This is a genomic window from Sunxiuqinia elliptica, assembly GCF_900113005.1.
Classification (GTDB): domain Bacteria; phylum Bacteroidota; class Bacteroidia; order Bacteroidales; family Prolixibacteraceae; genus Sunxiuqinia; species Sunxiuqinia elliptica.
In genome coordinates, this window is the sequence record NZ_FONW01000002.1 from 346,029 (window position 1) to 403,699 (window position 57,671).

The following is a 57,671-nucleotide window of genomic DNA, read 5'->3' on the forward strand; positions in this document are numbered from 1 at the left end:
AAGTGGGAGCGCTTGCCGGTCTGTGTTTCCTGCTTTTGCTGTTTGGGGGCACTTGAACCAAATACCCGGATCAACAGATTGCCATGCTATTCCTGTAAAAGGGCGTTTTCATCCGGATTACTATAGCTTGCGGGATGCGGTTTTACTGGTTGATTCTAACAAAAAGCAAGTGTCCAGTTCGCAAGGGCATGAGTTGATGAATACCCACACGTTTAAGGATGCCCGCTTGGCACAGGTTAACAGTCACCTGTTCGAGTTACTTACGGTCATGGAAAAGGGGGAGCATGCTCGTTTTTTTGAGTTGTTGGAGAAGGAGGCACTTAGCCTTCATGCTTTGATGATGACTTCTGATCCGTCGTTTATTTTGCTTCATCCCAATAGTCTGAATATTATCCAAAGAATTCGGGATTTTAGGAAACAAAGCGGGCTTCATTTTGGTTTTACAATTGATGCAGGCCCCAATATTCATCTGATTTATTTTGAGAAGGATAAGGAGGTGATTCATCAGTTTGTTGAGCATGAGTTGTTGAGTTTTACCGAGCAAGGACAATGGTTGGATGATGGTATTGGTAATGGCCCAATTCAGTTGACGGATGAAGGAGTTTAATGCCAAATTATTGCTGTTTGGAGAATATGGATTGATGTATGGCGCAAAGGCACTGGCTATTCCATTCTCCCGTTTTAAGGGAAAGCTTGTTTTTAGCGAAAACTTAAGCGATCAAACTATTGGCGAAAGTCGGCTGGAACTTGAGCGGTTTGTCTCATTCTTTGAGCATGAGCGACTGAATGAGCAGATGAACTTTCCTTTGAACCTTAGCCAGATCAAAAAAGATATGGCTGCAGGATTGTTTCTAAAATCAGATATTCCATTGCAATATGGAGTGGGGAGTTCAGGAATGCTTTGTGCGGCGGTTTACCATCGCTATAGCGGCTATCAGGATAGTCTGGGAGCACAGCGAGCTAAGAAAAACCTGTTGGGCATTCTGAAGGAAGACTTTTCCGTGATGGAAGCCTACTTTCATGGGAAAAGCTCGGGCTTTGATCCCCTGGTTTCTTTTGTTAACCGTCCGGTACTACTTGCAGGAAAAGAGATTCATCTTCCGGCTCAGTCTCTAAAAACTCCAGGATTCAATGTTTTTTTAATCGATACAAAAATAAAGAGCTCAACTGCTCCATTGGTACGTTTGTTTATGCAGAAAATGGAGCAAGCTGATTTTTCAACTGCGTTTAAGTCCCGATTTTTACCCACCAATGACTTGGCTATTCAAGCGTTTTTAACAGGCGACAAGGATGAACTATTTCATCAGGTTCGAGCGCTTAGTTCCTTTCAATTGAATTACCTACAAGAGATGATTCCTGAAGCATTTCAAAAAGTGTGGCATCATTTACGTGACCAAGAAATTATTGTAAAACTTCTGGGCTCCGGAGGTGGTGGTTTTTTGCTCGCCTTTGTTCCTGAAGGAAGAATGATGCCGGCTGAATTAGAATGTATTCAAGTGTTTTAGTCAACTTGAGAAGCTACTTCTTATTTTTGAATGAATAGCTTAGGAATTGAATTGAGAAGTAAAAAAGCCTTAAGGTATCTTCACCTTAAGGCTTTAGCTTATGACTTATTGGTCGTGTTTTTCCTTCTTTGTTGTTGATTCGGATTTTTCGAATATTTCTTTTTCCGTCTCTTCTTTTTGTGCTGGTTCTTTTCAATAATTTCAGTGTTAACTGATCCAACACTCATTTCATTCTCCAACTTAACATCAGCGCTCAGGTACTCTTCCAGTAAAGGTCTTTTGCCTCGTTTATTGAGTTGAATGATCTTTTTGACGTCTTCCAAATCTAGCACCAATGGTTTGGTGCCATAGGCTTCTTCAAGGGTGTACCAAATCTTTTTATTCAGAATTTCTGTTTTAAAATGCTTGGCCAGTCCTTTTGATGTTTCCAGAGCAAGTAATTCGTTCGGGAAATCCTCCTGCGCTTCCAAGTAAGTGTCTAACTCATACATCAGACAGCATTTGAGCTTACCGCATTTTCCAGCCATCTTTTCAGCATTAGGTGATAAGCCTTGCTGAATGGCCGCTTCGGAAGTTACACTGTCAAAGTCTGTCCGCCATGAAGAGCAGCAAAGCTCACGGCCACATGAGCCAATACCTCCCACACGACCGGCTTCCTGACGAGCACCAATTTGCTTCATCTCAACCTTGATGTGGAATTCCCGAGCATAACGCCGGATCAGTTCACGAAAATCAACTCTTCCTTCAGCGATATAATAAAAAATGGCTTTGGCATTATCGCCTCGAAATTCGACGTCGCCAATTTTCATCTCCAGTCCCAGCTCATTGGCTAGCTGACGAGAACGTACCATAACTGGGTACTCGCGTTTGCGGGCAGCCTCGTATTTGTCTTTATCCGCGTTTGTTGCTTTTCGATACACTTTATTCCATTGGTAGCGCTCCGGCTTGCGTATTTTCCGAACAAACTGCTTTTCTGCTAATTTCCCCAGTAGAGAAACAGTCCCCACATCGTGTCCGGGGTTGGTAGCCACTACAATTAAGTCGCCGATTTTCAGCGGAAGTCCGTCTTCATTTTTGAAGAATTCTTTGCGGGTTCCTTTAAATCGAACTTCAACAATATTTGATAAGTGTGTTGTATCTGGTAAATCGTTTAACCAATCGTAGGTGCCTAACATGGTGGGGCGGTCACCATCTGTATTAAAACTACATCCACTACATCCCATAGGCATATCTATTTTATATCTAATTTCAGACAAAAATATCTAAAATTAACTGTAAATACTATTTTAATAGAGTCTAAATAAGGATTTTTATCCGTGATTTTGTAATTTGTATAGCAGCTACAGATTGTGAAATTAAACTGAAAATTATGGACTTATCTCATGTAATTGCCAACCTGAATTATTGGGCAATTCTGGTGGCGGCATTAAGCACATTTGTTGTTGGTAGTGTTTGGTATTCTCCTGTTTTGTTTGGGAAAAAGTGGATGGCTCTTAATGGTTTTACAGAAGAAAAGCTCAAGCAAGGGCTTCCAATGCCAGTGGTATTTGGAGGTTCGTTTATTGGTTCGTTGTTGGCTGCTTTTGTGTTAGCCATGTTTTTAGGTTCATCAGCAAGTTTAGAGTTGGGAATTTTCTCAGGCTTTATGATTGCTGTTTTTTGGATTAGTACTTCTCGTTTAAACCTGGTTTTGTTTGAGCAGGGAAAAGTAGGCTTATTTTTTATTCATGCTGGTTATGATGTCGTAACCTATGTAATTATGGGCGCGATCTTGGGGTTTTGGCATGGCTAATTTAAACTTTTGCAGAACAGGACTGGATTGATTCCAAAACTTTTGAAAAGATTTTAACTAATTAAGCAGGTTTAGACCTGCTTTTTTGTTTTTTTTGAGTAAAAAATAAAGAAACTTGAATTTTTTTTATTTTACCATATGCACAGGAGAATGATTAAAATTTAGGTGAGTTCCTGGATGTCTTCTCTCGATACTTATCGGGATTGAAAATTCAGAAATCAAGAATTATTAAACAGATGAAACAAATTTATAAAAGCTTATTCATTGCTGTCGGCTTGGTATTCTTACTTGTTCTTCCTTTTCAGGGAAAGGCTTTTCAGCTAAGTCAACAGGCTGAAGTTAGTGTGCTGACTTGTGGCCCCAGTAAGCAGTTACATGCACTTTACGGGCATACCGCCATTCGGGTAAATGATCCTCGGCGCATGTTTGATGTCGTGTTCAATTACGGGGTGTTTAGTTTTAATGCCCCCAACTTTGTTTACCGCTTTGCGAAAGGACAAACCGACTATATGCTTGCTCCTGAAAAGTATGAGGACTTTTTAATCAGTTACCAACGTGATGGGCGCAATATTTATGAACAGGTACTGAACTTAACGCAGCAAGAGAAGCAACAATTGGTTGACTTTTTAATTTGGAATGCTAAGCCGGAAAATCGGGAATACCGCTACAATTTCTTTATGGACAATTGTGCGACCCGTGTTCGCGATGTCGTGATGAAGCAGGTGGATGGCGATTTGATTTTTCCGGAAAATGAAGGATTGGAAATGACGTTTAGGGAGCATGTTGATGCTTATCAACGGGTTTTGCCGTGGATCAACTTTGGCATCAATCTGACCTTAGGGTGTCCATCAGACTTGAAAGCTTCAGTATATCACGAAATGTTTTTGCCCGATTTTTTGATGAAGCATTTTGCGCATACTCAAATTAAAAAAGGGACAACAAGCCGTCCGTTGGTAAAAGAAACACGAACCATTTTTGATGCTGGAAAAAAGGCTGGTTCAGGATTTGGCTTGCTTACGCCGGAGTGGGTATTGGGCTTGTTGTTGCTTTTGGTGATTGTAATGACCTACAAGCAGTATCGTGCGCAGCGGGCTTCTTATTGGATTGATTATAGTTTGCTGATTCTTACCGGGCTGATTGGTGTGGTGTTGGTTTGGTTTGTAACTTGCTCAGAGCACCCGGCCATGAAGGCGAATTTGAACTTATTGTGGGCTGTTCCTACCAATTTGATTTTTGCTTTTTTATGGATGGTCAAGGCCTGGCGCTCTGCGTTAACTAAATATTGGAAAGCTTTAGCAGTTTGGCTAATCCTGTTTTTAGTTGGTGGTTTCATCATTGAACAAGACTTCCATGTTGGTTTTTACCTGCTAACGTTGATGGTGTTGTGCCGGGCCTTGTTGCATGGTTTTCTGTTGAGAAGTGTAAAAGAACCAAAAGCATAACATGGCGACTGGTTTTGTGCTCTGGCTACCAGACAACTCACAATTGTTGAAAAAAATCTACGAACAATTGGTGTGAGTTTTTCCTTGTTGTAGGTGCTTCTTTTATCTTTGTTGGTCAATCAATTTTAAAACCTGAATCGATTTGGCAAAATCAAAAAAATATGTCGAAACACCTTTGATGAAGCAGTATTATGCGATCAAAGATCAGCATCCGGACGCTGTGCTGTTGTTTCGTGTCGGCGACTTTTACGAGACTTTTGGTGAAGATGCAATAAAAGCAGCTGAGATCCTGGGAATAACTTTGACCAAGCGGGCTAACGGAGCCGCAAGCTTTGTGGAGTTGGCCGGATTTCCGCATCATGCTTTAGATACTTATCTCCCCAAGCTGGTTCGGGCAGGGCAGCGTGTTGCTATTTGTGAGCAGCTGGAAGACCCGAAAATGACGAAGAAAATTGTGAAACGTGGGATTACCGAGCTGGTGACTCCTGGGGTTTCAATTAATGATAATATCCTTGAACACCGGGAAAATAACTTCCTGGCTTCGGTTCATTTTGACAAGAAAATGGCAGGAGTCGCTTTCCTGGACATCTCTACTGGTGAGTTTTTAACTGCCGAAGGAAGCTTTGAGTACATCGATAAGCTGCTGAACTCATTCAAACCAAAGGAGGTGTTGTTTCAGCGAGGGAAAGGCAATGACTTTATTGCTTTGTTTGGTGGTAAGTTTTACACCTACACCATGGAGGACTGGGTATATACCGAAGATGCTGCCGTGGATCGCTTGTTACGGCATTTCGAAACCAAGTCGTTGAAAGGATTTGGGGTTCAGGAATTAAAATATGGCGTGTTGGCCGCCGGGGCAATTTTACATTACCTCGACTTAACCCAACATCACCACATTCAGCATATTACTTCGCTTTCGCGAATTGAAGAAGATAAATATGTTTGGCTGGATCGTTTTACTATTCGCAACCTGGAGTTGTTCGGAGCAATAAATGAAGGAGCCAAAACGCTAAGCCAGGTGTTGGACAAAACAATTTCTCCGATGGGATCGCGCATGCTGAAACGATGGATTGCGCTTCCGCTGAAAGAAATTGCTGCGATTAATGATCGTTTGTCGGTTGTTGAATACTTCACGAAAAAGCAAACGGAGAAAGAGGAGCTGTCTGAACAGATTCGCCAGATTGGTGATCTGGAGCGGATTATTTCGAAAGTCGCAGTTGGACGCATTAACCCGCGGGAAGTGGTGCAGCTGAGACATGCGCTGCGTGCCATTGAACCAATCAAGAACTACACAACTGGTGTCGCTCAGGAGGTGATTAACCGGATGGGTGAGCAGCTTAATCCTTGTAATTCCATTCGCGAACGAATGGAACGGGAAATTACAAACGATCCTCCTGTGTTGATCAATCGTGGAAATGTTATTCAGCAAGGGGTTTCAGAAGAATTGGATGAGTTGCGCAAAATTGCTTATTCAGGGAAAGACTATCTGGCTCAAATGCAGGAGCGCGAATCTAAGCGGACGGGAATTCCGTCGCTGAAGATTGCTTTCAACAATGTATTTGGCTATTACATTGAAGTCCGAAATACGCATAAAGATAAAGTTCCCGAAGATTGGGTGCGGAAGCAGACTTTGGTCAGTGCTGAGCGATACATCACCGAGGAACTGAAAGAGTACGAAAGCAAGATCCTTGGAGCAGAAGAGAAAATTCTTGCTTTGGAAGCCCGACTGTTTAATGAGTTGGTGGTGGCTTTATCTGAATACATTCAGTCTATTCAGTTGAATGCGGTTGTTATTGCTCGTCTCGACTGCTTGTTGTCATTTGCGACTTCGGCATTGGAGTTTGGCTATAATAAGCCGGAGATCAATGCTTCAACAAAGATTGAGATCAAAGATGGAAGGCATCCGGTTATTGAGCAACAGTTACCTATTGGAGAAGAGTACATCAGCAATGATGTTCTTTTAAATCAGGATGATCAGCAAATTATCATTATCACTGGTCCAAATATGGCAGGTAAGTCGGCCTTACTCCGCCAAACTGCCTTGATTGTGTTGATGGCGCAAATGGGGTCGTTTGTTCCTGCAAGAAAAGCGGGCATCGGGTATGTTGACAAGATTTTTACACGCGTAGGCGCATCGGATAATATTTCGCTGGGTGAATCTACTTTCATGGTTGAAATGAATGAGGCTGCCAGTATCTTGAATAACCTGTCGGATCGTAGTTTGATCTTGTTGGATGAATTGGGTCGGGGAACTTCGACTTATGACGGCATCTCAATTGCGTGGTCGATTGTTGAATATATTCACGAACAGCCAAAAGCAAAGGCCAAAACACTATTTGCAACCCATTACCATGAACTGAATGAAATGGAAAAATCATTCGGAAGGGTGAAGAACTTTAACGTTACCGTGAAGGAGGTGGGCAATAAAGTAATTTTCCTTCGTAAGTTGGTACGTGGAGGAAGTAATCACAGCTTCGGTATTCATGTGGCAAAAATGGCTGGAATGCCACCTTCAGTAGTCAAGCGTGCCGATGAAATTCTGGCTCAGTTGGAAGAAGCCAACCGAAAAGATGGCTTGGCTAAGCCTTTGGATGGCATGGCTGAGCACCGCGAGGGATTTCAGATGAGTTTTTTTCAATTGGATGATCCCGTTTTAAAGCAGATCAGAGATGAGATTAAACATCTGGATATTGATAATCTAACTCCAATTGAAGCACTTAATAAGTTGAATGGAATTAAAAAACTTTCAGGATTGAAGTAGGCGACTCTGGTGGTGGTTTATTTTCTCTGATTTTTTAATTATTATTTTTGGAGAAAGAAAAATTAGCAATATATTTGCATCGCTGTTTTCGGGAGCTGAAAGCAGCACGTTCTTTAAAATAAAAGCGAGAATAGCTCAGTTGGTAGAGCACGACCTTGCCAAGGTCGGGGTCGCGGGTTCGAGTCCCGTTTCTCGCTCATCTTTTTTTAAGGATGCCCGGATGGTGGAATTGGTAGACACGTTGGACTTAAAATCCAATGACCATTCACGGTCGTGCGGGTTCAAGTCCCGCTCCGGGTACTTTTTAGTACCGACGCGAGAATAGCTCAGTTGGTAGAGCACGACCTTGCCAAGGTCGGGGTCGCGGGTTCGAGTCCCGTTTCTCGCTCACAAGTAAAGCACTTCATGATTTCATGAGGTGCTTTTTTTGTATATGGCCATTTGTCGATTTTTTATAACTTGATAGTCCATTGATGTTTATCTGATTTATGGACGTGGTTTATTACGTATATCTATTAGAAAGTCAAAAGACCGGGATTTGGTATGTTGGGTTATCTGCTAATCCAGAGGAGCGTTTGGTGCAGCATAATCGAGGGAAGTCAAAGTTTACCAAGGGGCATATCCCGTGGATCCTTTTATATAAAGAAGAGGTTGGTGATTTAAAGGAAGCAAGAAAGAGGGAAAAGTATTATAAGTCAGCTGCAGGTAAGCGGAAATTAAAAACATTGATGGGTAATTAAGAGCTGCAGTGTCCGGTTGCGGGTTCCCTGCCCGGATGTTCCGGTCAGACGGGGAGTCCCGTTTCTCGCTCACCAGTAAAAAGCACTTCATGATTTCATGGGGTGCTTTTTTCGTATCTGGCTTTTTGTCGATTTTTTATAACTTGATTGTTCATTGATACTTATCTGGTTTATGAACGTGGTTTATTACGTAGTAGTTTGCCTAGCATCTTATAAGATGCTGATTACGAGTGTTTTTGTATTTATCTTGTCATATGTCTTGCTAAATCACTTTAATTTAAGACATTACAAATGTCTGATAGTCTGAAAATCTAATGATTTGTTGAGAATAAAAGAAATAGCCTGAAAACGCTGTGTTCTCTGTGGTTAAAAAAAGAAACCAAAGAGTGTCACACAGAGAGAAAAGCACAGCATATCTCTAATATTTTGCCGTAACCGAAATGAAGTATACTTGGTTTGATTGTCTGTTGTCTGTTTTTGCCATCGGAAAATAGCGAGGATTGTTACCCGAATCTTAGCAAAGTTATCCCAATATTAAGCCATTAGGCTTCTTATTTAGAATCTGAACAAATACTTGAAAAAGGCCATGCAATTTTGATAAGTCATATCGTTCAGTATGAAAAAAACGTACATTTGCGACCTGCAAAAAAGAGAAGGACATGGCGTATATAAACAATGTGATGATCATTCGGCATGAATTGATAGTCAGGCTGGTGAAGTTGTTTAACGAAGGTGAACTAAGTTCCAAAATCAATGGCCTGCCGGTTGAGCTGTATCCTAAAAGCAGGAAGCCTCGTGGGCGTTGCTGTATCTATAAAGAACGGGCCATTACCCGTTATAAAATGCTCCCCTTGCTGGGCTTTGAAGTTCCGGAAGGAGACATCGATTTATACCCACTCCAAAATTATGCAGATAAGGCTTTACAACGGGAAGAACAAGCAGATCGGATTTTGACTGTTGTGGATGAAGCTTGCACGGGGTGTGTTCAGGCTAATTATGTCGTTACTAACCTGTGTCGTGGCTGTGTGGCTAGCCCTTGTGTTATGAACTGCCCTAAAAATGCAATTCGCTTTACGCCTACTGGTCAGACTGAAATTAAAGTAGAAGAGTGCGTTAATTGTGGCTTGTGTCAGAAAGCTTGTCCTTACCATGCTATTATTTACATTCCGATTCCCTGTGAAGAGGCTTGTCCGGTTGGAGCAATCAGCAAAAATGAAAAAGGAGTTGAGGAGATTGATGCCGATAAATGTATCTATTGTGGTAAATGCATTACGGCCTGCCCTTTTGGAGCCATTTTTGAGTTGTCGGCCATTATTGATGTGTTGAAAGTAATTGAGCAGAAGCAACAGGTGATTGCAATGGTTGCCCCGGCTATTTTGGCGCAGTATCAGGAGTCTCCCGGAAAAGTATTAGCGGCTATCAAAGCTGTCGGATTTAGTGATGTTGTTGAGGTGGCACGAGGAGCTGAAAAAACGGCAAGTCATGAAGCTGAAGAGCTGCGTGAAAAGCTGGAGCAAAATGTGTCTTTCATGACCACATCCTGTTGTCCTTCCTATGTTGAAGCTGTTCGGAAACATGCCCCCGGCTTGTTACCTCATGTGTCGCACACGCCTTCACCGATGGCCTACACCGCTGAAGAGTTGCGTGAAAAACACCCCAATGCGAAACTGGTATTTATTGGACCTTGTGTTGCAAAGCGGAAAGAAGCCCGTGATTTAGGATCTGTTGATTATGTGTTGAGTTTTGAGGAACTGGATGCGTTGATGACAGGGATGGAAATTAAGCCAGAGAGCATGGAAGCACAGGCTTTGGAAAGCTATACGATGGAGTCGCGTGGATTCGCTCAAAGTGGAGGTGTTTTGAAGGCTGTATTGGCCGAGAAGAAAGTGGCGGATTTCTCCTATGAGCAGATTGATGGGATTGATAAGAAAGCAATCAAGCAGATAAAATTGCTGGAAAAAGGAAAAAATACGGCCCAGTTTTATGAAGTGATGGCTTGTGAGGGAGGCTGTATCAGTGGCCCCGGAGCGAATGTGAAATCAGCGAAAGCGAAGAAGAATTTTATTCTATCAATGAAGTCACTGTCTTAAGCTGGGTTTTGCAGTATTAAATTGATGGGAAAAGGAGATATAAAAGGGCAGCCTGTACTAGCAGGCTGTCCTTTCTATTTTTTGCGAATTAACATCAACCCATCCCGAAATGGGATGATTGTTTGACTGACCCGTGGATCGTCTTTTATTTTTTGGTTGAAAGCCAATATGCCTTTGGTTTGCTCATCTTTCTCATCCAATTTCTCAACCACTTTACCACTCCACAAAATGTTATCGGCAAGAATAATTCCTCCCGGACGAATTTGATCAACCACCAAATCGAAATAGGCAATATAGTCTCGTTTGTCACCATCTAAAAAGACCAGATCAAAAGGTCCTTGTAGTTGAGGAATGATGGTTTTAGCATCTCCTAAATGCTGGATGATTTTTTCGGACAAACCGGCTTTCTGAAAATATTTTTGCGCAATGCTTTCCAGCTCGTCATTTAGCTCAATGGTGTGCAACTGGCCATCATCAGCTAATCCTTTAGCCAAACAGATTGCCGAATACCCCGTGTAAGTTCCAACTTCAAGAATGCGTTGGGGCTGTAGCATCTGACTAAACGTGGTTAGAATAGTACCTTGAAGGTGACCTGAAAGCATTCTGGGGCGAAGAACATGAAGAAAAGTTTCACGCTCCAATTCTTGCAAAACAGGGTCTTGCTCATCGATGTGAGCTAATATGTATTTTTCCAGTTCAATGGCTGTGTCCATTATTCGTAGATTAAAGTACTTAAGCGACTCTCGTTGAAAATTTCGTTGGCGATCTCCTGCAGTTCTTTTCCGGTGATTGCCTCAATTTTTTGATAGATTTTGGGAAGGCTGTCCACCTTGTTGTAGAGCAAGAAACTTTTCCCAAGCGTAAGCATCAAGTCATCACGATTTTCACTCGATAAGGCAATTTGCCCGATAAGTTGTCGCTTGGCTTTACTGAGTTGCAAGGTTCCTAGCTCTTTATTTTTGAGCAAGCGGAATTCTTTGGTAATAAGCTTCAGCGCTCGTTCCAGGTTTTCATGCTCTGTTCCAAAATAAACATTGAATTGTCCCGTGTCAGAGTAGGAGGTGTAGTTTGATTCTACGTTGTAGGCCATGCCATGGCGTTCTCGCAATGCCAGGTTGAGTCGCGAATTCATGGATTGACCTCCAAGAATATTATTAAGCAAAACCATTCCCATTCGCTTTTTGTCTTTTGAGTTATAAGCGATGTTCCCGATCACGCAGTGGGTTTGGAAGGTGTCACGCTTGACACGCCTTATTCCCGGCGTATAATGGTCAAACAAGAGACGTTTGCGAGTTCTGAGATGAGCAGGAATATCTCCAAAGTACTTTTCTGCTAAGTTTAAGAACTTCTCGAACGAAATATTGCCAACTGAGCTCAATACCATTTGATCGGTGTGATAGTTGTTTTGCAAAAAACGGAAAATGTCTTCGCGAGTAAATGATTTTACAAGCTCCGGGGTTCCTAAAATATTTCGGGCGATCGGATGTCCATCAAACAACAACTCATCAAAGTCGTCAAATATTAACTCCGAAGGGCTGTCTTTATAAGAGTTTATCTCTTCCAGTACGACCTCTTTTTCTCGATCCAGCTCTCGGTCAGGAAAGGTACTATTGGTCAGAATGTCGCTAATCAGCTCCATGCTTCGGTCGTAATACTTGTTCAGGAAAGAAGCATAAACTGCTGTTTCTTCTTTCGAGGTATATGCATTAATCTCTCCGCCAACATCTTCGATGCGGCTGATGATGTGGTAGGCTTTTCGTTTTTTGGTTCCTTTAAAAATGACATGCTCTATAAAATGAGCGATGCCTTGCTCTTTGGGGAGCTCATCACGAGAACCTGTATTGACAATAATGCCAAAATGGGCCGCCGGAGATTCCACCTGTTGGTGAATAAGCCGGATGCCATTCTTCAAAATATGGGTATTTATTTTCACGCTAAACTAAATTGGAGTGCAAAAGTAGAAAACGTTCCCGGATTTTTCAATTGATAAATCCATGAAAAAGAAAAGGTTCTGAAAAAGGACTAAATTTTTTCTTATTGAAGGGCAAAAAAATGTTTTGTAGTTAAATATTTTGCCTTATATTTGCCAGCGCAAAACACAACGGTGCCATAGCTCAGTTGGTAGAGCAACGGACTGAAAATCCGTGTGTCCCTGGTTCGATTCCAGGTGGCACCACCGAAAAAGACACAAAAGCCCTGCAAATCTGATACTTGCAGGGCTTTGTTGTTTCCGAGGGGATAACCAAGGGGACACATTGAGATTGATTTTAATCAATCTTTTTCTTCATAATTGAACTCAACTTTGCTTTGAAGAATAATTTCTGATAATATGTCGGTTAACATTCCTTTCTCCAGAGCATTCGCGAATCTATTTTTTAGTTCTGGAATATTTATAATCTCCTCAATACAAGATATATATTTGTCTACTATGGTTCTTACAGGATATTGCGCTTCAGCATTTCGTTTAATTTTTTCTATTAGTATATCTGAATTGTCTTCTGACTTTACAACAAATGTTATTGGAAATTTTTCAAGTTTATCTATGTCTAAAAAATATTTTTTGACATCTGTTGTTTCCGTGACTTGATAAAATCGGCCCAGTGGTTTCATTACGAAGTCTATTCCTCCGTCATTAGCATTCGTCCTTCCTGTTTTGTACAGCTTCAAACTTTCTTCAACTAACTCTGTGGGGTCAAATCCAAAAAAGACTTTTTCGTCAGAGTAATTGTATTTCAAAATTGCAAAACTGACAATCTCAAAGATTCTCGCATCGACATTTGGCTCAAGTAAACCTAATACAAAATCAGACGATTGTTTGTCACTATCGTCTTCAATCTCTTTTAGCTTTTCGCATGTATTGATGAATTTGTCAAATGAATCTCTCTTGGCTTCAATGTATGCATCGATAATCTCAATTATAGATTTTGCGATATTGTATGCTTTTCCGTTGATTTTAATTTTAAGCAAATTTTCATTAAACCAGTATCTATTAGTAGTATCCCTGATTATGGGTATGTATTCACATGTGGGATAATACTTTCTAAATTCTTCATTCATTCGATGATTTAGAGCATGATTTTGGAGTTTAGCTCCAAATGGAAGTTCTCGTTGTCGATTGAAAAGGTCAGAAAATTTAGCTCCTGAATACTCTTTATATCCATCGTTTTTGTCATATCCATTTCGGATATAGTCCTCAACCAACACATATATAGCATATAAATTTGCGAAACTTCCTCTTGATTTTGACCCTCTATTGGCTGATTTTGTCTTAATGTTTAGGTAATTAAGCAATTCGCTGTTTTTGTATATTTCACCTGATAGTTTAGGGAAATTAGAAGCAATGACATTTAAAATTACCTTGGAAAATGAATGGTTCATGTTTTAGAATAATGTGTTAGTTTGTTTATTTTTTATTTCATATGATTTAGCTTCTCGTGCTAACTTCTCGCCGTTTATGCTGTCTAGTTCAAGAACTCTTCTCAATCCGATTTTCACATAATCCTCATTGATTTCTATGCCAATCGATTTTCTTCCCAACTTCTTTGCCATAAACGAAGTCGTAAATGTACCAGAAAATGGATCTAGCACAACATCATTCTTATTTGTGCTGGCTTTAATTATTCTTTCAAGCAGTGCGATGGGTTTTTGGGTTGGATGTTTTTCATATTCTTCCATTCTATATCTAACTCTTGCGAATTCCCAAACATTCCCTGGTGTCTTTGTGGTCTTATATGGTTGAGGTGGATTTTTTCTGTAATCAATAAGCTTTCTTTTTGATCCTGTTTTTGCTTCAACTTGTATATCTTCAGAGTTGAATGTATAGTTGGCTTTGTCTTTTACGCAGTACAAAATAGGTTCATACATAGAGCCGTAAAAGTTCTTCGCCTGCACACCTGAGCTATCGTATGACCATATTATCCTCGACAGTATAGTGATTTTGTCCCTGAGGTATATATCATAGTAAGGCATAAATTGCGTTGACGTCATGATATATAAACTGCCGCTTGGTTTTAATTTTGCCAAACATAGGTCTATCCATTTATAACACCAATCTATATAATCTCCATCTGTCTTCCATTTATCTTTTAAGCCATTGAAATTTTTTCCTATGTTGTAAGGAGGGTCAATGAATATCAAATCGATTGATTCATTGGGTATTTCATTGGTTAAAATTTCAATAGAGTCCCCATGATATATGGTGTGGTCTGATTCCGTGTATTTTGCCATTATGTACGTTTAATTTACTATTACTATTTTCATGGGCAAAAGTACTAAAATAAAAAAAGGACGCCTATCGTCCCTTTTATTGATTTAATCTTGAGGTCTTTTTAAAAAGCCAATCGTAACCCTGCATGAACACCAATGAACTATATCAAGTCCTTTTATTGGTTTTTGATCGGAAAACATTGGTTTGTATCCTGATTTTGTTCCATCACTGCGAGATTTAACAAGGAAATTTACATATCTTTTATCTGTGTCGATAATGTATTTGTAGATTTCGTAGGTTTTTCCGATGTGACTATTATACCAACTGTTCGCAGAACCACCGCCTGTTATTTCAACAAGTGGCAAAACATATTTTTCTTTTGCCACCAATTTGATCGGCTCAAACTGCTTTAATTCTTCTTGTGTGAGCATGTTGTAAAACTGCTCATCATCTAATTTAAATGTTTTAATCATCTTTTGTTTTTTTTTATTGTTCATTATAAATCATTTCGTTTAAATCGTCTATCTCTTCAAAAACTTCACTATCTGGATTGAACTTAAAACCCGTTGCTCTGAAATAATCATGTTCAAGAATTTCGGTGTATTTATCTAACTCTCTGGGCAACATGTCAAAGAATTTGTCTTCTTCATTATCATCCATTAAGTAAGAGGTAAAAAGACGTGATACATCACGTGAGCAATGCCAGGGTAATCTATAGAATTGAACCTCGTTTTTGCTGATGTATTTGGCGAGGTAGCTAATAAGTCCTCTTCGATTACCGCCAACTTTCTTCACATCTACTCCATTATATTTGTCCGTTTCGACCTCTTTTAAGACTTTGTTTCCCTTCTTCTTCTCTGTGAGTAGTGCGGCAGCCATAAACCCATTTACGGTCTTTATAGGCATGAAATCGTTTGTCAAGAGGTGGAAGTGTATTGTTTTATTCTTTTGTCGCTCTGCCACCCATAAATATGATTTTAAGCCGCAGTTTCTTCTAGATCGGGTTAACCAAGTATTGAAGATCTTGTAGGCTACCTCATCAGTTAACCCGACAGGAAAAGAAATAGAATAGAAGGCCAGAAAGTTTCTACTTTTCCCAAGTCTTGCAAAAGCATGGCACTTCTTCTTAATTTTAGACTTATTGAGCTTGTAAGATTTTTTGTTTTCATTTTTAGTTGTTGTTTTCGTACTTCTGTTTTTACTATTTTCAGCTTGCTTGTTCGTTCGCTTTTCAATTTGCTTTTCACTTTGCTTTTTTGCTTCATCTACCAATTCGCCCTCGATTACTTTGAATTTTGACGAACCTCCAAATTTTGATTTCACCGGAGTTTTGTAGTAGACAAGACCTGTATAATTTAGACTGTATGACATTGCTTTGATTGTTTGAAATATTCGGGGGTTAATAAATCCAATAAAGGTTTGAAGGTTATATTAAAGGTTAAATATTGAAAAAGTTAGAGGAAGTCGGGTGCAGAATTTCCCTTGTAGAAGCGCTTTAAATACTTTCGGTTTCTCCGGTTATAGACGTTCATATATATCCATTCAGAATGTTTATTATCAAGGAATTGAACGAAGCCAGATAGCTTATGTACATAAGTCCATTTTTTGACTTCTCCTGTAGAGAGAAACACAACCACTGAGTAATCATTTTTTTGCTTCATAATTACCCCCTTTTGTATTTGAGATTACAGACTTGTTTTAGAGATTCTTCTATTTCATCAGGTTTGTAGAGAATTCTATTTCCTATTCGATAAGCTGAAATGATCCCCTGCTTTGTCCATTCATTGAGCGTTGGAAGGGATACTTTCAGAATTTTAGCCGTTTCAATACGACTGAGGTAGGTTCTGCTTTTACGTTGAACTGAGTTATTAAGAACTTCATCACATTGAACTAGTATTTTGAACTTTTGTTCTACTGTGTCTTCTAGTAGTTGTTTAAAGTCGCGGACATTGATGCCCTGTAAAAAAATTTGCTCCATATTTTTCTTTGTTTAAGAATTAATAGGAGCAAAGATTCGTGTTCTTGAAATAAGGTCGGGCGTTTATTACCGTTTTGGTCGCTTTTTACTGTTTTTTACCGTTTTCTACCGTTTTTGCCTTTTTTCCGCTTTTTGTAGGTGTGTAGACTATTTGAAGAATGGGTGGTTGAGTAATTTGTTTGCGTTTTCTTCTTGGCTGATCTTAATGTATTTTAAGAAACTTTGCTCAGTCTTGTGTCCCGTGATTTTCATAATCGTGATTGTTGGAACGTCGGCTAGATATAGATTTGTAGCAAAACTTCTCCTTGCGGTGTGAGTGGTAATGAGCTGATATTTTGGTTTCGTTTCTCTAACAACCTTGCCTCCTTTTGTAATCGAAGTTTCTATTGGCTTTGTAATTTTTGCAATCTTACCTATGTGTTTGATGTAGACATTCATTTTTTGATTGCTTAAAGCTGGAGGAACCTGATTTTTGTATTTCTTAAAAATTGATCTCACGTACCTGTGTTGTGGAATGATAACAATTTCGTCAGTTTTTTCTGTTCTTATCCTAATCTTGTTTTCATCTATAAAGTTTTCTGGTTTTAGTTGAGAAAAATCTGAGAACCTTAAGCCGGAGTAGCAGCCAATAATAAACAAATCTCTGACTTTATCTAGTTGTTTGTCTCTTTCAAGGTTGAGATTGTAGATATTGTCAAGTTCATCGGTGGTTAAGTAAATGCTTTCTGATTGTTCGCTTATGCGCTTGAACTTGCTGTTTCGATATTCAAAATTCTTATTTATACCTCTGTCTGTTGCTGCATTTAAAAAAGTTTTAAGTACTTGGATGTATTTCCCAATTGAGTTTTGAGAATAGCCTTTATTAATCATAAAGGCGAGAAAGGAATTATAGAATTCGAGGTTTATATCCTGAAAATCAATCTGCTTCTTTTCGTCCGAGTATTGGTTGAGGAATCTTTTTGTTTGGTTGTATGTTTTGATTGTTCCATCGCTTTTTAGTGGCTTGTTTTCTTCGATAAAGCGATCAATGAAAGAGAGCAAGGTTGGCTTTTCTTCTTTATTTATAAATCTGAGTTTTGCATCTAGTTCATCTTTTAGTAGTTTATTGCTTGGTTCTTTTCCGTCATTCAAAATCTTTCGATAAGCATTGTTTGTAGTGGTTACAATGTTTGTTAATCTTTGATTGAATTCGGGGTACTCTGGAAATTTCTTTGTTTCTTTTGCTCTTTGATCTTTCGAGTTCCAAAACTTCACAAGGATTTTCTCTCCAGTTGAATATTTTAGTCGCTTGTTGTTGTAGCTGAAAAAGAGATAAACAAGTGTTTTTTCTTTTGACTTGGGTTCTTTTAAGAAGAAATTAAGTTTAGGCATTGTATTTTTTATTTCAAATATAAAATAAAAAATGGTCATGGGGGACATTTTGGGGGACAGTTATTTTTTACTTTATTTAATTTTAGTTTTTCTATTTTATTCTGCAGATATTGTTATTACTCTGTTTTGCTGTTTGTTCTGCCGTGTTTTGGATAAATGGAGTTCAAAATTGTGGGTGCAGGTGGCACCACCGAAAAGGGGAAGATGAAAATCTTTCCCTTTTTTGTTTTACCACGAACTGTATCCTGCTTTTTCTTCGCCTCAAAAAACAATGGGGACTCAACTTTTTTTTATTTTCTCTACTTTTGTTTTGCGATTGAATGTTTTTCGATCGAAAATCATTTGTTTGTCCAATTCTGAGAATTGGACTTTGTTCGAGGATGATTTTTTTCTCTCTGATATCTTATTGCTTGTTGGCGAATGATGCATCATCTAAAAAAAATAGAGATTGATAGCTCGAAGAGTTGGTTGAGGTTTCTTGAGGGAGACCGGGATGCTTTAGGAAGTCTTTTCCGATTATATTTTTCGGAACTGCTAGCCTATGGTAGGAAGTTTATCCCACCAGACGATTTGGTGAAAGACCACATTCAGAATTTATTTGTACGCCTTTGGGAAAAACGCAGTCAGCTTCGGCCGGTAGACAATGTGAAAGTGTACTTGCTGATTAGTTTAAAGCATGACCTGTTGCAAAGTTTGAAAGCAGAGAAACCCAAGAAAGAGCTCATTGAGAAGATGGATGCCGGGTGGTTTGAGATTTCGGTTGAGGATTTTATGGTTGAAAAGGAACAGGAAGCAGAGCTTGCTCAGAAGGTTGCATCCTGTTTAGCGCAACTCACAGCCCGCCAGCGTGAGGTTATTTACCTGCGCTTTTATCACAATTTTGATTTTCCCAATATTGCAGAAATCATGGATATGAATATTCAGTCTGTCCGGAATTTACTGTTCAGAACTCTGGAGAAAATTCGAAAAGAAGTGGGAGGAAGCGACATTCAACAGTCTGGAAATATTGAATTAATTCTATTAAGTTTATTTGGGCATTCTTCTTCTTTTATCTATTAAACATGTTTTTCTTTTTGTTTCGTTTTTTCTTTTTGTGAACTTTTTTTGAAAAAAAAGTAAAAATAGGTGAGTATAAAGCTTCGATTTAGCCATCTTCTGAATAGAATGTGAAAGAGAATGAAGCAAGACGAACAAAAAATATACGAAAAACTAATTTCAGATCAACGCTTTGTGGCTTGGGCAGCTGGGAAGAATGACGCGGATGACTATTATTGGGAACAATGGAGGAATAGTCATCCGGAATACTTACCCGTATTTGAAGAAGCCTGTGAGACCGTGCGGATGTTCCGTTTTTCAGAGAAGAATTCTTCTCCTGCCGAAGTTGAAAGGCAGTGGAAACAGGCTGAGCAACGGATGTATGCGAAAACTCGAAAGCTAACAGCTCCGAATATTTTGGATTGGTACAAACGAGTTGCAGCCATTTTAATTTTTCCCTTAACGATCGCTGCTCTTTGGTTTTTCTACAGCCAGTTTCAATTAAAAATCGAATTTGAGCGTGTAGCCAACTATCATCATGAACACCAAGTTCAGGTTGAAGCTCCGTTGGGAGGTCAGTTGGTTGCTGAATTACCGGATGGCTCTAAGGCTTGGCTAAATTCAGGCTCTACTTTGAATTATCCGGCCGTTTTTTCGCGGGAAAAGCGGGAGGTAGAAATGTCGGGAGAGATTTATTTTCAGGTTGCCAAAGGAAATGAGCCGTTTTTTGTGAAGAACCTGGGACCGACTATTCAGGTTCATGGAACCGAATTCAACGTTCATGCTTATGAAAACGAAGAGCTTGTTACCGTTGCTTTAGCCGAAGGAAAAATCTCCTTGAATGGCAATGGACAACAACTGGAGTTGATTCCGGGAGAGGTGGTGACCTTTAATCGACGCAGTGAACAGTTGCATAAGCAGAAAGACGACATTTACCCCTATACCTGTTGGCGTGAAGGAAGATATATTTTTCGAAATGCTTCTTTGGGCTCTGTCTTACGAACCTTGGAACGGCGATATAATGTATCGATTGAACTTCGGGGGGGAGAGGAACTAAGTCAAACTAAATACAATGCAACGATAAGTGGAGAACCTTTGCAGCAAATTCTGGAACTATTAACATTCACAGCTCCATTGAATTATGAATATAAGAAGGCTCAGATGTTGGATGATGGAAGCTTTTCTAAAGCAGAAGTCGTTCTCTGGAAAAATAATAATAAAATGGTATCACCGAAAAAATAGAATGCCTATGAAAAAAACAAGGATGCGAAAGTGCTGCGAACACCTTCGCATCTGATTCTTAGTGTTTAATTAGCTTGTATAAATTACTAATCAGTACAAATTTATGAAAAAAAAGAACATGCTACTGCCGGCATTCGGATCCGGTATGCATAAGATCCTTAGAATTATGAGATTAACCATTTTTTTAACCTTGATTTGTGTTATTCAGGTATTTGCAGAAAAAGGATATTCACAGACCACTAGTTTAACGGTTGAGCTTAAGAATGAAACCATTGAGAATGTTCTGCTAAGCATCGAAGAGCAGAGTCGTTTTGTGTTTTTGTATAATAAAGACATGATTGATGTAAAGCGTAAGGTGGATGTTCGCTTTATAAAAGCTAATGTTGAAGAAGTGTTGGAATCCATCTTTGACGGCACAGGCGTAAACTACCGGATTATTGACAATCAAATTGCGTTGAGTCCCGGTTATGAAGATCAAACACAGAATATATCTGTATCTGGGAAAGTTACTTCTCTAAATGGTGAATTTCTTCCGGGAGTAGCGGTTGTTGTTAAAGGAACCTCGCAAGGAACAGTAACTGATTTCGACGGTGCATATTCCTTGAGTGATGTTCCAGCCGATGGAACTTTGGTATTTTCATTTGTTGGAATGAAGGCACAAGAGGTGCCCGTAAATCAAAAAAGCCAAATCGACGTTGTTTTGGAAGAAGAAACCATTGGACTTGAAGAAGTTGTTGCTGTTGGTTATGGCGTTCAGAAAAAGGTCAACTTGACAGGAGCTATTACAGCTGTAAAAATGGAAGAATTGAGCAACATTTCAACTCCAAACCTTTCCAATTCGCTTGCTGGACGTGCACCTGGGGTTAATATTACAGGAACATCAGGTTTAGCAGGAGCAACCTCTAAAATCCGGATTCGCGGAGGATTTGGCGAACCTCTTTTCGTAATTGATGGAATTGTTCGTGAGAAAGAAGCCTTTGATGCTTTAGAAGCAGGAGAGGTTGAGCAGTTAAGCTTTTTGAAGGATGCTGCCACAGCTTCAATCTATGGTTCGCGAGCAGGAAATGGTGTTATTTTGGTTACAACCAAAAAGGGGAAAAAGCAGAAACCAACATTCAACTTTCAATCCTCTTATACAACTTCATCGCCTACACAAACACTACTATCCGATCAAACAACTGCAACGGATGAGTTGATTTATCAAAACCGGGTAGCTGCGTTTAATGGGACAACTCCTCCGAATGGTCCCGAAGAATTTGCCTATTTTGAAAACCGCAGTTATAACGTAAACGATTTTATTTGGCAAAATCCATGGAGTCAGAAGCACTCGTTAAGCGTGGCTGGAGGTAGTGATAAAATTACGTATTACTCCATTGCAAGTTATCGCGGAGAAGAAGGTTCCTATACTTCTTTAGAGCATCAAAAGTTCAACTTACGGTCAAATGTTTCGGCCAAAATTTCTGATGCCATTCAAATCAATTTGAATATATCAGCTAATCAACAAAACCACGACCGTTTCTATTGGCCATTTTCTCCCGATGATGATTATGATGTTTCTGACTTGTACCGGGTTACATTTAACTGGCCTAAAGTGTATCCTTTTTATACTCTTGAAGACGGAACTCCCGCTAATTATGTTACTGACTTTCCAGTGCAAACCCCCATGGGAAGCTGGCTGGCTTGGAGTGTTATTGATCAAATTGTCGGTGATCGCTACATTAAAACGAGGAAACGTGAGCTGAATACGATTTTATCTCTGGATATTAAGTTGGATAAATACATCTCTGGGCTTTCAACGAAAGTCGTTGGAAACTACATTGGTGCTGACTATATGAGGAAGAGATACCTCACATTCCAGAAAAACTACGTGTTTAACCAAGCTGATCCCGATGGCAATCGATTTGTACCTGCCGCTCCTGATCCAAATAAGGTAAATACATTTACATTTAGTCAGAATCAACCCTATTTGAGCTATGAGTTAAATACTAGCTGGAGCTACCAGTTTAACTGGTTTTTAAACTATAAAAAGTCTTTTGGAAAGCATAGTGTTGATGCCATGGCAGTATGGGAACAGAGTGAAAGAGGCCTTTACGGAGCCTACGTTAAAGCAGAAGACCCTGTAACAACTTACGACCAGGACTTTGTATACTCAACAGATTCCGAACGTCGCTATGGTAGAGGTTGGGAAGAAATAGGAGCTCGGCAATCGTTAATTGGACGTTTGAATTATAACTTTAATGAGCGTTACATCGCTGAATTTTCATTCAGGTATGATGGAAATACCTTATTCCCCAAAAGCAAACGTTGGGGATTCTTTCCTTCAATATCAGCAGCATGGCGTATCTCAGAGGAAGGCTTTATGGATGTGACAGATAGTTGGTTAGATGATCTGAAGTTAAGAGTTTCTTACGGAACTACAGGGAATGACTTGGATGTAAATAATGAGAAGATTCGAGCGTTTTCATACACCAATGTATATCAAAATGCAGGGAATTATATTTTTGGTGATGAGCTTTATCGAAGTATTAAACCTGGTGCCACTCCAAACCCGAGCTTAACATGGGCAACGTCAACAACCTACAATGCTGGAATTGATTTTACTATGCTAACCAGTAAATTGTCCGGAACGCTTGATGTGTTCTCCAAAAAGGAGACTGATATTTTGGGTTCACGACTGGTGACACTTCCTGATAACTATGGACAGAGTTTAGCTCCGGAAAACTATGCTGAACGTTCATGGAAAGGTGGCGAATTGACAATTACCTGGCGAGATAGAGCGATCAAGAACCAAGTAAATTATTCGGTCTATGGAAATATTGGCTATGCTAAAGATCAATGGGACGTGATTGATGAAGGAGAAGCTTTTCTACCTGGTGGAAGTCGCGAGTGGGCCTCTAAAATAGGAAATCCATTAGATCGTATTTTTGGCTATAACAGCTTAGGAATTGTTCGAACTCAAGAACAGTTGGATGAGTTACTGGCTAGTGGATTTAAACAATTTGGGCGCGATCCATATCTCGGAGGACTTTTGTTTGAAGATATTCGTGGTGATGGCTATTCGGAAGGGCCTGATGGGAAAATTGACTCCAATGATCAACAATTGTTGTCCGAAAATGCGGCCCCAAGAATTAACTATGGTTTTGGGGTTAGCGCTAGCTGGAAGAACTTTTCAATTGATGCCCACTTCCAAGGCGTTGGTGTTTATGACCGGATGATTAGCAATAAGGAAGGCGCAGGAATTCGTCAGTGGGGAGGAACTGTTCGTCCTTACTATCCAATTTGGACCAAAGATGTTTGGACGCCGGATAATCCAGATGGAGAATACCCACGTCCTGTTGGAAAGAACTGGTATGAGTCAGGAACAGGAGCTAGTTCGTTCTGGATCAGAAATGGAGCCTACATGAGGCTAAAGAACCTGAATGTGGGGTACAATCTTCCAGCTAAGTGGTTGTCAGCAATCAATGTCGCAAGCGCCCAGCTTTTCTTCAATGGTACAAACTTGTTTGCGATCTCTAAAATCAAAGAGTTTCATGATCCTGAGCAGAAAGAGTATGACTCGTATCCTTTGATGAAATCGTTCACTTTTGGACTTGATATTAAATTTTAAAAAATTAATTCAGTATGAAAAAGATTATATACGCAATAATTCTTTTAACTGCGTTTACCCGATGTTCAGATGTTCTTGACATTGAAGATATAAGCAATTACAGTCCAGAGCTTGTTTGGAATGATGAAAATCTGGCTAATGCCTACATCGCAAACCTTTACCCCATGTTTGGAAACTGGAGTACGGGAGCTGATCGAACCAGTCAGCAGCTAGCAGGTATTGAGTTTTATGAAAATCGGATTACCATCACAAATAGTTCTTATAAAAATTGGGCATACGACCGGATACGATTAATCAATCAAGCTATTGTTGATGTAAATGATGGTGAATTACCACAGGAGGTGAAAGAAAGCATCACAGGACAAGCGCTGTTTATGCGCGCTTATACCTATTTCAACATGGTTATTTATCATGGTGGTGTTCCCTACATCAAAGTACCTCAGGATAGATACAATGATGATCTTTATGTTGCAAGAAATAGCACCGCAGAGTGTTTTGATTTTATCATTAAAGACATTGATGATGCAATCAGTTTTTTGCCAGAACATATTGAGAGTAGCTCTGCCGACTATGGAAAAATTGATGGAAACTTTGCTTTAGCATTCAAAGCGAAGGTACTCCTTTACAAAGCTTCTCCTCAGTTCAATCCGTCCAATCCGTGGGATAATCAACAGTGGGCAGATGCTTACACTGTAAATAAGCAAGCTTATGAAAGCCTGAAAAACCAAGGATATGCCTTAACTGAAGATTATTCAGATATTGCCTTGGTTGAACGTGGCCCCGAAGTTGTATTTGCAGTTATCAATTCTTATCCAGATAAAACGGCAAGTTGGGATTATGGTGTGCGTCCCGGTTCTGAAAGTCGAGGTCCGGCTTGGGCTTGTCCAACTTGGGAGTTCGTTAAAGAATTTCCGATGAAGGACGGCAAAATGTACAATGATCCAACCGGGGATTACTATAAAACGGATGAGGAGTTTTTACAATCTTACTGGGAAAATCGTGACCCACGTTTTGAGAAGTCAATTGTTTGGAATGGGAAGATTTATGAGGTGTCAGGCAAGGCAGGCAGACGTCAATACACTTCCTTGGGGATTGCCCACGAGTTGGATGACTTTGGCGTTAATCCAAATGCGGCAACCAACTCGACGAATTTAGATCGTTATACCGGATTTTTTATCCTTAAAAATAGTTTGCTAAGCCTGACTCAGTCAGAAGTCCAGCAATACGACGTCGACTTTATCTTGATGCGTTTTGCTGAAGTCATGTTGAATTACGCTGAAGCAGCAAATGAAACGGGTCACTTGGAAGATGCCTTAGATATTTTAAAACAAATTCGTTACCGTGCAGGAGTTGAAGCAGGGGATGATGGAAACTATGGAGTAGCAGCTACAACCCGGGAAGAAATGCGCGAAGCCATTTTGGCCGAACGTAATATTGAACTTTGTTTTGAAGGACATCGTTTTTGGGATTTGCGTCGTTTAAGAATGCTTGATCGTTTGGATGGAACCACCAAACATGGTGTTGAAGCGATTGCGATTAATGAAAATGGCGATGAAATGCCGCTTTCCGAAGCACGCGATAAAGCAAATGCAAATGAACTAACTGAAGCAAATTTTAAATACAGTACGTTGCGGGTTCCTCGATCGGGTGTTCAGGTTAATTCGTTACCAGAAACTTATTACTTTTTTCCAATCCACCAAGATGTGTTAGATCGAAATAGCAGCTTGGAACAAAACGTTGATTGGGGCGGAACATTTGATCCAACGCTTTAGACCAATCTGAGTCTAATAATCCAATAAAGTTAAAGTTTGACGAGGCTATCTCTTAGGAGATGGCCTCGCTTTTTATACGAAAAGGCTGATTGGTTTTCCTGAATTGCATGCTTTCTTTCGTTTCCTCGCTTAAGTCATGGCTGCTTTCAATCCTGATCCCTATTTTTGAAAACTTAGCTTGTAATGTTTTAGCCAGAATGAGGACTAAAAGGATAGCCTGTTTTTGCAAGACCGGATCAATTAAAACGGATCGAATAAGTTTACAATCCTATAACGATAAGATAAATGAAACGACTAAGCACATTTTTTACCTTTTTATTTGTAGCCCTCACTGTGTTGGGGCAGACTCCCTTGGAAATTCAACAGTGGAAACTGGCAACAGCCAAACAGGTGCATATGCCTTTGTTCGCCTCACAACCCGATGTGGATGGCAACACCTTTGAGCTGGCAGATTTGCTCGCTCAGGAAGTGATTGACTTTGCGGCAAATGACTATGAGTGGACAACAACAGCAATTGGCATTGATAGCTTGGTGCTTGAGGAAACAAAAGCCGATCAGCTGCTTTTGATGAAAGGTTTTCTAACTGTTGATCGCTGGACGAAAGGGAAACTAGTTTTAAGTTCAAATGCGGCTTACGAGTTGTATGTTGATAACGAGTTGGTAAAAACGCAGAAAGAAGCGAAGCTATCAACACAGGAGGTGGCCGTGAGCCTGCAAATAGGAAAACATGCAGTTCATCTAAAGTTGATTAGCTCGGAAGAGCCTTTAAAGTTGGCTGCCCAGTTTAAAGCCGATGACGATTTTGAAGCAAGCGTAACGGAATGGAGTTTGGAGCCAACTCGCTTTTTGACCATTCATGATGTGCTTGATGGCAAGTCAGTCAAGTCAGCTCAAATTTCAGCATCTGGAAAGTACGCCTTGCTGAAGTATAGCGAAGTGATTGCCGGCAATGGAAAAAGCAAGCAGTGGTACGAATTGGTTGATTTGGAGCAGCAGCGCACAGTTCAGGTGTTTCGTGAACCGAAACTCGGGCAGGTAAAATGGTTGCCAACAACCGATCGTCTCAGTTATACTGCTAGTTTCGATGGCAAATCAGATTTGTTTGTTTATGATCCAACGCTGGGAACCGAGCAAACCATTGCGACGGCCATTGAAGATTTAGCCGGTTATTCGTGGGCTGAACAAGAGAACTTCATCATTTATTCACGAAAGAAAGATGCAGAGAAGCCGGGCGACTTGAAACGGATTTATGGAAACGACGACCGCCTGCCTTATTTCAGAACGCGCTATTATTTGTATCAGCTTGATGTTGAAACAGGAAGTCGGATGCCTTTAACAGCAGGTGTTTGGAGTGCTAGTTTGCATGATATTCATCCGGATGGAAGCCGGATTCTATTTTCTACCAGCCGAAGAGATTACCGTGAAGTTCCCTTCTCGAAGCAAAACCTGTACGAGCTAAATTTGGAAACAATGGCTTTGGATACCTTGTGGAAAGACAAATTGTATGGAGGATCGTGCCAGTATTCTCCAAATGGCAAAATGCTTTTGGTGCAGGGCGGACCTGAATGCTTTGATGAGCTGGGCGTGAATGTTGAAGGTGATAAAATTCCGAATAGCTACGATAGTCAGCTCTACTTATTCAATTTGGATAACAAAAAAGCGACCAGCCTGACCTATGACTTTGATCCGGCTATTGCTGACGCTTTTTGGGCATCCGATGACCAGGTTTTTGTATCGGTGACCGAGCGTGATTACAAGAAACTGTATGAGTTAAACCCCAATAAAAAGAATTTCCGCGAGATAAAGCTGGACGTGGATGTGCTTAGATCAATTGATTATTCAGCTGATGGCTCGGTGGCTGTTTATACCGGAAGCAGTATTTCATCACCTCAGCAAGTCTATACCTTGCAACTGCCCAAAGGCAAGGGACAGTTATTGTCAGCACCGGCCAAAGAACAGTTTGAAACAATCGCTTTTGGAAAAACAACCGATTGGAATTTTACAAACAGCAAGGGAACAACCATTTACGGTCGGGTGTACTACCCACCGAACTATGAAGAAGGAAAACAATATCCGCTTATTGTGAATTTCTACGGCGGAACGTCACCAACTGATCGTTCATTCGATGGGCGTTACCCCAAAAATATTTGGGCGGCCAATGGTTATGTAGTATATGTGATGCAGCCTAGTGGAGCAACCGGTTTTGGACAGGACTTTTCAGCGCTTCACGTGAATGGTTGGGGCGAGGATGCCATTGACGATATCATTGAGGGAACGGAAAAGTTTCTTGAAGCGCATGATGAAGTTGATGCGGCTAATGTCGGATGTATTGGTGCTTCGTATGGCGGATTTACAACCATGTTGTTGCAAACACGCACCAAGCTGTTTAAAACAGCGATCTCCCATGCCGGAATTAGTTCTATCTCCAGTTATTGGGGAGAAGGATACTGGGGCTATTCCTACAATGCTGGAGCGGCGAAAAACAGCTACCCTTGGAGTCGAAAAGATATTTTCGTTGAAAACAGCCCGCTATACAATGCTGACCAGTTTAATAATTCCATTTTGCTGTTGCACGGAACCTCGGATACGAACGTGCCGGTAGGCGAAAGCTTGCAATACTACGCTGCGCTCAAACTGTTGGGCAAAGATGTGGAGATGGTTTTAGTGGCTGGCGAGGACCACTGGATTTTGGACTACAAAAAGCGCTTGGAATGGCACAACACCATCATGTCGTGGTTCGACCTGAAACTGAAAGACCAGGCACAACAATGGAATGATCTTTATCCTGACCGGGAATTGTAATCCTTAGCTCAGTTGATTTCGAAACAGGCAGGTCCGGTGCAAACAGGGCCTGCCTGTTTTTGTTTAGGTAGGCGATGCAGGAAGGTCGAAAGGCCGGGGAGCACCTCAATCAGCGTGTTTTTGAACGAGCCAGTGGAGGGACTTCTGAACTCTGTAACTTATAAATCAAGGGAATATTAAATTTTGGTAGAACGGCTTTCTTTGATTTTACATACCGCCTAAAAAAGAATACTTTTGTGCGGAAAATAGTTATTTATTTAAAACGATTATAAATTATGGCTGATGTACAAAAAACCCTGTTAATGATTCTGGATGGATGGGGAATTGGTGATGGTTCAAAGCGTGATGTTGTCACAACTGCACCGACTCCGTTTATCGATTCATTAGAAAAAGAATATCCCAATTCTCAACTACTGACTTCTGGTGAAAACGTTGGTTTGCCTGACGGACAGATGGGGAACTCAGAGGTAGGCCACCTGAATATTGGCGCTGGTCGCGTTCTTTATCAGGATATGGTAAAAATTACCAAAGCAATTAAAGATAAGTCGTTGTGGGAAAATCCACAATTGCTAAAAGCATACAATTACGCCAAGGATAACAACAAAAAAGTACACCTGATTGGCTTAATCGGCCCTGGTGGAGTACACGCTTTAAGCTCACACATGGTTGCACTTTGCCAAATGGCTACAGACCTGGGGCTAGAAGATGTGTTTGTTCATGGTTTGACTGACGGACGTGACACCGACCCTCGTTCAGGGTATGGATTCCTGGAAAAAGACCTGGAAGACCTGAAAGGAACGAACGGTAAATTCGCTTCAATCATCGGGCGTTACTACGGAATGGACCGCGATAAAAACTACGATCGTTTGAAGTTGGCTTACGACCTGTACACAGAAGGTAAGGGTGAGAAAGCAACCGACTTGTTGGCTGCCATTCAAGCTTCATATGATGCAGGTGTTACCGATGAGTTCATCAAGCCAATTTGCATGGTGAAAGAAGATGGTAGCCCGGTGGGAGTGATTGAAGAAGGTGATGTGGTTATCTGTTTCAACTTCCGTACCGACCGTTTGCGTCAAACAACAATTGCATTCACCCAGGAAAACTTGCCTGAGTTTGGAATGAAAACCATGGACTTGCAGTGGTACACCATGACCACTTACAAAGCCGACTTTAAAGGCGTCAATGTCATTTTCGAAAAAGCAAACCCAACCAATACCATGGGAGAAATTGTTTCGAAAGCTGGCTTGAAGCAAATCCGGATTGCAGAGACTGAAAAATACGCTCACGTAACCTTCTTCTTTAGCGGTGGCCGCGAAGACGAGTTTGACGGAGAAAGCCGTATTTTGATTCCTTCTCCTAAAGTTCCTACTTACGATCATCAGCCAGAAATGTCGGCTCCTAAAATTAAGGATGCGATTGTTCCTGAGCTGCAAAAAGGAGAAGTTGATTTTGTTTGCTTGAACTTTGCAAATGGCGATATGGTAGGACATACCGGTGATTACGAAGCGATTTCGAAAGCCGTATCTGCTGTTGACTCATGCGCAAAAGAAGTGGTTGAGGCTGCTCGCGCAAACAACTACAATGTATTGATTATTGCTGACCACGGAAACGCGGATAACGCGGTGAACGAAGATGGCTCAGCTAATACAGCTCACTCGTTGAACCCCGTTCCATGTATTTATGTGAGCGACGACAAGAACCTGACCATTGAAAATGGTATTTTGGCTGATGTAGCGCCAACCTTGTTGTCTGAAATGGGATTGGAAATTCCGGCTGAAATGACCGGTAAAGTTTTGATTAAACGCTAAGTTTTTTTAGATATCTTTGAGCCCTCCCGGATGGTTCGGGAGGGCTTTATTTTTTTATGTGCTATGCTGGAAATTGGAAAAACCATTGTTAGTTTCGATGTGATTGAGGAACACTTTCTGTGTGACTTATTTAAGTGTAAAGGTGCTTGTTGTGTTGAAGGCGATTCAGGTGCGCCATTAACCGCAGAGGAGGCGTTAAAGCTGGAAGAGATTTATCCGATTGTGGAGCCTTACATGACGCAGGAAGGAAAAGCAGTGATTGCACACCAGGGAACCAGCATGGTTGATGAGGATGGCGATACCGTTACTCCCTTGGTTAACAACCGCGAGTGCGCTTATACCTTTACCGATGATAAAGGGATTGTCAAGTGCGGAATCGAAAAAGCCTTTTTGGAAGGGAAGATCGATTTTCGTAAGCCGGTTTCCTGCCACCTGTTTCCTGTTCGGATTACCGAATACAAACGTTTTGACGCGGTCAATTACCAAGAGCTTAAAATCTGCAAGCCCGGTCGGGAGTGCGGACGCGGACAAAAATTGCCACTTTACCAATTCTTAAAAGAACCACTGATTCGCAAGTACGGAAAAGACTGGTACGAACAACTAGCCTTTGCCGCGAAAGAACGTCCTTGGGAAAAGTCAGCGGAGTAAATCACACCCATTACCCCTAGGGAAAGGAGTTTGGGGCAGCTGATCCTGGAGTCCTTCTATGTGATTCATAGAAGCGGCTGTTTACTCAAAAAGCCATTTTATCAGTTTTAACTTGGTATCCGTATAAGGCGGATACTTTATGTTGGGCTCAAACCAAAAGGGTTTATCCAATATACTTTTTCGGTGAGAGAATGCATCGAAGCCAGCCTTTCCGTGGTAGCTTCCAATTCCGCTTGAGCCAACGCCTCCAAAGGGGAGTTTGCTGTTTGAAAGGTGCATCACACTGTCATTAACAGCCCCGCCACCAAAGGAAATCTCTTTTAATAGTTGACGAATTAGCTTTCGGTTTTTCGAGTAAATGTAACAAGCCAGTGGTTTGGGCCTGGCCTTAACTTCCTGAACGGCTTCATTCAAATGATCAAAGCTTAGAACCGGAAGAATGGGGCCAAATATCTCATCTTTCATCACCTCATCATCAAAGGTCACATTCTTCAGAATGGTGGGTTTGATCAGTCTTTTTTCGCGATTGGAGTAGCCTCCATAAACGGTTTTTGCCGGATCAATCAGCTTGGTCAACCGATCAAAATGAGCGGTGGTTATAATTTTTAAATAATTGTCATCCAGCGAATCGTCATTGCTGTGATACTTGTCTAACTCGTTTGTAAGTGCTTCGAGAAACGGGCTTTCAATAACCCGGTCAACCAAAATATAATCGGGCGCAACACAGGTTTGTCCGGCATTCAGAAACTTAGCCCAGGCAATTCGTTTGGCCGTCAGCTTGAGGTCGCAGTCGGCAAGGACAAATGTTGGGCTTTTGCCTCCCAGCTCCAGCGTTACCGGCGTGAGGTGCTTGGCTGCAGCTTGGTAAATAATTTTACCCACGGGAATGCTGCCAGTGAAGAAGATCTTGTCAAACCGATACTCCAAGAGTTCACTCGTTTCTTTGACGCCTCCTTCGGCAACATGGAAATACTCGCTCGGAAAATTCTCGTTGATTATTTGAGCCATCACTTGTGAGGTGCGGGCCGGAAGCTCGCTGGGCTTTAAAATAACCGTATTGCCCGCGGCAAGCGAGGTGATTGCCGGAACCAGCGACAGTTGAAACGGGTAATTCCAGGCACCAATGACCAAGGTGTTTCCTAAAGGCTCGACAAGCTGATAACTTCTGGCCGGGAAATTGGCTAGTCCGGTGGCTACCTTTCGGGCTTTGCTCCACTTCGGAATTTTCTTGATGAAACCATTGATCTCATGATACAAGAGGGAGAGCTCAGAGATGTAGGTTTCAAACTCCGACTTGCCGAAATCCTGGTAAATTGCCTGGTAGAGCAAATCTTCATTTTCTTTTAGGACACGCTTAAATTTTTGGAGTTGTGCGATCCTGAAATTGACATCCTTGGTGGTATTGCTATTGAAAAACGCTTTTTGGAGTGTGTGAATGTTTTGAATGGTCATGGTTTGGTTGCTGGTTTCAAGATGGTGGTTGCTAAACTTTTGCGTTTAGCTACTTCCGTAGTTCATAGATAGTCAATTTTTCGTAATTCTTCCCGCAGAATTTCAAAGAATTGCACGCTGGCTTGTTTTTCGAACCAAGGGGTATGTCCACATTTATTGAGACGGATCATTTTAAAATCGGGGAGGAGGGCTGCTAATGGTTGTTCAACGCCATCGATGGGATGAGGGTCGTAGCTTCCGTGGATGGCTACAACGGGACATGAGATGTTGGCGGCACGGTGTAGCAACTTTTTTGTAGCCCGTAATTTTGAGGCTTCCGGCCAAACCGACTGGTAAATTTCCATATCGAGTTCAATTTGCTCTTGGCTGTTGCCTTCGTAATCAAACGAATCGGCCAAATTCATGAGTCGTCCAAAATCGCGCAAGGTTTGGTTGTCGGTGTTTCCTGAATGGATTTTGCAAAGCAGGTACTCTGCCTCTTCTCTGTTTGCTTGACTCAACCGACTGAGCCTGATGTCTATCAGATTTTTGTTGTATTTTTCGTCGAAAGCCCCGGAGCCAATTAAAATGAGCTGGCGAACTAAATCGGGGTAGTTGGCTGCAAAGAGAAAAGCCAACCATGCACCCCACGAATGGCCAATCAGGGAAACCGGTAAGTCGGCTTGCCGGCTAAGCTGTTTGTGCAGCTCCAAAAGTTGGGTACTAACTGAGCGTTCACTTTGCAACAACTCTAAAACGCCAAACTCATGCGCTAAATTTTCGGCTACCGGTTTTAGTTCTCCGGCAGCGCCCGGTCCGCCATGCAACAGGGCTATGCGGTAAGGTTTGGAGCCGTATTTTCGAATGGATTTCATGTCGGTTCGTGGAAACAGTATTTTGTTTTTTGAGTTATTGCGGTCTTCAACTTCCCATCATGCTACATTCTTTCGCAAACCCAGATGTTACGTGCAAATTTCTTTCCTTTTTTCTCAACCGTACAGCTATCCGAGACTTTTAGCCCCGAATTGCGGATGTGGGTTTCAATTCCAACAGTGGATACAATCACCACCCGCGGAGCCAACTTCGCTGTCGATTCAATAATGTTGAACGTGCTGGCGTCGTTCGATGAGGTGTATAAATTGTAGGGCAGATCGATAATGGCCGTGTCGTATTGCTGGGTCAGGTCTTTAACATCGGAGCGATAGACCTTGGCGGTGTAATTGTAGTGTGCCAGGTTTGTGCGGGTGGACCTGCAGGCTTTCCAGTTGATGTCACAGCCTTCAATATCGAATCCGGCAATACAGGCTTCCAACATCACGGTGCCAACGCCACAACACGCATCCAGCATCCGTTGGTTTTGATCGCCTTTGGAGGCAATGCCAACCAGCGCTTTCGCAATGTCCATATTGATGGCACTGCTAAACGAACATGGTTTTTTCTTGTGCGCTAACCAATCGGTTTGGTGCTTGGTTAAAACCCCAAAATACCAGGTGTTTTTGTACTGGCCAATAGCGTAGGTGATCGACGGATTCGTGTAATCCGGGTCTCCTTCAATGCAATAACCAGTATCTTTTAATTTGCTCAGTCTGTCGGCATACTTGGTTGGGTCGCCACTCAGGACCAGGTATTCCACCTTAAATCCATCAACATGAATGTTCTTTTGCTTGATCTTTTCGAGCAGACCGGAATAATCGGTTGCCGACAAAATAAGCTCAAACCGACTTCTGATAAAAGGGCTGATTGAAGGATTAAGCTTGAGATTTGAAAACAGCAAATTGTCCTGCTCTTCTTCCCCAAAAATCTGCCTCGACTCCAGCTTACATAGTTCTTCGTTATGAATGTCGTAGTTAATTGAATAGATGTAGCTGTGTGTATGCATATTTAAGGTCAAATTGTTGAGAAATAAGATTCATTCGTGGATCAAGCTTAAGTAGCCCCAAGTTTTATTGGGAGGCAAAAATACAAAAGAAAGTGGGAGAATGCATGTTTCTTTTTGATGCTTTAGAACGGAAAGTGCTTGTTGCAAGCGGATTTCAGGGGGAAGGGGTATTTTCTCGCAGGCTCGCGAGAGCCTTTTCTGGATCGGAATTCGCTCTCGCAGCGCTGCGAGAGCATTTCTTGGATTGGGTTTGGACTCTCGCAGCACTGCGAGAGTCTTTTCTGGATCAGAATTTATTGTCGCAGCGCTGCGAGAGTCTTTTTTTAATCGGAATTAGCTCCCGCAATCCTGCGAGAGCATTTCTTGGACTGGCTTTGGGCTCTCGCAGCACGGTGAGAGCATTTTCTGGCTAGGGTTTTAGCTCTTACAATTCTGCTCAGCTAGTTATTGGGCTAATTTCCTTTGCCTCAACCTCAACCTTCGCCTGTGCCTTCCCCTGCGCCTCTTTAAAAAAAGAAAGCCCGCTATTCCTGTTACAGAAATTGCGGGCTGTTTGCTTCTCCCCAAATCGTCAATTGTATCAATCTTAATTGACTTTGCCTTCGCCTCATCCTTTGACTTTTATAAATCTCTTCCTAATTGCGTTGGATCGTTACTTTTATGATCTGATCCACATCAGGATACATGAAACCATCGTCGACCAGTCGGACATTACCTCCTTCAACAGTGTCATCAGCGGATTGGGCTCCGGGATACTCGTTGACTTCGGTACCGGCGTCCCAAAGCATGAATAGCTTGGTGATATCTTTGTCAACAGGCGAGAAGGATAGCTTAATGCCATCGTCGTCAGGGGCAAAGAAGATGTCGTTTGATGCCCCAAGCATAAAGGCCAGGCTAAGTTGTTTGCCCACTTGGCCTTCGAACGAGAACATGTATTTGTCACCGGGGAAAAGCGGACCAGCTTCGGTGCTTCCCTCGGGCATGTTGGCCACGCCAACGGTATAACCAGCATTGGTGAGTGACTCGGCCAATGTTGCTGGGTTTCCGGTTTCAGCCAAGGTTTCCAGTCCCATGCCATAGTCAGGCTGTCCGTCCATAAAGACCGGCATCTCGGTTTTGTCGTGCAATACCCAAAGAACAGGTGCTACGGGTGATACATAGCCCGTGTTCATCGCAAGGTAATCAGCCAAAGGCATGAAATTGCCATCTTCGGCTACGTGTTCCAAGCCATGTCCGTAATTCATCATTCCTTCGTGAAACAAGGCATAAGCTTGTGCATGAACGCCCCAAACAACGGGTGAAATACCGGTGGAGCTTTCGCTTAGGTTGTCAATGGTCACGGTAAACATATTGCTTTCGCCATCGTAGTCCAACATCACTTTCAGGTTGGCACTCACGGCCGGGTAGGAATAACCATCATCGACTTCGGTGATGTTGCGAACGGTGCCGTTTTCGTCGGGACCGGTGTTGGGGGCTGGTTGTTGTGGACCGGTGTTTGGGCCTACGCCAGGCTCTTCGTTAATCTCAGTTCCGGCATCCCACAGCTGAATCCAATCGGTGATATCGCCTGTTGTTGGCGTATCGCCATCGTAAAGTGGAATTCCTTCGCCTGATGGTCCGTAAAATAAGTCGTTGGATGCGCCATACATGGTGGCAAACGATAAGCGGTGGTTTTTACCTGCATAAAATGAGAAGGTGTACGATTGGCCGGGATGAGCAGGTCCTGCTTCCGAAGTGCCTTCGGGCATGGTAGCTGCTCCCGACTGAAAGAAGTCGTAGGGCATGGAGACATTTTCAACGGTTACGGTGTACATTCCCGTGGGCGGAGCGACTGCTCCAGGGTGGTCTTTGTCTAAACATTGGGTAAAAGTTGCTGCTAAGAACAACATAATCAAAGATAAGCGCATAACTTTCATAGCAATAAATTTTTAAGAATTAATGTATCAGCAAGTTCCGCTTAAAGTATCACAGGAGGGTCACAACAAATTCAAACTTTTATAACGATTTTGTGGCGGAGGAGAAGGAATAGGACAGGCAAAGGCAAAGGCGGAGGCTAAGGTACAGGTTGAGGATCAGTTGTTCTAATTTAAGGTGTTACAAATGTTTGATAGTCTGATATCTGAAAATCTAATGATCTATTAATAGTGAGATGAAGGGGGTATTAGCTGTGTTGTCGGTGTTGGGCTTTGGAATAACTATTTATTGACATTCAATTAGTCATGAAAAAAGCCAGGGAGTTGTCCCTGGCTTCGTTGCTTCTGGCCCGCAGGGGGCCTTATCGTTGCGCCTTCCTCTTTAAAACCGATTTACGCGCTGGTGGCAATAGGGCGTTCCTCCCTTTTTGACGTAATAGTCTTGGTGGTAGCCTTCAGCTTTCCAGAACGTGGCTGCCGGTGCTACCTGGGTGGTTACCTTGTAGCCTTTGCCTTTCAAGAGCTGGATCAGCCCCTCGACAATTTTTTTCTGCTCTTCGGTTCGGTAAAAAACGGCCGATCGGTATTGCTCGCCAATGTCTGGCCCTTGCCGGTTGAGCTGTGTCGGATCATGGATCTCAAAAAACAAGCGGGTCAGTTCTTCATACGAAGTTTCTGACGGCCTGAAAATAACGCGAACCGTTTCGGCGTGCCCGGTTTTGTGGTGGCTCACATCCTGGTACGAAGGATTTTTCTTGCTACCTCCCATGTAGCCCGACTCCACTGAAATGACTCCTGGTGCTTGCTCTAGGTAATATTCTACGCCCCAAAAGCAGCCACCGGCAAAGTAGGCTGTATCGGTTGAGGCAGTCGTGCCCGTTTTGGCTGGAATAAACTCCAGCGAAATGGAATTTACACAGTGGCGCGTGTTCTTGGCTGTAAATCCTTCATTGAGGAATACATGCCCCAGGTGGGCCCCACAGGCGTTGCAGGTAATTTCGGTCCGCATGCCATCGGCATCGGGCGTCCGTTTCACTGCACCCGGAATTTCATCGTCGAAGCTCGGCCAGCCACAGCCTGCATCAAACTTGTTAGTTGAATGGTACAACTCAGCTCCACAGCGTTTACATACGTAGGTTCCTTCCTCAAAAAACTGATCGTACTTCCCGGTAAAAGGGCGTTCGGTGCCTTTATGCACGATAACATGTTCTTCCTGCGGCGTTAGTGCGCGAAATTGGCTGTTCATTTTTTGTTGCTTATTGTTTTGAGCGCAGCCAGCCAGTGTCCAGCTACCCATCAGAATAATAAAGATTGTCCGTTTCATCACTTGTCTCCTTTCTACTAGCATTAAATAAGCTTTCTGGTCTTTTTTTCGCTTCGGTTTGTTGCGGCGACCAATTACTCTGTAACAAAGTTGGGAGCATTAAGTCACAGGAACATCACAAAGCCTTCAAACTTTTATAACGATTAAGCTCTGTTGGCAATGGGTAAATCAAAGCTGAAGGTGGTTCCTTTTCCCAACTGGCTATACACACGGATGGAAGATTGGTGCAGTTCGATGATTTTCTTCACGATGGCCAGCCCCAAGCCTGTGCTTTGCCGGTCTTCGCGCCCTTTGTAGTAACGTTGAAAGACGTGTTCCAAATCTTCCTGCTTAATTCCCTGTCCTGAGTCAGCGACGCGCACCTCAACGGTTTGGGGATTTTTGGTATCAATTTCAATATTGATGGTGTCGCCTTCTCGGCAATATTTTACGGCATTGTCGATGAGGTTTTGCAAAACCCGGTCAATCATCGAAATGTCGGCTTCCACCAAAGGCACTTCTTTGGCAATGACGGTATTAACGCTGATGCCTTTCTTTTGAGAGATGATCCGGTATTTGTTGGCAATATCGTAAACGAGCTCAGCAATGGAGAAAGGCTCCGGCTGCGGTTTTACCTGGTGGGCTTCCAATTTCGACAATTCAAATAAATCTTCAACTAACTTTTTAAGTCGCCCACAACTTTTGTAAATCACCTCCAGGTATTTCTCCTGTTCCTGGGGCTGAATGGTCTCTTTTTTCAGCAGCAGGGTTTCAGCATATCCCTGGATCGAAGCTACCGGCGTCCGCAAGTCGTGGGATACATTACTGATCAGTTCGCGCCGTAAGTTATCCACCCCTTTTAGTTCCTGAATGTTTTGCTCAATGGTGTCCGCCATTTCGTTAAAAACCAGGCCAATTCGGTCCAGTTCGCCTTCGTTCTTTACCTCAATTCGCTTGCTTAGGTTGCCTTCCCGAAAGGTGCTGATTCCCTCAATGATGGGGTTCAGCTTGCGGGTGATCATCCAAATGGCCCACAATCCTACCAATGCCGAAATAATCAGGATGGTGATCACCGATCGAATAGACAGGCCGAGGATGTAACTTCCCAAAACGGCTTGGGATGCCGAAACATATTCCTGGCTGGCTAAAACAATGTAGATGTAGCCGGTGAGTTGGTCGCCATTGACGACCCGCGCTGCAGAAAAGGTTTTGTATTCGCCGGGATTTCGGGGATCATCGCCGTAAATGATGCTGTGCTCGGGATCTGCCAAAAAGCTTTTCACCGGAGTCAGATTGACGTGTTCCAGTTGCACAACTTTATCGGGAGCCACATATTGCAGGATTTTTCCCTCGGGATTGAGCAGGTAAACTTCCACAATGGGGTTGATCACCATCATGGAGTGCATCAAATCTTTGACTCCTTCTTCGCTGATAATACCGTCCTTTATAAACGGGTTGATCATGGCAATGGTGTTTTGCGCCAGCTCGCTGTTGAGGCGCTGGTTAACCTCAACGGAATAGCTGCGGGCTGACTCCACCGAAATGTAAAGGACGATGGCCGTAAACAGGAAAAGCACCAACAAAAAGATGGCGGAAACCTGCATGTACAGGCGATTGAATATTTTTGGTCTGGCAATTTGCATCGGTTAAATTTTTAAGCTCAGGATTCCCTGAATTTATAGCCCACGCCCCAGGTGGTTAAAATGTATTCCGGCTTACTCATGTCCTTTTCCACCTTGGAACGTAGCCGGTTAATATGTGAGTTAACAGTGTGTTCAAAGCCCTCAAACTCGTATCCCCAAACCTGGTTGAGCAGCTGCATGCGGGAGTAGGTTTTCCCGGGATTTGAAGCGAGGTGAACCAAGAGGTCAAATTCTTTCGGTGATAGTTCAATCCGTTCGCCTGCAATTTCCACAATTCGCATTCCAACGTTGATGTACAGTTGGTCGTAGCGCAACTCCAATTCCTCTTGGTCTTTTGCAGCGGTGTGTTGCTCCGTTCGGCGTAAAACTGCTTTAATACGGGCCAGTAACTCGCGAATACCAAATGGTTTGGAAATGTAGTCGTCAGCACCAATCTCTAGTCCAAGCACCTTGTCAATTTCTTCTGATTTGGAGGTAATCATCAACACAGGGGTGTTGTTCTTCTCCATGCGAAGACGTTTGCACACCTCAAAGCCATCCAGCAAGGGTAGGCGAATGTCGAGCAAGATAAACCGGTAATGGTTGTTTAAGGCTTTCATCAGTCCGTCCTGACCATCGTAGGCTTTGTCCACTTCCAGGGCCATATCAGCTAAATGAATCGCAATCAGTTCCGAAATATCTTTATCATCCTCTATAATTAAAGCTTTTTCCATGAGTGTTTTTCTATGAAAACATTCGAAAGGTAGCATGTGTTTATCACAGAAGTATCACAAAGTCATTAAATTAGGTTCACAGTGCTTGTGGATAAGTTGGTTGTTGTGCTGAAAGGCCCAAGTGGTGGATTGTTTCGGGGGTATTGTGAGTAGGGCACAAATCAGTTACATTTGAACCAATATTCAAAAAAAAAATCATGTCATCCAATACACCCACCATTCGTCAGGAGCTGAAGTCGCTTCGGACTATTTATGGAGCATTAATTGTCGGAGTTGTTCTTTTTGCTTTGATTGCAATTGCTCTAACCTTAAATGGAGGAGTCAAACAGGAGGATCCTGGGTTTGCGCAAATATTGCTAATTGTTGCAACCCTTACGGCCTTGGTTAATATTCCTATGGGGCTTTCATTGTTTAAGCGCCGAACGGCTACAATTAGCGATGAACCTTTGAAAAATAAGATTGAAATTTACCGTTCTGCAATGATCATTCGCACAGCAATCTTAGAAGGGAATGGCTTCTTTTTTATTGTTTGCTATATCCTAACTGGAGCTACTGTCTTTTTGATCGAGTTGCTTGCTATTATCGTGCTGATGATCTATTTCTTTCCAACATCAAGTCGTTTGTCCAAAGAGATGCAGCATGACCTCCGGGAATTGTAGGGAAGTGATTTCTTTTATTTCTACCAGAAAACTTTAGCGTTTACAAGTTCACTTATTGAATTTGAATTTCGTGACTGGCCTGCCAGGTTTTACCATTCTGATTAATTCCTTGCAGGATGATGAGGTAAGTCCCGGTATTGTCTCCTGTATGAAATGAGAAGGAGCCAGTTCCTTGTTTATCTGTGGTTAACTCAGAAGACCAGAACAAGCAGTTTCGGAGGTCAGGGATACGTTCACCTGGAAGTTCAGGCTGAAATGTAGCTTGAGTCTCAGCAAGTAACTTGTAGGAAATAAATCGCCCGGCTGAAGGTAAATCGAGTCCGGCCAAATCACCTTTGCGGGAAAAGAAACTGATAATTCCTCCGTAAGTGATGTCGCCGCGGATATAAGGCTGGCTGATGACTTCCATCTTTTTGAGTCTTTTAGGATCCAGAGCTAGTATTTTTTCGGTATCGAAAACAGAGACCATGTCAATGAGCACCAATGGTGAGTAAATTGAGAGTTCAGGATCGGCTCCAGTTACGGCTAAGGTTTTTCGAGTGTGATTTTTCTTGACCCTTACTCGAGGGACCAACTCATGCAGGTACTCTTCAACAGAGGGCAGCTCGATGTAGGCATCAAAATCAAGCGAGAAGTCAGGAGTTCCATAAAAGGCTGCTTCCTTTTGATGCTTTTGAGCCTGCTTTTGAGCTTGCTGTTCCTGGTAGAGCTGGTGTACTTGGCTGGTGAAACTTAGCGTTTCGTATAGCTCCCTGTATTTCGGCGAAAAATCGATAGGCACAAAAGGGAGAGTCGTAAGTCGAGTTTCAAAATCGTTGTCAACTAAAATAAGCGGATGAACTCCTTCTTCTTTTCCTTTTGAGGAAATAAATAACTCATAGTTGCCTTTTAGATTGCCCAAGTCAAAAAAGAATCGACCATTTTCATTGGTTAGTAGGTTTAGGTTCTCCGGATTATCCTTGAAAACAGTCAGCCCCACTAAGGTATAGGGTAAAGGCAACGAGTCGGTTTCATTAACCACTGTCCCTGATACAGATACTCCCCGGGTTTCAGGAATGAATTCGGAAGTGGTGGCGTTGTTCGTTGTGTTTATTACAGAGGCTGCTTGTGATTGTTCAGTCCCTTTGCGGACGACAGTTGCAAGGACTGGGCCTTGCTGATAGTTAGGTTCGGCAATGGTATAGCCAACGGTAACTTGTTCTCGCTGAATATAGTTTTGTTTAGTTGTTTCAATTTCAACCCCAGGAGTATACTTTGGGGAAGAATGATTTTTATTCTGGAGACTTTGCTGTCCATTGGATTCAAGTAGTTCTTGACGAAATGGATTAATGATGCTGACCATTTTGTAGTCCTGAAGCTGAGATGGAAAATTGCGCATCCATCGGGTATAGGCTCTTAAATAGTAGTTACCCGTAAGCACCCACCGTGGAAGTTTTATCTTTCCAGATGCTTTTCGAGAATAGTTCAACTTTTGCTGCTCAATAATTTCGCCATCGGGAGTGAGTAGATCGATGTATACGACTTGACTCCAGTCATTTCGCTGCATTGGCCTAGCCGAGTTGTTATAAATAGAGAATAAGATTGATTCTTCAGCACAATAGATTTGTCGGTCAGTTGTTAGCCATATTTGTTCTATCAGCTTTTGCTTTTTTACTTCAGGTAAGTCTGTCTGAGCCATCAGGTTTTTCTCAACAAAGAGAAACGTGATTAAAATGGCTAAATAGTATGCAATTTGTTTTGTGTTCATTCGTCAATCCAATAAGGTGGTTTTTCGGTTGTTCCTCCAAGCAAGGTGCAGATAAAACAGCTCGTGTTAGCATAGCCCCAAGCGTCGTTCCCATTTAAATCTTTTATTGGGACCATATAGAGTGGTCGTGGTTGGGCAGGTAAGGGCTCAGTTGTATCTAGGAGAGCTGCTGTGCAATATTCAACTTCGCTAAAGGAAAGTTCGGGAACATCCAATATATGAATACGTTTAGTCTTCACCGATGAGACTCCAAAATAGCCTAGAACAACTTCATTCGGATTAGATGGATTGGAGATATTTCCTTTGACATTGCCAGGTTGTTTGCCAAAAAGGTCTGTTGCTTCCTTGTTATTTTTGCGGAGGTTTTCCCAGTATTCATAGGCATTTCTTGAGAGGGAAAGCTGTTTGACTAACAGGCTATATTGGTACATCAATCGTTGCGTGTGATCATTTACAAAATGGAGCGGGTATTTTTTGTAGCTGTTTTGAGTAAATCCCTCTGTTGACAAGGCAAAGATTTGGTTCAGCTCTTCAGTTTTGTAACAGTAATAGTAGGAGTAGTCGGTACCAGACTCGTGGATAACTCCTTCTTCATCCAAATAGCGAATGATGGGCCAGGTAGAGTGATATTCGTAAGTTTCTTCCAGTTTCCAACGATAGTAGTTTCCAGATTGGCTGTCTCCTTCAAAGTCGATGTAAAATTGTAATCCATCTTCTTCTGAGCCACGTCCATAGGTTGATTTTGTTTCTAAGTCATAGTAAACATCAGCAATATCGGGAGAGGGAGTCAGTGTTTCTTCACTGCTTTCATAACTAGTTCCATCGGGAAGGTTTACTTTTAGTTGAAAGGATTTGCCAACTTCAAGCATTGAAGGTTCTAATTCTGCTTCATAATGCCCTTGACCTGCAGTTTCTTGAAAAACAATCTGGTTTCCCGTATTATCTTCAACAATGACTTGACAGCCGGAGATCGGAATAAATTTAGGATTTTCAGGCGACGAGGATCTGGAAATCTGAATTTGTTGATTGCCTCCTTCATCTGTAATTGTTCCACTGATGACGATTTTTCCTTCAATATCTTCATCGGCATTGATAAAATACCGATCGATACAGGAAGGCGAGAGCCACAGTAGGAGCCCGATTAATAATATGAGTTTAGTTATTCGCATAATTTCCAAGTTTCCAGTTCCATGATAGAGTGATAATTGGAATACCAATTACGGCATATTGATATCCTCGCAACTGGCCTTCTTCTGATTGAAAATAAACAGAATTGGCATTTCTCCTTCCGGTAAGGTTGTAAACACTTAACATCCAATAGCTGTGCATTGGTTTTTTCGATCTTAGATTTCCTTCTAATTTTATAGAAGCGTCCATTCTGATGTAATCAGGAATGCGGTAGGCATTTCGATCAGAGTAATCTACAAAAGGTTGATCTTCCACATAATATACGCCTTCAGGCATGGTGATTGGCCGGCCGGTATTATAAACTAAATTAAATGAGAAGGAGATCCGTCTGAGAGGTTTATAGTTTGTAACTAAATTGAAGACATGCGGTTTGTCAAAATTAGAAGGGTATGTTTTTCCTCCGTTTATTTGTTCAAAATCATGTTCTCCGTCAACGGTCATGAGGGATCGAGAATAGGTGTAAGAGGCCCATCCGTTAAAGCGCCCTGTTTCTTTTGATAGCATAAATTCGGCACCATAGGCTTCCTGATCGCCTTGCAAGATTGTTGTTTCGACAAAGGGGCTGGCTAAAAAGTCGGCACCATCCTTATATTCCACAATGCCTTCGCCTGTTTTATAGTAGAATTCGGCTGTTGCTGCGAGTCCAATACGAGGAATGTCGTGATAATATCCGGCAGAGTACTGCAATGATTTCGGTGGTGTTATATGAGAATCAACTAATTTCCACTGATCATTTGGGGCAATGGAATACGTATTGCTAAGCATGAAAAGGTATTGCGTCATCTGAGTGACCGAAAGCTTGATTGAATTGTGACTTCGTATTTTAAAATCAAGACCAACTCTCAATTCGGGATTGGTGTATGAAACAATTTGCTCTCCTTTCTTATAGTCCACAGTTTCTTCTACATTAAGATCATTGAAGGGAGCTCCTGCAACATATTGACGAACTGATCGTGGTCCAAAGGCTGTGAAATTACTCAGGCGAAATCCTGCGTATAAGTTGAGTCTGGGGCCGAGAGATAAATTGTCATCGATAAAGAATGCCGTTTCTAAGCCTCTTTCTTCTCCTAAGTCAACAGGCACTTTTAATGACTCATCTCCGAAAGGAGTAACACTTCCTCTGTCTAATTGGTAGAGAATTGCCGACGCACCAGCAGTTAAGGAATGTCGATCATTTGGAATCCATCCTAGTTTAAGTTTTGCCTCGTAATGATCCAGACGATAGTCATGCTTGTAAGACTCACTTACTAAGCGAGTGTTTGCTGTTGAAAAATCATAACGAGAGCCAATTACAGATACGGATGATTTGATTGCCGGCGAAAACTGATGCCTGTAATTGACTGAAAGTCCTGTATTGCCATATTCGTATTCGGTGTAATTATTCAATGTAAAATCATCATTGCTATTGTAAGCGAATATGCCGAGTTGATCTTTATCGTTCAAATCTATGTTGATGGCTCCAGCAAAGTCATAAAACGAAGCACTACTATTTCTGAGATCTGGATCATCTAGCCGCTTTAAGATCCAGTCGGAATAGGATGATCGCGCACTTAACATGAGTGAAACTTTATCTTGGACCAGTGGTGTTTCAATTTCAGCATTGGCGGAAATAGGGCTAACACCTCCTTGGGTGAAGAACTTTTTCTTATTGCCCTTGCGGGTTTCTACATTGAAAATTGAAGCTAAACGACCACCATACTCAGAGGGAATTTGTGCTTTGTAGACAGAAAAATTATCGATTATTCCAGAGTTTATGGCTGAAAAGAACCCGAAGAGATGAGAACTGTTGTAGATTGGAATTTCGTTGATATAGAAAAGGTTTTGGTCGGCATTTCCTCCCCGTACATTAACGCCTGCAGCACCTTCGCCAACACTGACAATCCCAGGCAAAAGCTGGGCTACCTTGAGGACATCTTTTTCGCCCATCAAGGTAGGGAGTTCTTTCATGGTTTTAACGGAAACACTTTCCATTCCGACTTTAGCTCCGCGAGTTGTTGATTCGGCGCCTTGGACGACGACTTCCTGAATGGCTTCAATTTTCTGCCCCAAAGACATCGTAAAATACCCAGCTGAACGAACATCTAGTCTGCATTTCACTTCCTTCATTCCGAGGCTTTGAAAAACAGCTTGGTATACGCCAGGCTTAAGCGATAGACTTAAACGTCCGTCTGGTCCTGTTGCTGCTCCTCGTTGTAGCTCTTGGATAAATAGTGTGGCGCCAATTAAGGCTTCTCCAGTTTCTGAGTCGGTCAATCTCCCGTTAATTGCTACAGATCTTCCATTAACAGCCTTATTCTTGTTGCCTATAACAATCGTTTTTAGCATGTCAGGTCTTCTGCCTTGCAAGTATTTGTCCGTGGAAGATGTTTGTTCTGTGTCTTTGGTTTGTGTTTTATCTTCATGCAGTGCATTGTGGTATGTTGGTAAAGAAGATAGTGCACTTTTTTTGGGAAGAATATAAATTGTTCCAGGTGCTTTAAACGTAAAACCTACCTTTTCATCTGCTAGTATGTTTTGCATAACAGCGGTGATCGGTTCGTTCTGGATGTTAAGGGTTACCTGAACGGAGTCTATCCAGCTGTCTTTAAAGAAGAAATGAAGATCATATTCTCTTTCGGCTTGCATCACGAACTCTTTAAAAGTAAGATTCGAGTAGGAGCCGCTAATATGCACTTCATGTCCCGTTTGAGCAACTAGAGCCAATGATAATAAGTTTAGGAATAGGAAGTTTATTAGTCGTAGTTTCATGGTATTAATCGATACGTTCGCAATAGGCTATTAAGGTTTTTAGTTCGTGGTTATCCAGTGTCTTTATTTTGGAGAGTTTATTGGCTGCCATAAATTTTCGAATTGTTTTTCTTTCTGATTTTGGGAAGATTTTGAGAAAGGTTTTCTTTCGATTGAAAGGATAGAGCTTTCCTTTTCGAATTAGATAGTTGTGCTTAATTTCTTCGGTGTAATAGTGTCCAATATTTTGACCTTCAGACTTGAAGTTTAAAAACTTTTTGGAAGAAACGTAACATTTTAGTTCTCCTTGAAAAATGGATTGAATAAACTGCTGTTCAATTTGTGGATAACTATTCTTTATCCAAAGAGTTTGGTCAATTCGAACCGAATCAAGGAGGTTTGAATTCAGCGAAATTTGATGAGGCTGTCCATTATAGTCTTTATAAAAAAGGATGAAGCTTTGTTTTTGCAAGTGATACTTTAGTCTTTGTTTCGGATAGGATTTTCCTTTGCTCCAAACGGTTCCTTTCAGCTCATCTTGCGATTGCCAAAAAGGATGGCTATTAATGGCACGAACTTCTTCAACATATTTTGCTCCATTGTAGAGTAACATATCTACCCCATAATGTTGATCGTACTTTGTTTGCAGTGAATCAATCCATGTTGATTGTGCTGCACTAATCAATACAGATCCCAAAATGAGAAAGAATAAGACAATAAGTTTTCGCATAGAACTGCTCCTTTTGGTTGCTTCTAGTCTTTTTTTTATGAAAAGTAAGAATGGTCAGAATTCGTTTCTACTACCCCCATATCAGAAACGAGCGTGAACCCGGTATTGTCCCCTCTAGATGCTTTTGACTCTCCTTCTGAACCAAAAATAAAGACTAAAAATAATGAAATTATTTGTAAGACAAGGATTTCGAATGGAAAATCAATAAGGACGAGCTGTTTTACTATAAATATATAACTAAAAAAAATCCCCAAGCTCTAATGAACTCGGGGACTTTGTATGCAATGAAATTGCCTAAACTTTTTTATTAATGATATAAAAAGCGTTTAATCTTTTGCGTTGGTGTTTTCTCAAAAGGAACAGGTTGCAAAACGACCATTTGAATACGCGAAAACTTGTTCACTTCTTCGTTCACCTTTTGTTGAATTTCTTCCAGGATCTCATCAACTCGGGAGTTAATTCGAAGAACCGCTTCATCACGAATTGATTTCATATTTTGAACGCGCGTTTCAATTTCTTCCATATTCAAATGAACCATGGCAACCAAGCGTCCTTTTTTCTCAACAACCAAGCTTTCCAGAACATATTCCATTCGGTTGATGAGTGATTCAATTTCTTCTGGATAAATATTTTCGCCACTGGCACCTACAATCATATTCTTGATTCGGCCTTTGATGTAGAGAAAACCATTTTTATCAAATTTTCCTAAGTCGCCGGTTCTGAACCAGCCATCTTCGGTAAATACATCTTTGGTAAGATCGGGCTCTTTGTAATAGCCTTTCATGATATTTTTACCTTGAGCCTGAATTTCGCCTTCCCCAGTGGCTGGGTCTGCACTGGCGATGCGCAGTTTTACGCCTTTCATCGGAATCCCGGTTGACAGGTAACGAACGTTTTTACCAACAGCACCAGCCAATAGTGGCGACGTTTCTGTTAGTCCATAGCCAATAGCCAGCGGAAATTTAGCATCCATAAGGAATCGCTCTACCTGGTTGTCCAGTTTAGCTCCGCCAATACCAAAGAATTTCAGTTGCCCCCCAAAAGTTTGGTATAACTTCTTGCCAGCAATGCGACTGAGCAATTTCTGGAACGGACGAATTTTATACAAGCTTCGGGTAATTGCCTTACTATTGATTTGAGGTAGAATTTTACCTTTATAAACCTTCTCAATAATTAGAGGAACAACCAACATAATGGTTGGCTTCACTGTTTGCAAAGCAGGTAGTAAAACCGATGCAATGGGCGGTTTTTTCAGGTAGTGAACCGAAGCCCCAAACATAATTGGAAGAATGAGTCCTAAGGTGTTTTCAAAGGTGTGCGATAGTGGCAACACCGATAAAAATCGGTCTTCTTCAATTATGTGTTGTAAGGTGCGACTTTGCTGGCCTGTCCAAATAATGTTTTGGTGGCTAAGCATAACCCCTTTGGATTTGCCAGTCGTGCCACTTGTGTAAATGATTGACAACAAGTCTTCTTTATCGACATCTTCATACTGAAAATCAGTAGTCGGAGTGGATTCAGCTTGTGGGTAATCTTCAGTGTTTTGCTCAGTCAGTGTTTCAATATGAAAGACTTTGACCATTGGATATTCCTCTGGCTCAACCTTACTAAGCAAATTTTCTGAAACAAAAATAGCTTCCGCTTCAGCATGTTGGATGATATTCCGAATTTCAGTTGGATGAAAGTCCGGTAAAATTGGAACTGCAACAGCACCAATTGATCCTATGGCAAAAAAGGTAACTCCCCAATTTGGCATGTTGGTGCTTAAAATAGCGACCTTGCTTCCTTTTCGAATTCCTTTATTTCTCAGCTGGGTTCCTAAGGCTTCGACCTCAGTTTGAAGTTGCCGATAAGTCATCATCTCTTCACCTACAAAACCAAGCGAACGACGATCGGCAAACTGCTTATAACTTGCCTGCAACATGGCAGGCATGGTCATCTTTTTTGATTCTTTCATTCTATAGTCCCCTCGCTTAACTCCCTTAAAATAAGAGAGAAAATAATTTTAAACAACAAAATTAATGAAATCTTTGAGATGTTATCATTTTTTAACATGTTTTAGTAATGTTCTCGAAGTCTGTTATCGCTTCGTTGCAGTATGTAATAAGCTCATTATTAGTGCGGAGTATGTTAAAATGAAGCACAGGCAACTTGAAGTTGAATTAAGGCAAAGGATTGTCTTACTTGTCCATAGAATTATGTAGCTTTGGTTTAGTGATGAAAAAAGAACAATTGATACAGGAAACAGCGGTATTTATCCGACAGCATTTTGAACAGGAAGGAAGTGGACACGATTGGTGGCATATTTACCGGGTATGGCAAATGGCTCGACAGATAGGGGAGAAAGAACAGGTTGATCCGTTTCGTGTTGAAATGGCAGCTTTACTGCATGATTTGGATGATTGGAAGTTTAGCGAATCACGGGAATCACGAGCAAAAAAGTGGCTGAGTTCAATTCAGGTTGCGGATGTGGATCTACAGGCGATCTTGCAGATTATTGATGAGGTTTCGTTTAAAGGATCTGGAGTAAAGACTAGGCCGACGTCTTTGGAGGGAATGGTGGTTCAGGATGCGGATCGCTTGGATGCTATCGGGGCAATTGGTATTGCACGAACATTTGCCTATGGCGGGAATAAAAACCGACTGATCTACGATCCGGAAGTAGCTCCGGAGCAACATGATTCATTTAAGGCTTATCAGCAATCAACGGCTCCTACAATTAATCATTTTTACGAGAAATTGCTTTTGCTGAAAGATCGGATGAATACAGAAACTGGGAAAAGGCTAGCGGAGGAAAGACATCAGTTTATGGAAGCTTTTTTAGAACAGTTTTTTAGGGAGTGGCAGCTGGAAGAAGAACAATCGACAACTTAAATCTGGACAATGGTTGTAGCCATAGTTGAGTTTATTACGAGTTGCATTTTTTACAAGTAAAAACATACATTCAAAATTTATGAAAATTTCACACATTGCTATCTGGACTTACAATTTGGAAGGCATGCGGAATTTTTACATCCATTATTTCGATGCCAGTTCCGGGGAAGCTTATTATAATCATTCCCGCGATTTTAAGTCATACTTCTTGACTTTTGGAGGCGATTGCTCAATTGAATTGATGCAGATGCCAGGAATTCCAAAAACGAAGGACAGTTCGCGCAAGCAATTCACTGGTTTAATTCATTTTGCCATTGAGGTTGGATCAAAACAAAAGGTGGATGAGCTAACGGAGAAGCTTAGAAGAGATGGTTTCTCAGTAGTTGGAGAACCACGGACTACGGGCGATGGCTTCTATGAGTCCACCATTCTCGATCCCGAAGGTAACCGGGTTGAAATCGTCGCTTGAAATAGGATCTAACCTAATAATTATGAAAAGAACCAACCAGCTTTTGGGCCTGGCAGTCGTTGGGCTTAGTTTCGGAGCCTGTCAGCCAGAAACTCCCCAAGAGTTACCCAATATATTATGGCTTACCAGTGAAGACAACAGCCCTTTTGCGGGATGTTATGGCGACAGTCTGGCAACAACTCCGAACCTTGATCAACTGGCTTCTTCCGGCTTTTTATATACCCATGCTTATGCAAACGCACCGGTTTGTGCTCCAGCTCGAAATACCATTATCACGGGTGTTTATGCCAATTCCGGTGGGCATCAGCACATGAGGAGCTATTATCCCAAGTCGGATCAAGTTCGGTTTTTCCCTCAGTTTTTGAGAGAGAAGGGCTATTACTGCACCAACAATCACAAGCAGGATTATAACATGGCTGCCAATCAAATTAAGGGTGTATGGGATGAAAGTAGCCGAGAGGCACACTATAAGAATCGGCAAGCAGGTCAGCCGTTTTTTGCCATCTTCAATACCGGAATCAGCCATGAAAGCAGTATTCATACTTCAATTCCAACCGAAGAATTGAAGCATGATCCTCAGCAAATGCAATTGCCCCCTTACCATCCTGACACGCCGGAGATGCGACATGATTGGGCGCAATACTACGATAAGATTCAAGCTATGGATGCCTGGGTTGGTGAGAAACTGAGAGAGCTGGACGAAGCTGGTTTGGCCGAGAACACCATCGTTTTTTATTATGGTGATCATGGTGGGGTGTTGGCTCGAAGCAAGCGCTTCGTCTATGAATCAGGAACCCATGTGCCCTTTATTATTCGCATTCCCCAAAAGTTTAAGCACCTGTTTCCTGCAGCGAAGCCCGGCGATAAAGTCGATCGCTTGATTAGTTTTGTGGACTTGGCGCCAACCATACTTAGCTTGGCTGATATTAAAGTGCCTGATTATATGCAGGGGAAAGCTTTCTTGGGAAAACAGCGGACTGCTGATCCCGAATACGCTTACATGTTTCGGGGAAGAATGGATGAACGTTATGATATGAGTCGGGCAGTGCGCGATGAACGATTTCGCTACATCCGAAATTACATGCCTTACCGGATTTATGGGCAGCACATTAATTACTTGTGGAAAGCACTTTCCATGCAGTCGTGGGAGCAAGCTTACCTCGAGGGGCGTTGTAATCCGGCTCAGTCTGCATTTTGGCAAACCAAGCCAGCAGAAGAGCTTTATGATACTTCTGTCGACCCTTGGGAAGTAAATAATCTGGCCCAAGATCAGTCTTATCAGGAGGTGCTATTGCGTATGCGAAAGGCTTCCAGTGATTGGAGTAACCGTATTCTGGATACTGGTTTTATTCCTGAAGGCATTCATTATGATCTAGGAAGAGAGCAGGCCATTTACGATTGGATGAGGCAGGGGAATCTTGATTTGCCTGAGATTATTGAACTTGCGGATAAGGCTAGTTTAGGTTTGGAGGCTAACCGAGATGAGTTCGTTAAATTACTTCAGCATGAAAGTGAGTTGATTCGTTATTGGGCAACTACTGGTTTGTTAATTTTGGGAGAAGACGCCCAGCCAGCTCGGAACGATTTGACTATAGCTCTTCAGGACTCATCAAGCTGTGTGGCTCTTGTTGCAGCCGAAGCTGTCTACTATTTAGGGAGCGAGCAGCAGGCATTAACTGTTATGTTGAAGGCATTGGAAGATCCTAATCCCTATATTCGGACGCAGGCGCTTAACATCTTGGATTATACCAACGAATTCTCTCCAGAAATTCAGCAGGCATTGTTTGCTATGGTGAAACGCTTTGAAAAAATTCAAACCTCGGATCGTTACGACTTGAGAGTTGTCCATTGGCTTTTGGACAAGCACGGAGTTGACAAGAGCTTATTAAAATTAAATGCTGCGATATAGAAGTAAATTAGAATAACGGACAAGGGAGCTTATCTGAAAGATGATAAGCTCCCTTGTTTGTATCTGGCAATATTTTTTTACTTAAGCCATTTCTGCAAAATATTTGTAGAAGCGAGGAATGGTCCGTATGCCTTTATAGAATTGTTCCAGTGGGAAGTTTTCATTAGGCGAGTGGATGGCATCCGATTCCAACCCAAAACCAAGTAAGATGGATTTGATGCCCAGGATTTCTTCGAAGGTTGAAATAATGGGGATTGAACCACCGCTTCGGTTTGGAACGGGACGACGGCCAAATACATCAACACAGGCTTGCTCGGCAGCACGATATGCTGGCAAATCAATTGGGCAAACATAGGCTTGTCCCCCGTGCAGCGGGCTTACTTCTACTTTTACTGTATTAGGAGCAATGCTTTCGAAGTGTTGTTTAAACAGCTCGGCAATTTTCTCATGGTCTTGGTTGGGAACCAGCCTGCTGCTAATTTTTGCATAAGCTTTGGATGGCAGTACCGTTTTTGCGCCTTCTCCGGTATAGCCTCCCCAAATTCCGCATACATCAAATGAAGGCCGAATGCCGGTTCGTTCATTGGTAGCAAAACCACTTTCTCCGGCAACTTCTTCAATATCCAATGCTTTTTTATAGTCTTCAAGCTGGAAAGGAATTTCAGCCATGAGCTCGCGTTCTTCTTTCGAAACTTCTAAAACATCGTCATAAAAACCTGGAATTGTGATGTGCCCGTTTTCATCAGTCATTTGAGCAATCATTTTTGATAGCACGTTAATGGGGTTGGCCACAGCTCCACCAAACATGCCGGAGTGCAAGTCGCGATTAGGACCGGTTACTTCAACCTGCCAATAGGCTAATCCTCGTAGTCCTGTAGTAATGGTTGGTGTTTCGGGATTAATCATGGTGGTGTCCGAAACCAAAATAACATCGGCTTTCAGCATGTCTTTGTGCTCTTCACACCATTGGCCAAGGTTGGGCGAGCCAATTTCTTCTTCTCCTTCAATCATGAATTTTACGTTGCAGGGAAGGGTATTGGTTTTCACCATCAATTCGAATGCTTTGGCATGCATCATTCCTTGCCCTTTATCATCATCGGCACCACGGGCAAATATTTTGCCATCGCGAACTTCTGGTTCAAATGGAGCTGATTCCCAAAGTTCAAGAGGTTCAACCGGCATAACATCCATATGGCTGTACACCAGTACGGTTGGTTTGGATGGATCGATAATTTTCTCAGCATAAGTTACTGGGTTGCCAGCTGTTTCAAAAACTTCAGCTTTATCGGCACCTGAGCTTAGTAATAGTTCCTTCCAATACTCAGCAGCTTTATACATGTCGGGTTTGTGTGCTGAAACTGAGCTAATCGAAGGAATGCGGATAAGACCAAAAAGTTCGTTTAGGAACCGGTCTTTATTTTCTTCCAAATAGTTTTCAATAATCGTCATATCGTTTTGTTTTAATTTCAATTCAAGATGGCTAAAAATAGGTCTTTTCGTTGATCCAGACTATGAATTTATCCCATTTTAACAGAATACCTGCAGTTCGAAGTCATGGTTTTCAGGTTTCTGTTGTTTCAGGTTGCGGGGCGTTGGAAGATAGAAGTTTGAAATAGTTTGAGGTTGTGCGGTGTTCAAAGCCCGAAGTTCCAGAATCTTGGTTCCTGGCTCTTGATTCTAACTTTTAAGTTTGAAGGGGGTCCAATCTCGACTTTCCAATTTCTAATTTTGAAGTTGTCTGAAAATCTGATGTCTTATCTAACTTTCTGTATTAACTAGCCCTTTAAAATTTGTCATTCTTAAACTTCATTGCCTGTTTTTTGTGGGAGCAGGTTGGCCAACTCAAGCATCTGGGCAGTGACATCGGCAATATTATAAAGAAGCGTGAATTGTTGTCGGGTTACACCTTGTTCCGAACTTAGTATGCGTTTGCGAATGGCCTGAAGCAGGTTAACCACATGCTTATGCTCTTCGGTGTTTGGTGTCAGTTGTGACGGTTCTGCTTTTTGCAAGGTTTGCAAGGTTTCTTTGGCAAGATCAAGCAATGCCTGATTGGTGCTTACTTGTTGTTGCCGATGTGCTCCTAAAGCCGACAAATAGGACAACAAAGCATGGTTGAGGTAGGTGAGAGCAAAGGCTTGTTTCCGGAATTGTTGATGTTGGCGGGGCTCAACTTGCATATCTTGCCAGGCCAAAACCAAGGCATTATCAGCTCGGTGGGCTTCGCGACGAGCAATGCGGTATTGCAGATCATCTGCAGTTGAGCCTTGCGCATATTCGGTGACAATGGCTTGAAAGTAAGCGGTGTTCTTGGTCAGTGCTTTTGCCAGTAAGCCGGGTAGTCTTTTGTGTTGCCAGTCGGGCCACATTAAACGAACCGTAAGAATAGCTAAGGCCGAACCAATAAGGGTGTCAATTACCCGAGGAAGCATCAGGGCAACACCTTTGTTGGCAATCAGGTTGAATGCGCTGAGTACAAATATGGTGATGAAAATGACCGAAACAGCATATTTCTTACGGAGCCATAAAAAGAAAGCAAAGGCCGCCGCCAGCAGTAACAGCAGTTGTCCCGGAACTGTTGGAAGGATTTGGACAATGAGCACTCCGCCGACTACGCCACTTAGGGTTCCCAGAATCCGTTGAAACAAGCGGCGGCGTGTTTCGCTGTAGCTGGGCTGACAAACAAACAAGCTGGTAAGAATGATCCATTCCCCTTTCACCACCTCAAAGCTTTCGGAAATCGTAAAGCCAATAAGAAAGCAAAGGCTTAAGCGGATGGCATGGCGAAAACGTGGATGATTCCAATTGAGTTGATCTTTTAGTCGCTGGATTAGGTTTCGTTCATCTTTTTCGAGCCTTGGCGCCAGATTACGTTGCAAGTCTTCGCGTAAGTTGAGTAATGAACGATGCGAACGGGTCAGGTTGGTGACCAGCAGAGCCAAGGGCTGGCTTTCATCGGTTTTACTTTTAGCAAGCTGGTCGTTTAAGACGTTGACAGTCCAACCTAAGGAAACCGGGTGGCGATAAGGAACTCCGGTTAATAGGCTGTTGGCAAATTGTTTGGTTGCCATAGCTAACTGTTGCAAAGTTTGTCCAATTCCTTCAAGCAATTCCAGGTTTGCCGGGTCACTGCTTAATAAGTCATACCGTTCATGGCTGGATGCTGCCCGTTCGTGCAAGCTTTGCAGCAACATAAAATAGCGGAGATAAGGCTTTAGTGGGGTATCATCCTTGAGAGAATCGCCATAACTATTGAGCACTTCTTTGATGCGGTCCAATGCACCAACCAACTGTACATTTTGGATGGCCAGTTGGTTGCGGATTTTTTCTTGCAATTTTTCATCGCTTGGAAACAGGCTGGCTTTTACATTCAAATAATCAGAAAGTGCTATAAATCCACGGGCAAGCTGTTCTTCTAGAAGTCGGTAAGGGTGAAGAAAAAGTAAGGCCAGGGACAGCAACCCGTAAAAAAGAGCTCCTCCCGACAAAAGAATTGGTTGCCAATACCAAGCTGGACTGATCTCTGTTCCGAGCATGGCATAAATACCCACCAATAGAGCACCAAAGGTGACGCCACGGTATCGCTCACTTAAGCCTCCAATTAACAAGAAAACAATGGTGGAAATGGCTAGTCCTACTCCCAGAAGAATCGGATACGGGCGAAGCAATTCTACTGCCAGACTCGAAATTCCGAAGCTGATAACCTTTAGCGCAAGCGACTTAATTCGTCCTTTGGGATGATCATCGGTTTCCGAAAGTGCTCCGGCTAAGGCTCCCAAGGCGAGGGTGACAGCCATAAACGACTGCCCAGCCCAAACAAAGGGAATCGCAAGCAGCGCAATTGCGAGCGTGGCTTTACTTGCCATTAGTAAATCCGGATTGGCCCAAAACTTTCTACGTACGGGTTCAAACCAGGCTTGTTGTCCTAGGAACCGCATTAATTTGCCAGTCGTCTGTTGATTTTCTTTGATCATCTTCCCTGCATTTCATTCTGTTTGGAACAACAAAAGTAGCAAATAGTTGGGCATTGCTTAAAAACAAAAAAACATCAACCTAAACGATTGATGTCTTCACTATGAGAATGAAAAGTGGTTTAGAGTGAAAATTTTAGCCAAGAGCTATTTTCCTGGTAATCTTCAACCACTAAATCTTGTGTTTGCAATTTGAAATTACTCATGGTTTGCTGAATTTCTTGGTGTAACATATTCAAACCACCCTCAATTAAATCAGCCCGGAAACCTTCATCGGCCAGTTGGTGTACCATGTCCATCGAGATCACCCGTCCTAAAACTTGTCCCAGCTCGACCAGCTTACGTTGTGGTAATTGAAGGTTCAGTTCAAAATTGAAAAGCTCTTTCAACTGGTCAGCCGAACGGTGAGTTAATTCATGAGTCTTTAAAAACTGGAAGAGGTTCTTTTCTTTCAGTTTACGCATTTGCTTTACAATTCCCTCAGATATTTGAGCATATAGAATATCGTTTGATCCCTCAAAAATCTGGAACGGACGGCTGTCCACAATGCTGCGCCCACCAATATGGCTTAGCTTATACGCTTTGGCTCCAACCAATTGTGTTAATGATTGAGCTGCCTGTTGCATCAGGTCGGTAACGACTGATTTTACCGCATTGGCTTCAATTCCGATTCCTGTCAGATCATTCTCTACGCCAGCTTTTTTTGCACTGTTTGAACACATGGCCGAGCAAATGGTAAATGAAGCTTGTAGTTTGGATAAACGCTCCTGAACCTGATCGTAATTGAACAGGCTCTTCCCGCCAACCAGTCGCTGTTTACAGTGGGTAATTGCTTCGTCCATGAGGCGTTGTAAAAATCCCATTCCCATACCCGGGAACTGCATGCGCGAACGGTGGAGCAAATCAAGCATCATTTTCACACCTGTTGAATGCGGTTTAAGCTTGTGAGTCTTCGGAATTTTTACATCGATGTGATTTCTTCCGTAAGGAATTTGATACAAGCCGAGGTTATCAAAGAATTCCTCGACTTTAATTCCTTGATCCGGTTGCGTAACATCACAAATAAAGAAGTCGATGTCGCGCTGCAAATCTGCTTGATTTCTTTTACGAGCAGTCAACAACCAGAAATCAGCCCATCCGGTTAAGCCAGCCCAATGCTTTTTCCCCTTCAACCAAAAATGCTCTTCTTCTTCGGTAAATGAGGTCTGCATATTTAAAGCATCACTACCATAATCTGGTTCAGTGATCATTAAGCCTCCCATATTCTTATGCTGAAGGAATCGCTTAAAAACCTGTTGTTTGGCTTTTTCTTGGCCATATTTGCCAACTGGCTGTAAAAATAAGGCCGAGTTGATTCCAAAAGTTAAGGATAGTGCCAGCGATTCGTAAGAGGCTGCTTCCAATAAAGCGATGTTTTCGTGCATGAGTGCGCCACGACCACCATAAGCTTTGGGAATGCCAATCGACAAAGGATTGCATTCCATGATTTCGCGTAAAACAAACGGGGGAAGCCCTCGTTGTTGACTGTATTTGTTGTTATCACCCCGTTGGTGATAAACTTGTTTCATTTTTTCTTTTAGTTTCCCTAAGAAGTGTTGGATTGATTCTTGGTTAGTTGTTTGGGTTTCGTTAGAGGCGTTTGTCATCTCAATAGTCTCATTCATACTTTTTTTATTTGTTATAAAGGGCAAAATCGGCCCCGTAAAAACTGAAAA

At 42.0% G+C, this 57,671-nt stretch carries 42 protein-coding genes and 4 tRNA genes (1 of these 46 only partly in view); 22 read left to right on the forward strand and 24 right to left on the reverse strand.

Going from position 1 to position 57,671, the window contains the following annotated elements:
* Positions 1-607: the 3' portion of a diphosphomevalonate decarboxylase gene (mvaD, locus tag BM156_RS06145; RefSeq protein ID WP_093918964.1), read on the forward strand. It extends 446 nt beyond the left edge of the window; 607 of the gene's 1,053 nt are visible here — the last part of the coding sequence; its start codon lies beyond the left edge, outside the window; its stop codon occupies positions 605-607.
* Positions 594-1,505, forward strand: a complete 912-nt coding sequence (locus BM156_RS06150) for a mevalonate kinase family protein (RefSeq protein WP_093918965.1) — start codon at positions 594-596, stop codon at positions 1,503-1,505. Before mvaD ends, BM156_RS06150 begins: the two co-directional genes overlap by 14 nt.
* A 98-nt stretch (positions 1,506-1,603) precedes the next feature.
* On the opposite strand, the gene BM156_RS06155 is transcribed toward BM156_RS06150, so the two are convergent.
* A complete protein-coding gene (locus BM156_RS06155) occupies positions 1,604-2,761 on the reverse strand; it encodes a PSP1 domain-containing protein (RefSeq protein ID WP_139218222.1) in 1,158 nt (385 codons plus the stop codon).
* A 113-nt stretch (positions 2,762-2,874) separates the two neighbouring features.
* Between BM156_RS06155 and BM156_RS06160 the strand changes: the two genes are divergently transcribed.
* From BM156_RS06160 to BM156_RS06195, 8 genes are all read left to right on the forward strand, one after another.
* A complete protein-coding gene (locus tag BM156_RS06160) occupies positions 2,875-3,297 on the forward strand; it encodes a DUF1761 domain-containing protein (RefSeq protein WP_093918967.1) in 423 nt (140 codons plus the stop codon).
* 236 nt (positions 3,298-3,533) lie between these two features.
* Complete coding sequence (locus BM156_RS06165; protein ID WP_093918968.1) at positions 3,534-4,739, forward strand: Lnb N-terminal periplasmic domain-containing protein; 1,206 nt, start codon at positions 3,534-3,536, stop codon at positions 4,737-4,739.
* A gap of 142 nt (positions 4,740-4,881) precedes the next feature.
* Positions 4,882-7,500: a DNA mismatch repair protein MutS gene (gene mutS, locus BM156_RS06170; RefSeq protein ID WP_212733434.1), complete on the forward strand. Its 2,619-nt coding sequence runs from the start codon at positions 4,882-4,884 to the stop codon at positions 7,498-7,500.
* A 124-nt stretch (positions 7,501-7,624) separates the two neighbouring features.
* Positions 7,625-7,697: transfer RNA gene (locus tag BM156_RS06175), tRNA-Gly, on the forward strand.
* Positions 7,698-7,714: 17 nt separating this feature from the next.
* Positions 7,715-7,800, forward strand: a tRNA-Leu gene (locus BM156_RS06180).
* A 15-nt stretch (positions 7,801-7,815) separates the two neighbouring features.
* Positions 7,816-7,888, forward strand: a tRNA-Gly gene (locus BM156_RS06185).
* A gap of 100 nt (positions 7,889-7,988) precedes the next feature.
* Positions 7,989-8,240: a GIY-YIG nuclease family protein gene (locus BM156_RS20920; RefSeq protein WP_093918969.1), complete on the forward strand. Its 252-nt coding sequence runs from the start codon at positions 7,989-7,991 to the stop codon at positions 8,238-8,240.
* Between the two features lie 659 nt (positions 8,241-8,899).
* Positions 8,900-10,330 carry a monomeric [FeFe] hydrogenase gene (locus tag BM156_RS06195; RefSeq protein ID WP_093918970.1) on the forward strand — a complete coding sequence of 477 codons (1,431 nt, stop codon included), beginning with the start codon at positions 8,900-8,902 and terminating at the stop codon, positions 10,328-10,330.
* 74 nt (positions 10,331-10,404) lie between these two features.
* Here the strand turns inward: BM156_RS06195 and BM156_RS06200 are convergent, their stop codons facing one another.
* Positions 10,405-11,043: an O-methyltransferase gene (locus BM156_RS06200; protein WP_093918971.1), complete on the reverse strand. Its 639-nt coding sequence runs from the start codon at positions 11,041-11,043 to the stop codon at positions 10,405-10,407.
* Positions 11,043-12,263: a M16 family metallopeptidase gene (locus BM156_RS06205; RefSeq protein WP_093918972.1), complete on the reverse strand. Its 1,221-nt coding sequence runs from the start codon at positions 12,261-12,263 to the stop codon at positions 11,043-11,045. Before BM156_RS06205 ends, BM156_RS06200 begins: the two co-directional genes overlap by 1 nt.
* 170 nt (positions 12,264-12,433) lie before the next feature.
* Between BM156_RS06205 and BM156_RS06210 the strand changes: the two genes are divergently transcribed.
* Positions 12,434-12,506 (forward strand) — tRNA-Phe (locus tag BM156_RS06210).
* A gap of 95 nt (positions 12,507-12,601) precedes the next feature.
* Here the strand turns inward: BM156_RS06210 and BM156_RS06215 are convergent.
* The 6 genes from BM156_RS06215 to BM156_RS06245 form a co-directional block, all read right to left on the reverse strand.
* On the reverse strand, positions 12,602-13,708 hold the full coding sequence (locus BM156_RS06215; RefSeq protein ID WP_093918973.1) for a restriction endonuclease: 1,107 nt from the start codon (positions 13,706-13,708) through the stop codon (positions 12,602-12,604).
* Between the two features lie 3 nt (positions 13,709-13,711).
* A complete protein-coding gene (yhdJ, locus tag BM156_RS06220; protein WP_093918974.1) occupies positions 13,712-14,557 on the reverse strand; it encodes an adenine-specific DNA-methyltransferase in 846 nt (281 codons plus the stop codon).
* Positions 14,558-14,641: 84 nt separating this feature from the next.
* Complete coding sequence (locus tag BM156_RS06225) at positions 14,642-15,034, reverse strand: hypothetical protein (RefSeq protein WP_093918975.1); 393 nt, start codon at positions 15,032-15,034, stop codon at positions 14,642-14,644.
* Positions 15,024-15,860, reverse strand: coding sequence for a rolling circle replication-associated protein (locus tag BM156_RS06230; protein ID WP_139218223.1), 837 nt, complete (start codon positions 15,858-15,860; stop codon positions 15,024-15,026). Before BM156_RS06230 ends, BM156_RS06225 begins: the two co-directional genes overlap by 11 nt.
* A 340-nt stretch (positions 15,861-16,200) precedes the next feature.
* Positions 16,201-16,515 carry a helix-turn-helix domain-containing protein gene (locus BM156_RS06240; protein ID WP_093918978.1) on the reverse strand — a complete coding sequence of 105 codons (315 nt, stop codon included), beginning with the start codon at positions 16,513-16,515 and terminating at the stop codon, positions 16,201-16,203.
* A gap of 147 nt (positions 16,516-16,662) precedes the next feature.
* Positions 16,663-17,886: a tyrosine-type recombinase/integrase gene (locus BM156_RS06245; protein WP_170846878.1), complete on the reverse strand. Its 1,224-nt coding sequence runs from the start codon at positions 17,884-17,886 to the stop codon at positions 16,663-16,665.
* Positions 17,887-18,306: 420 nt separating this feature from the next.
* On the opposite strand from BM156_RS06245, the gene BM156_RS06250 reads away from it, so the two are divergent.
* The 7 genes from BM156_RS06250 (at position 18,307) to BM156_RS06280 (ending at position 30,800) form a co-directional block, all read left to right on the forward strand.
* On the forward strand, positions 18,307-18,945 hold the full coding sequence (locus BM156_RS06250) for an RNA polymerase sigma factor (protein WP_093918980.1): 639 nt from the start codon (positions 18,307-18,309) through the stop codon (positions 18,943-18,945).
* 117 nt (positions 18,946-19,062) lie between these two features.
* Entirely contained in the window at positions 19,063-20,163 is a 1,101-nt protein-coding gene (locus tag BM156_RS06255; protein WP_093918981.1) for a FecR family protein, read from the forward strand.
* 166 nt (positions 20,164-20,329) lie between these two features.
* Positions 20,330-23,770: a TonB-dependent receptor gene (locus tag BM156_RS06260; RefSeq protein ID WP_212733436.1), complete on the forward strand. Its 3,441-nt coding sequence runs from the start codon at positions 20,330-20,332 to the stop codon at positions 23,768-23,770.
* Between the two features lie 14 nt (positions 23,771-23,784).
* Positions 23,785-25,542, forward strand: a complete 1,758-nt coding sequence (locus BM156_RS06265; protein WP_093918982.1) for a RagB/SusD family nutrient uptake outer membrane protein — start codon at positions 23,785-23,787, stop codon at positions 25,540-25,542.
* Positions 25,543-25,827: 285 nt separating this feature from the next.
* The gene (locus tag BM156_RS06270; RefSeq protein ID WP_093918983.1) at positions 25,828-28,344 is read left to right on the forward strand and encodes a S9 family peptidase; all 2,517 of its coding nucleotides are present in this window, start codon (positions 25,828-25,830) and stop codon (positions 28,342-28,344) included.
* A gap of 275 nt (positions 28,345-28,619) precedes the next feature.
* Positions 28,620-30,152 (forward strand): 2,3-bisphosphoglycerate-independent phosphoglycerate mutase, encoded by a 1,533-nt coding sequence (gpmI, locus tag BM156_RS06275; RefSeq protein WP_093918984.1) that lies wholly within the window; start codon positions 28,620-28,622, stop codon positions 30,150-30,152.
* Between the two features lie 63 nt (positions 30,153-30,215).
* Positions 30,216-30,800, forward strand: a complete 585-nt coding sequence (locus tag BM156_RS06280) for a DUF3109 family protein (protein WP_093919416.1) — start codon at positions 30,216-30,218, stop codon at positions 30,798-30,800.
* Between the two features lie 81 nt (positions 30,801-30,881).
* On the opposite strand, the gene BM156_RS06285 is transcribed toward BM156_RS06280, so the two are convergent.
* From BM156_RS06285 to BM156_RS06320, 7 genes are all read right to left on the reverse strand, one after another.
* Complete coding sequence (locus tag BM156_RS06285; RefSeq protein WP_093918985.1) at positions 30,882-32,252, reverse strand: aldehyde dehydrogenase; 1,371 nt, start codon at positions 32,250-32,252, stop codon at positions 30,882-30,884.
* 62 nt (positions 32,253-32,314) lie between these two features.
* The gene (locus tag BM156_RS06290) at positions 32,315-33,106 is read right to left on the reverse strand and encodes an alpha/beta fold hydrolase (protein WP_093918986.1); all 792 of its coding nucleotides are present in this window, start codon (positions 33,104-33,106) and stop codon (positions 32,315-32,317) included.
* A gap of 62 nt (positions 33,107-33,168) precedes the next feature.
* A complete protein-coding gene (locus tag BM156_RS06295; RefSeq protein WP_093918987.1) occupies positions 33,169-34,110 on the reverse strand; it encodes a TRM11 family SAM-dependent methyltransferase in 942 nt (313 codons plus the stop codon).
* 635 nt (positions 34,111-34,745) lie between these two features.
* Positions 34,746-36,026, reverse strand: coding sequence for a spondin domain-containing protein (locus tag BM156_RS06305; RefSeq protein WP_093918989.1), 1,281 nt, complete (start codon positions 36,024-36,026; stop codon positions 34,746-34,748).
* 379 nt (positions 36,027-36,405) lie between these two features.
* The gene (locus BM156_RS06310; protein WP_093918990.1) at positions 36,406-37,347 is read right to left on the reverse strand and encodes a bifunctional methionine sulfoxide reductase B/A protein; all 942 of its coding nucleotides are present in this window, start codon (positions 37,345-37,347) and stop codon (positions 36,406-36,408) included.
* 143 nt (positions 37,348-37,490) lie between these two features.
* Entirely contained in the window at positions 37,491-38,969 is a 1,479-nt protein-coding gene (locus BM156_RS06315) for a sensor histidine kinase (protein WP_093918991.1), read from the reverse strand.
* A 17-nt stretch (positions 38,970-38,986) separates the two neighbouring features.
* Entirely contained in the window at positions 38,987-39,682 is a 696-nt protein-coding gene (locus BM156_RS06320; RefSeq protein WP_093918992.1) for a response regulator transcription factor, read from the reverse strand.
* Between the two features lie 197 nt (positions 39,683-39,879).
* On the opposite strand from BM156_RS06320, the gene BM156_RS06325 reads away from it, so the two are divergent.
* Entirely contained in the window at positions 39,880-40,341 is a 462-nt protein-coding gene (locus BM156_RS06325) for a hypothetical protein (RefSeq protein ID WP_093918993.1), read from the forward strand.
* A gap of 52 nt (positions 40,342-40,393) precedes the next feature.
* Here the strand turns inward: BM156_RS06325 and BM156_RS06330 are convergent, their stop codons facing one another.
* The 5 genes from BM156_RS06330 to BM156_RS06350 form a co-directional block, all read right to left on the reverse strand.
* On the reverse strand, positions 40,394-42,088 hold the full coding sequence (locus tag BM156_RS06330; protein WP_093918994.1) for a carboxypeptidase regulatory-like domain-containing protein: 1,695 nt from the start codon (positions 42,086-42,088) through the stop codon (positions 40,394-40,396).
* Entirely contained in the window at positions 42,085-43,257 is a 1,173-nt protein-coding gene (locus BM156_RS06335; RefSeq protein WP_093918995.1) for a DUF4249 domain-containing protein, read from the reverse strand. Before BM156_RS06335 ends, BM156_RS06330 begins: the two co-directional genes overlap by 4 nt.
* On the reverse strand, positions 43,244-46,024 hold the full coding sequence (locus BM156_RS06340) for a TonB-dependent receptor (protein WP_093918996.1): 2,781 nt from the start codon (positions 46,022-46,024) through the stop codon (positions 43,244-43,246). Before BM156_RS06340 ends, BM156_RS06335 begins: the two co-directional genes overlap by 14 nt.
* A 4-nt stretch (positions 46,025-46,028) precedes the next feature.
* Positions 46,029-46,733, reverse strand: coding sequence for a hypothetical protein (locus BM156_RS06345; RefSeq protein WP_093918997.1), 705 nt, complete (start codon positions 46,731-46,733; stop codon positions 46,029-46,031).
* A 307-nt stretch (positions 46,734-47,040) separates the two neighbouring features.
* Entirely contained in the window at positions 47,041-48,690 is a 1,650-nt protein-coding gene (locus tag BM156_RS06350) for an AMP-binding protein (protein WP_093918998.1), read from the reverse strand.
* Between the two features lie 260 nt (positions 48,691-48,950).
* Here BM156_RS06350 and BM156_RS06355 point away from each other — a divergent pair, with 260 nt between their 5' ends.
* From BM156_RS06355 to BM156_RS06365, 3 genes are all read left to right on the forward strand, one after another.
* Positions 48,951-49,607, forward strand: a complete 657-nt coding sequence (locus tag BM156_RS06355; protein WP_093918999.1) for an HD domain-containing protein — start codon at positions 48,951-48,953, stop codon at positions 49,605-49,607.
* A gap of 79 nt (positions 49,608-49,686) precedes the next feature.
* Complete coding sequence (locus BM156_RS06360; protein WP_093919000.1) at positions 49,687-50,076, forward strand: VOC family protein; 390 nt, start codon at positions 49,687-49,689, stop codon at positions 50,074-50,076.
* 22 nt (positions 50,077-50,098) lie between these two features.
* Positions 50,099-51,985, forward strand: a complete 1,887-nt coding sequence (locus tag BM156_RS06365) for a sulfatase-like hydrolase/transferase (RefSeq protein ID WP_093919001.1) — start codon at positions 50,099-50,101, stop codon at positions 51,983-51,985.
* An 81-nt stretch (positions 51,986-52,066) separates the two neighbouring features.
* Here the strand turns inward: BM156_RS06365 and BM156_RS06370 are convergent, their stop codons facing one another.
* The 3 genes from BM156_RS06370 to BM156_RS06380 form a co-directional block, all read right to left on the reverse strand.
* Positions 52,067-53,434, reverse strand: a complete 1,368-nt coding sequence (locus tag BM156_RS06370; protein ID WP_093919002.1) for a dipeptidase — start codon at positions 53,432-53,434, stop codon at positions 52,067-52,069.
* 350 nt (positions 53,435-53,784) lie between these two features.
* Positions 53,785-55,959: a YccS family putative transporter gene (yccS, locus tag BM156_RS06375; protein WP_244525715.1), complete on the reverse strand. Its 2,175-nt coding sequence runs from the start codon at positions 55,957-55,959 to the stop codon at positions 53,785-53,787.
* Positions 55,960-56,078: 119 nt separating this feature from the next.
* Entirely contained in the window at positions 56,079-57,620 is a 1,542-nt protein-coding gene (locus BM156_RS06380; RefSeq protein ID WP_093919003.1) for an acyl-CoA dehydrogenase family protein, read from the reverse strand.
* Between the last annotated feature and the right edge of the window lie 51 nt (positions 57,621-57,671).

Coding starts and splice junctions, on each gene's coding strand:
- BM156_RS06285 (WP_093918985.1), bottom strand. CDS start 32,252: ATGACCATTCAAAACATTCACACACTCCAAAAAGCGTTTTTCAATAGC.
- BM156_RS06195 (WP_093918970.1), top strand. CDS start 8,900: ATGGCGTATATAAACAATGTGATGATCATTCGGCATGAATTGATAGTC.
- BM156_RS06150 (WP_093918965.1), top strand. CDS start 594: ATGAAGGAGTTTAATGCCAAATTATTGCTGTTTGGAGAATATGGATTG.
- BM156_RS06250 (WP_093918980.1), top strand. CDS start 18,307: ATGATGCATCATCTAAAAAAAATAGAGATTGATAGCTCGAAGAGTTGG.
- BM156_RS06295 (WP_093918987.1), bottom strand. CDS start 34,110: ATGCATACACACAGCTACATCTATTCAATTAACTACGACATTCATAAC.
- BM156_RS06315 (WP_093918991.1), bottom strand. CDS start 38,969: ATGCAAATTGCCAGACCAAAAATATTCAATCGCCTGTACATGCAGGTT.
- BM156_RS06270 (WP_093918983.1), top strand. CDS start 25,828: ATGAAACGACTAAGCACATTTTTTACCTTTTTATTTGTAGCCCTCACT.
- BM156_RS20920 (WP_093918969.1), top strand. CDS start 7,989: ATGGACGTGGTTTATTACGTATATCTATTAGAAAGTCAAAAGACCGGG.
- BM156_RS06160 (WP_093918967.1), top strand. CDS start 2,875: ATGGACTTATCTCATGTAATTGCCAACCTGAATTATTGGGCAATTCTG.
- BM156_RS06240 (WP_093918978.1), bottom strand. CDS start 16,515: ATGGAGCAAATTTTTTTACAGGGCATCAATGTCCGCGACTTTAAACAA.
- BM156_RS06255 (WP_093918981.1), top strand. CDS start 19,063: ATGAAGCAAGACGAACAAAAAATATACGAAAAACTAATTTCAGATCAA.
- BM156_RS06280 (WP_093919416.1), top strand. CDS start 30,216: ATGCTGGAAATTGGAAAAACCATTGTTAGTTTCGATGTGATTGAGGAA.
- BM156_RS06355 (WP_093918999.1), top strand. CDS start 48,951: ATGAAAAAAGAACAATTGATACAGGAAACAGCGGTATTTATCCGACAG.
- BM156_RS06325 (WP_093918993.1), top strand. CDS start 39,880: ATGTCATCCAATACACCCACCATTCGTCAGGAGCTGAAGTCGCTTCGG.
- yccS (WP_244525715.1), bottom strand. CDS start 55,959: ATGATCAAAGAAAATCAACAGACGACTGGCAAATTAATGCGGTTCCTA.
- BM156_RS06310 (WP_093918990.1), bottom strand. CDS start 37,347: ATGAAACGGACAATCTTTATTATTCTGATGGGTAGCTGGACACTGGCT.
- BM156_RS06370 (WP_093919002.1), bottom strand. CDS start 53,434: ATGACGATTATTGAAAACTATTTGGAAGAAAATAAAGACCGGTTCCTA.
- BM156_RS06245 (WP_170846878.1), bottom strand. CDS start 17,886: ATGCCTAAACTTAATTTCTTCTTAAAAGAACCCAAGTCAAAAGAAAAA.
- BM156_RS06330 (WP_093918994.1), bottom strand. CDS start 42,088: ATGAACACAAAACAAATTGCATACTATTTAGCCATTTTAATCACGTTT.
- BM156_RS06360 (WP_093919000.1), top strand. CDS start 49,687: ATGAAAATTTCACACATTGCTATCTGGACTTACAATTTGGAAGGCATG.
- BM156_RS06165 (WP_093918968.1), top strand. CDS start 3,534: ATGAAACAAATTTATAAAAGCTTATTCATTGCTGTCGGCTTGGTATTC.
- BM156_RS06340 (WP_093918996.1), bottom strand. CDS start 46,024: ATGAAACTACGACTAATAAACTTCCTATTCCTAAACTTATTATCATTG.
- BM156_RS06265 (WP_093918982.1), top strand. CDS start 23,785: ATGAAAAAGATTATATACGCAATAATTCTTTTAACTGCGTTTACCCGA.
- BM156_RS06260 (WP_212733436.1), top strand. CDS start 20,330: ATGAGATTAACCATTTTTTTAACCTTGATTTGTGTTATTCAGGTATTT.
- yhdJ (WP_093918974.1), bottom strand. CDS start 14,557: ATGGCAAAATACACGGAATCAGACCACACCATATATCATGGGGACTCT.
- BM156_RS06320 (WP_093918992.1), bottom strand. CDS start 39,682: ATGGAAAAAGCTTTAATTATAGAGGATGATAAAGATATTTCGGAACTG.
- BM156_RS06305 (WP_093918989.1), bottom strand. CDS start 36,026: ATGAAAGTTATGCGCTTATCTTTGATTATGTTGTTCTTAGCAGCAACT.
- BM156_RS06200 (WP_093918971.1), bottom strand. CDS start 11,043: ATGGACACAGCCATTGAACTGGAAAAATACATATTAGCTCACATCGAT.
- BM156_RS06225 (WP_093918975.1), bottom strand. CDS start 15,034: ATGAACAATAAAAAAAAACAAAAGATGATTAAAACATTTAAATTAGAT.
- gpmI (WP_093918984.1), top strand. CDS start 28,620: ATGGCTGATGTACAAAAAACCCTGTTAATGATTCTGGATGGATGGGGA.
- BM156_RS06350 (WP_093918998.1), bottom strand. CDS start 48,690: ATGAAAGAATCAAAAAAGATGACCATGCCTGCCATGTTGCAGGCAAGT.
- BM156_RS06215 (WP_093918973.1), bottom strand. CDS start 13,708: ATGAACCATTCATTTTCCAAGGTAATTTTAAATGTCATTGCTTCTAAT.
- BM156_RS06345 (WP_093918997.1), bottom strand. CDS start 46,733: ATGCGAAAACTTATTGTCTTATTCTTTCTCATTTTGGGATCTGTATTG.
- BM156_RS06365 (WP_093919001.1), top strand. CDS start 50,099: ATGAAAAGAACCAACCAGCTTTTGGGCCTGGCAGTCGTTGGGCTTAGT.
- BM156_RS06335 (WP_093918995.1), bottom strand. CDS start 43,257: ATGCGAATAACTAAACTCATATTATTAATCGGGCTCCTACTGTGGCTC.
- BM156_RS06290 (WP_093918986.1), bottom strand. CDS start 33,106: ATGAAATCCATTCGAAAATACGGCTCCAAACCTTACCGCATAGCCCTG.
- BM156_RS06380 (WP_093919003.1), bottom strand. CDS start 57,620: ATGAATGAGACTATTGAGATGACAAACGCCTCTAACGAAACCCAAACA.